This is a genomic window from Thalassospira sp. MIT1004, assembly GCF_001858545.1.
Lineage (GTDB): Bacteria > Pseudomonadota > Alphaproteobacteria > Rhodospirillales > Thalassospiraceae > Thalassospira > Thalassospira xiamenensis.
Genome location: NZ_MCAO01000004.1, coordinates 56,984 through 114,654 on the forward strand (window position 1 = coordinate 56,984; position 57,671 = coordinate 114,654).

Consider the following 57,671-nt stretch of genomic DNA (forward strand, 5'->3'; position numbering starts at 1 on the left):
CCGCGCAGGCGCAGAACACGCTCCGCCAGCGAGCCAAGCTTGGCATGGAACACGATGTTATCAAGTTTCGGCAGACGCGCTTCCAGCGTCACTTTCCGATCCTGATCCCAGAAGAATTTCGCATCATGCAGGCGCGCACGCAAAACGCGTTCGTTCCCGGCAATGATCTGCGCATTCGCATCCAGCGTCACCATGTTTGAAATGGTGATGAAACGTGCGGCCAGTTTGCCGTTGCTGTCTTCGACAACGAAATATTTCTGATGTTCACGCATCGAGGTTTCCAGAACCTCGCGCGGGATATCCATGAACTGGTCATCGACCTTGCCCATGACGGGTACGGGCCATTCGACCAGACCGCAGACTTCCTCAAGCAGTCCGTTATCTTCCAGAAGCGTAAAGCCTTCTGATGCCGCAAGCTTGCGCGCACCGTCCAGAATGACTTTCTTGCGTTCTTCGCGGTCCAGCATGACCTTGGCAAAGGCAAGCTTCGCCTTGTATTCTGTGGCATTGGCAACGCTAAAGGTGGCCGGTGCCAGGAACCGATGGCCGCTTGTGATATTGCCCGCCGTTACCGGGCCAAAGGATGCCGGGATCACCTTGCCGTCAAACAGGCACAGGATACGGTCAAGCTGACGGACCCAGCGGACCTTCTGATCGGCCCAGCGCATCGATTTCGGCCAGGGCAGTTTTGCCATGGCGTCTTCGATGATGTCCTTGATGACATCCGCGCTATCGCGGCCCTTCTGTTCGACAATCGCGAACAGGAAAACACCCTTGGGCGTTTCGCGCTTTTCACATTGTTCCAGCGTCACACCATTGCCGGCAAGGAACCCGGCAATCGCCTTTTCCGGGGCATCGGCACGCGGGCCACGGCGTTCTTCGCGAAGGTCCGGCTGTTTGTCCGGCAAACCGTCAATGATCAGGGTCAGACGGCGCGGTGTTACCAGTGCCTCGACATTATCAAACGCAAGGTCGGCGGCCTTCAGGCCATCGGTAACCAGTTTGGTCAGATCCTCGGAAGCACGCGCCTGCATGCGGGCCGGAATTTCTTCCGAAAACAGTTCAAGCAGCAATTCGGCCATGACTTATGCCTCCTCTTTCAAATGCCCGCGCGAACGAAGCCACGCCTCGCAGCAGGATTTCGACATGTCGCGGACACGGCCGATATAGGCCGCACGTTCGGTGACGGAAATCACGCCGCGCGCATCGAGGAGGTTAAAGATATGGCTGGCTTTCATTGCCTGCTCGTAGGCAGGCAGGGCAAGGCCGCGTTCGATATTGACCGCACATTCGGCCTGCGCGTCCTTGAAATGCTGGAACAGCATGTCGGTATTGGCGACTTCGAAGTTATAGGTCGACTGTTCCTTTTCATTCTGAAGGAACACATCGCCATAGCTGACGCCATTGCCGTTATAATCAAGGTCATAGACGTTTTCGACGCCCTGGATATACATCGCCAGACGTTCCAGACCATAGGTCAGCTCGACCGGGACCGGATCGCATTCAAAACCGCCGACCTGCTGGAAATAGGTGAACTGGGTGACTTCCATCCCGTCCAGCCACACTTCCCAGCCAAGGCCCCACGCGCCCAAAGTCGGGCTTTCCCAGTCGTCTTCGACGAAACGGATATCATGCGCCATCGGGTCAATGCCCAGATGGGCCAGCGAGCCAAGATAAAGTTCCTGCGAATTGGCCGGTGACGGCTTCATCAGGACCTGGAACTGGTAATAGTGCTGCAAACGGTTCGGGTTTTCGCCATAACGACCATCGGTCGGGCGGCGCGACGGCTGCACATAGGCCGCATTCCAGCTTTCCGGGCCCAGCGCGCGCAACGTGGTTGCGGTGTGGAAGGTGCCGGCACCGACTTCAAGGTCATAGGGCTGCAGGATGACACAACCCTGATCGGCCCAATAGCTTTGCAGGCGGAGAATGATTTCCTGGAATGAAGGGGGACGTTGCGACCCGTCGAGCGCCATTGCGCGAACTCACTTTGATGTTGTCGGTAAATTTAGAGCGGCAAGCTACCGCCCCACCCCGTCGGGGTCAAGAACGCAAAAGCCCTGAGTGGGCCTGAATTTAGCGCTTTTTATGACGTCCCGCCGAATCTCATACCGCATTGCAGCATACAACATCCGTGCAACAACCGGTTTTTCAAAGCGAAATCACGGCCTGTTGGGCGAAAGTCGAAGAAATCAGCAAAGGAAAATATGCCGTCCGCGCAACTCAGCTTTCGCAAACATGCGCGCTGCCTTCGGCGTGATACACACCGCATTTCGGGCATTTTTCAAGATCGTGCGCCACAGCTTCCTGTTTCTGCTGTTTGGCTTTCTTGTCATGCGCGGTCTGTTTTGGCTGCTCCTGCCCGGAAACCTGATTCTTGCGGGTAAACAGCTTGAAGCCCTGCCATACCACCACAACGATCAGTGCGGTAAAAAGGATTTTCGACAAACTCAGCATGGCATTTCCATAAACTTAAAATCAGAACTATTTGGCAAAGTCAAACTTGCATCAAAATCAGTCAATGACTTACTTCCACCACTAATGTACATTCAATAAAATTAATACGCATAAAAGTTTCTTCTCTGGATTATGCTGTGAAAAAATTCACTATTTGCGCACTAAGCTTGACGCTACTTTCCAGTTGCCTTCCTCTAGAGAAGGACTTGGAAGCTGCCTACCCTAACACACAAATTGCCGTAGAAAGCTGCGTAACCAAAAATGCATCTGAAATCGTCGAGCAACCTCAAATTCGAGATGCTTGCGCAAGCAAGCATAAGATTGAATTCAAAGTTTGGGAAAGATATTTTCTAAACGGCAAAGCCGGTTATTCTTCTAGTTCATTTTATACGACTGACACATCAGTATTTGAAGGCGACCTGACGAATGAATCGGTCAATTTGATCTTCACAAATGCTACTATTGAGATTCAGCACACAGAAAATCCAGACAAAACAGAAACGTTATATCTGACAGGGCTCTGGATTCCTCCGTCCGGCAAATATAATTTCAGCGAAAATGTTTTGTTCAAACCTAAATCGGTAGCGAATAAAGATGCAGAAGGGAACTCCCTTTATACATGGAATATATCATCAGCTAGCGGCGTAAGAATTGAACTCAGATAAAATTTAGAAGCCCGGCAGGCATGATATATCTCTTAGAATGTCGTCGGCTTCACGCATCCAATTCCCGGCTTCATCATGCAAAACAATTCCGCGTCGCAGGGTAACCGGCGATGAAACGCCCTTGCGCGCCGAAACAATCACGCGAAGCGGTGCATCGGCACTGGCCTTGCTCCAGACCGGATAGATGGTCATGTCGCCTGCGCGACCATGCAAAAGCCCGATGATCCGGTCCAAATGATCCGCCCGGTGTACGATGGTGATCCGGCCCTTCTGGCGGACCATCTTAAGGCAGAAATGGATCCAGTCCTTGAGATCAGCCGTGCCTTCCTGATGCGCCTTGGCCCGGCTTTCATTGGCCGGGCGCGTTCCCCCGGCATAGAAGGGCGGGTTTGAAATCACCTGATCAAAACTTTCGGCCACCAGCGGCAAGGACCGGTCATTGATATCGCCATGAACCGGCGTTACCCGACCCACCAGATCATTTTCGACAATGTTGCGACAAAACAGCGCATAGAGATCGTCCTGCAACTCGACCCCGGTCACTTCTGCATCGGGCAGACGGCGCGCAACGCAAAGCCCGGCCGATCCGACAGCCGCCCCGACATCGAGTATTTTCTGATCGCGTCTGGAATTGATCGAGACGGACGCCGCCAGCAAAACCGCATCGACCGCCGCGCGATACCCATCGACCGGCTGTTTTAACGTCACCGAACCGCCCAGCAGAAAATCGTGGCTGATGCGTTCTTCCGCAAAATCGGGAACATGAAATGCGCTATCGGTTCGGGTCATAAATGCCTTAATTCCTGCAACCTTGCCGATGTCGGACTGATTTTCAGTCCTGAACTTCCTCGGTATCGGGATCATGCTGTGCGTTATGCGCATCAAGTTCGCGCCTGGCAATATCAAGGATGTATTTGGCCCGGCTTTCTTCCTCGGGGGCCACCATCAAACGCCTTGGCAATGCGCCGATGGATCCTTCGAGAATGCTGGCGTGGTAATCAAAAATATGGCTGGCGATGTCTTCGTCGGCGAGAACCGATTGCGCCCAGCTGAGCTCGATCGGGTCGTTGCTGCGAAATAGCTCGATCATGCGATTTATGCGCCCCGGTTGTTATTGTATGTTTATGTTATCCATATATATGTGTGTAGCAGAACATATTCGGGTAAAAATGACGGCAAAGCGGTTATTGTTGCCTGCCTGGCAACCATTTGTCCACTTGACCGTCACCACCCGGCATCTCTATGTTGAGGCCGCCCACTGAAATCAGCGTTACCCGTCCCGGTGGGCGGGGTCAATACGCGAGAAATTGTTTCGGATTACAGCGTGACCAATATCGCAACGCAGCAGACGACCGAACCCAGCCTGGACTCCCTGATCCGCCTTGTCGATGCCGACATGAAGCGCGTCAATCAGGTCATCATTGACAACATGCACAGCGAAGTCGCGCTGATCCCGCAACTGGCAAGCCATCTTGTCGCTGCTGGTGGCAAGCGCATGCGCCCGATGCTGACACTGGCATCCGCCCAGCTTTGCGGCTATCAGGGCGGCACATCGGCGGTTGATCTTGCGGCCTGTGTCGAGTTTATCCACACCGCAACGCTTCTGCATGACGATGTCGTTGATGAAAGCCTGCTGCGCCGTGGCCAGGCATCGGCCAATGCCCTGTTTGGCAACGAAGCCAGCGTTCTGGTCGGGGACTTCCTGTTTGCGCGCGCCTTTGTCGTGATGGTCAGAAACGGCTCGCTCAAGGTTCTTGATATCCTTGCCAAGGCGTCCGCCGTCATTGCCGAAGGCGAAGTTTTGCAACTTTCGACCGCCAATGACATGGCGACCACCGAAGAAGCCTATCTTGAAGTCATCACCGCCAAAACCGCCGCCCTGTTTGGTGCGGCGTCGCAGATCGGTGCAGTGATTGCCAATCGTTCGGCGGAGGACGAAGAAGCCCTTCGCCTTTATGGCATCTATCTTGGCACCGCCTTCCAGCTGATCGACGATGTTCTGGATTATTCCGCCCATCAGGCGACGCTGGGTAAAACCGTTGGCGATGATTTCCGTGACGGCAAGGTGACCCTGCCGGTGATCATTTCCTATGCCAAGGGTGACGACGCGGAAAAGGCCTTCTGGCGCCGTTGCATGGAAGATCAGGATTTCCAGGATGGCGATCTTGATCGCGCGCAGGAACTGATTCGCAAATATGACGCGCTTAGCGCATCGATGGATCGTGCGCGCGAATTTGGCCAGCTTGCCATTGATACCCTGACGCGCTTTGACGATGGCCCGATCAAGGATGCGATGATCGAAGCGGTCGAGTTCTGCATTTCGCGCCCATACTGATATCGCATGCCGGGGTCCCGGCGGATTGGCGCAAAAAATCCTTGCGTCGGTCGGTATTTGGGATTATCACCCGGCTTCGCAGAATGACGGAGCGTAGCTCAGCCTGGTAGAGCACTGTCTTCGGGAGGCAGGGGTCGGAGGTTCGAATCCTCTCGCTCCGACCATCATTCAAAGGCCCTGAAACGGTTTTACGTTTCGGGGCCTTTTGCGTTTTGGCACAAACCCCGCCGAATTCACCCGCAAAGCGATTGATGCCCACACCGCGCAACCGTGAAATCATCTGTCGTAAAACGGCAAAGTTTTTCAGGCTCACCGACCGGTTTATGCTTGATCCAGCCCTGAAGACGGGCTAAACAACCGCCCACTGACGGAGCGTAGCTCAGCCTGGTAGAGCACTGTCTTCGGGAGGCAGGGGTCGGAGGTTCGAATCCTCTCGCTCCGACCATCAGTCGGGAAGCCTTTTTCAAAGGCTTCCCGTTTTCATTTCCGGATACTTTCCCGCCTGACATGCCCCGCCTTAACCATGCGTTATATCGGGTGCCGGCATCACAAGGTCCTCTTTCCGCACGGCTGACCAGAAAGCCCTTCGCAAACCGGTTCTTCATCAAATCAAACCAGTTCGGCCGCACTGCGCCGCGCCGCAACAAATCCGCATTACCGTTCGCAAGTGCAAACTTTCTCATCATGCTTTGGCATCGATTCCACTCACCTTGCCAGTCTTGCGCATGACGGCACCACAGCCCGTCAACAATCCGAAAGCAGTTGTTCTGCCAATCGATTCGCAACCATAGCGCGGGTTACCGGGCCTTTCTGCCATAACAACTTTAAATGAGAGCTATGCAATATGCTGAACCCCGTATAAATACGCATTTCCATGCGTAAATCCCGGTTTTTTGAGCGAAATCAAGTCATTTTTGTGCGTTCGCGAAGATATTTTCTTGCGTAGCGGGCGAAACAAACTTGCTCATACTTGCGAAATACGCTTAAGCTTCGCCCTGCAACAAGAGGCACGGGACGTTTTCGCCAGCAATAATAAAAGCAAAAGGCGGTTATCGCCCCGACGTGGTAATACCAATTTCGGACTTCTTAGGGAGGAAGCTACGAATGAAATTTTCTAATTTTTTGAAATCTGCAACCTGTGTGGCCGTACTTGCAGCGGCTACTTTGACGACGGTTGCGCCTGATGCGGATGCTGCTGATCGTGTTCGCTGGAAAATGGGCTCGACCTATCCGGGCAGCCTGACCCAGCTTGGTACGCTTGGCAAACGCGTTGACGAAAAGATCGACGAAGTTTCCGGCGGCAACATTCAGATTAAATTCTATGAGCCGGGCGCACTTGTTCCGGCACTTGAAGTGTTTGATGCGGTTTCAACCGGTTCCATCGATGCCGCCTTCTCCACCCCGGGTTACTGGGCGGGCAAGGTTCCGGCACTTCAGCTTTTCGGTGCCGTTCCGTTTGGTCCGCAGGCTGGTGAATATCTGGCATGGGTCAAATTTGGCGGCGGTCAGGAAATCTTTGACCGGCTTTACGCCGAACATGGCATCAAGTCGCTGTTCTGCGGCCTGATCGCACCGGAAGCATCGGGCTGGTTCTCCAAGGAAATCAACACGGTTGAAGACCTTAAAGGCCTGAAAATGCGCTTCTTTGGTCTTGGCGCAAAAGTGATGGAAAAGCTTGGTGTCTCGACCCAGCTTCTGTCGGCTGGCGACATCTATCCGGCACTTGAACTCGGCACGATTGACGCGACCGAATTCTCCATGCCGGCAATCGACCTTAAACTGGGCTTCCATCAGGTCGCCAAATACTACTATTTCCCGGGCTGGCATCAGCAATCCACCTTCTTCGATCTCATGATCAACAAGGAGAAGTGGGAAGGTCTTGATAAGACCCAGCAGGCACAGATCGAAGCCGTCTGTAACGACAACCTGGCTTATGGTTTCGCCGAAGGTGAAGCGATCCAGTTCGCAGCCCTGAAAGAACTTCAGGAAAAAGGCGTGAACATCAAGAAATGGTCGCCTGAAATGCTTGATGCCATGCGCGGTGCATGGGAAGAAGTCGCAGGCGAACTTGCTGCACAGGATGCGGACTTCAAAGAAGCCTATGACAGCCTGCAGGGCTTCCGTGCCAACTACAAAATCTGGAAAGACATCGGATATCTTGATTAATCTTTCCCGGTCCTGATGCGACCTTGTGTCGGACCACAAAAAAGTCTCGGCAAGGCCGGGCGCCAATGGCCCCGGCCTTGACCGCGATTAAGAAAAGACCCGGGAGGCTTTTTAATGGAAGCGCTACTAAAACTGAGTGACGGCATTGATGCCATCGTTTCCCGCATCGGGAAATGGGCCGCCCTGCTTGCCATTCCGCTGATGCTGACGATCATGTTTGACGTGATCCAGCGTAAATTCGGCGGCCAGGGTTCCATCAAGCTGCAGGAACTGGAATGGCATCTCCATACCGGCCTGTTCATGCTGTGTTTCGGTTTTGGCTATATTCGTGACTCTCATGTCCGCATCGAACTGATCCGTGACAATTTACGCCCGCGCACACGCGCCATCGTCGAGATGATCGGCGCGATTATCTGCATTCTGCCGTTCTGCGCACTGGTGATTTATTTTGGTTATGATTTTGTCCTTCGATCCTTCGAAAACCACGAAGTCTCTGCCTCGACCACGGGGCTGACCCATCGCTGGCTCATCAAATCAACCATCCCCATCGGCTTCGGCCTTCTCGCCATGGCCGGTTTTTCGGTCTTCCTGAAATGCTATGTCTTTGTGTTCGGCCCCAGCAACCTGCGCAGCCGTGCGGGTCACTATGTCGGCGCAACACATCACGCAGACCTTGGCAACGAAGCCGCCAGGCTCAAAGACTGATTGCGGAACGGGGATAATTCCAAATGGAAAACTTCTATATCGAAGACTGGTTTCCGCTGATCATGTTTGCCTCGCTGGGCATTCTGGTCTTCTCGGGGCTGCCGGTCGCATTCGTCATTTCGGGCATCGGGATCGCCTTTGGCTTCCTTGGCATGGCCTATGACGTCTTCTCATTCATTGAATTCTTCAACATCGTATCGCGCATCTGGGGTGGCATCGCCGAAAACATGGTGATGGTTGCCGTTCCGATGTTCATCTATATGGGCACGATGCTGGAAAAAAGCGGCGTTGCCGAAGACCTGCTTGAATGCCTGAACGTTCTGATGCGCAAGGTTCCCGGGGGTCTGGCACTTTCGGTTACCCTGATGGGTACGATCATGGCCGCCACCACCGGCATCATCGGTGCATCGGTTGTGATGATGACCCTGCTTGCCCTGCCGGTCATGCTGCGCCGCAATTATGATCCGTCGCTTGCGACCGGGACGATTGCCGCATCGGGAACGCTCGGCATTCTGATCCCGCCAAGCATCATGCTGGTCCTGATGTCCGACCTTCTGTCGGTTTCGGTCGGGAACCTGTTCCTGGCGGCGATCATTCCGGGTCTGTTGCTGGCATCGCTTTATACCATCTATATCTTTGTGCGGTGCCAGATGCAGCCCCATCTTGCCCCGCCCCTGCCCGATGCCGAAGCGGTCCATGGCACGGAGATGGTGCGCATGATGGTGCGAAGCTTCATCCCGCCGGTCTTCCTGATTGTGCTGGTGCTGGGATCGATCTTTGCCGGTTTTGCCACCCCGACCGAGGCCGCAGGCGTTGGTGCGGTAGGCGCGACCTTCCTGGCACTGGTCAAGGGTCGCCTGAAATGGGATGTGCTTAAGGACGTCTGCGAACGGTCGGCTTTGACCGGGGCGATGCTGTTCTTCCTGTTTGCCGGTGCAACCGTCTTTTCCTATGTGTTCCGTTCACTGGGCGGGGATGACCTGGTTATCGATCTGGTCGATAGCGCCGGCCTTGGGGCGTGGGGCGTTCTGTTCCTGCTGATGCTGATCGTGTTCATACTTGGCTTCTTCTTCGACTGGGTCGAAATCACCCTGATCGTGCTGCCGATCTTTGCACCCGTCATTGCACAGCTTGATTTCGGCGATCACCTTGCCGTTGCCGGGATTGGCCCGACCGAGACACAGGTACTGACCTGGTTTGCCGTCATGGTTGCGGTCAATTTGCAAACCAGCTTCCTGACACCGCCCTTCGGGTTTGCCCTGTTCTATCTTAAGGGCGTCGCACCGAAATCGATCACCATCCAGCAGATTTACAAAGGCATCATTCCCTTTGTCATCCTGCAGGTGATCGGGCTGTTGCTGGTGATGTATTTCCCGGAACTGGCGCTGTGGATGCCAAATACCATTCTTGAATAGGCTTATGCCTGTCACATCAAAGGCACCGTGCAAACGGTGCCTTTTTTGTTGCCCGCAATCAGGCACACCAGACAAAGCAAAACCGCCCGAAACGGGCGGCTGCAAGATCACGAAGCTGCTTGCTGGTTAGGGTTACGGCTGAAGGTTCCGCTCGCTTGGCAATTGCAGCATACGGCCCATCAGGTAATCGACATCGTCTGAGTCAAACTCGACACCAAGATCACCATACTGGGTCAGAACCCGTTCGATCATCCGGCGCGAATAGCGTTCCCGATCACGTTCCCCGCCATCAAGGTCGGTTTCGCGCGCGACTTCAACCGCGGCACGAACCCCCGGGAAGAAATGAGCCGGCATGTCGGCCTTGTTATAAATCGCTTCAAGCCCGAACGGGCCGCTATCATGGATCAGAATGCGGGTATTGATCAGCGATACCCCGGCACGGCGCGCAAGGGCAGCTTCGAAAAAGGCAACATCGCCCATGCAAAGCGCACGCAGGATCAGACCGCTGGTCAGACGGTTGTTGGTGTGAAGATGTTCGACCAGAAGCTCGACATCGCGTTCTTCCGCGCCATCCCCCAGAAGGCCGATGGTCGCACTTTCCTGCGACTGGGTCATGACCGCATTCACGATCCCCTCGGGGATGTGGCCGCGCGCAATCAGTTCGGATCGCATCCGGTCAGACACCAGCGTCACAAGCCGTTCGGCAATCGTGATCGGCAGATGATTGCGTTCGATCATCGGCTTCTGGATGCGCTCGTTCTCGCCGAATTCATCCACAACCTTTTGCAGGGAATGTTCACTGATCTGTGCGCCGTCATTCGAAATCAGATCGACCATCACGTCTTCATGGCCGATATCGACCAGGGTTGCCGAAACGATTTCCGACACATGCGGACGCGATGCGATGGCACGCTGTTTTTCAACACTGTCGGCATTGTCACCGATAATGTCGACCAGATCCTCGTCATTGAGAACTTCGGAAAATTTCAGGATCGGCAGGGCCACATCATCAACGTCGCGTGCAAGGGTCGCTGCAACATCGTGGGGCACAAGCGGGGTCTGCTTAAGGTTCTTGGCCAGCGCCTTGCGCACACGCACTTCCGCGTCACGCACCATCAGCCGGAAAATATCCTCGGCAAGCAGACGTTCGCTGTCACTCAGGCTTTCAGCAGAAAATTCACGGCTGATTTTCTCGGCCGTTTCCGCACGATTCTTCCCGGAAGGATCCTGGATCAGATTGTTAAGATCTTCTTTGGTTATACGCGGCAATGGAGTTCTCCCGGCACGCTAAGCAATCGGCTGCCAACCATTTGTAATTCTTTATACACCGTAGGGCCGATTGACTAAACGCAAATTATTCAGTTCCTGCTTGTGCTAAATGTCGTGTCGAATTCGGGAAACTCAACAGTAAGCCGATCTTTTTTAACGAAAAGCGAATTTTTGCTTCCGTTGATGTTTTTCGGTTCACTTGTGAAGCAACCAACGACACAATGTAGTGGGGACCCTACCACCGCAGACCATGAGAGGCCGCAATATGAATTTGACCAAAACACTTACCATCGCCGCCACCCTGGCCGTACTCGGCATGGCACCGGCAATGGCTGGTGATGCCGAAAAAGGCGAAAAAGTTTTCAAGAAATGCGCTGCCTGCCACAGTGTGGAACCTGGCCAGAACAAGGTCGGACCATCGCTGGCAGGGGCCTTTGGTGCGCAATGTGGCCATGTCGCCGACTTTAAATACGGCAAAGGCTATCAGGCTGCTTGTGAAAAAGGTTTCACCATCGATGAAGCCTTCCTGGTTGACTATCTTAAGGATCCGTCAGCCAAGCTTAGCGAAATCTCGGGTTCGAAAGAACGCTCGAAGATGACCTTCAAGCTGAAAAAAGAAGACGAAATTGCCGATGTCATCGAATATCTGAAAGCGCACTAAGCCTTTCGATATCCGGTACCGGAATTAAAAAACGGCCAGTGCTTCTGCATTGGCCGTTTTCATGCGTGCAAAGATATCACGCTGCGGCGCGTCGCCGACCAAGTTCCTCGGTGATCGCGCGGATTTGCTCCTCGACCCGGATGTCGATGGTCGATGTAACTTCCAGTTCGCGATCTTCGTAAACATCGCGATCAGGATGCTTTTCACGCCATTCGTTGATTGTCATATCACGCAGGCGGATCAGCTGTTCGATTTGCGGCCGATACAAAAAGATCATCCCCGATATCCAGCGATTTACCGGCCAGGATGGTTGCGCATGATCAATGATGAAGTTTTCGAGCATATTGATCACGGTTTCGCCGTCATACCAGACTTCGCCGGTCACCCACCGGTTGGTGGTGAACAGACGCTGGGCAAAACCGTATTCATCCATCGATACCGCAATCAGGTGCGACAGCGCGTCATTTGGCCCTTCGGGATAGTCAAATCCCTCAATCGGTACCGGCTTTGACCCGGCCGGCATACCGCGCGGCCGCAGGAAGGTATGGAAATGTCCATGCTCGTTCCAACTGCGCTGTTCGTCTTTGGGATGGGCATGATAATAAAACTGGGCGTGCGAATTGCGGTCATACACATCCCCTTCGGGATAGTGCGTCCATTCATAAAAAGGCCCCGCCGTCTTGATCAGTTCACCGACAATATTATCGCCGGTCACCGTCAAGACCCGGTGGCATTCCATAACATCGCGTCCCGCAGTCAGCATCCGTTCAAGCCGTCCGGTCGGAAGCGATGTCCAGTCAATTGCAATTTCGGTCATTCCAACACCAGTAACCTTGCGATGAGAATCCTATCCGCAGCGGCAGAAATAACCCGTCCATGACCATGACGGCCAATTAATCCCGTTCAAGAATTAGTGATTCTGTCACAATGTGCAAGCCTGCTTCGAAAACAGGCCGCTATTCATGCATCAACCGAAATCCGATAAGGATATGCTGCATATGTTCCGGCCTGCCATGGCGGGCGGCGGGGCGGCAAACACCGCATCCCCGATCATCCCAAGATCCGCCCTTAACAATACGGTATCCGGCTTGCAAACTGGTGGCCGTCCATTCAAACACCTGCCCCGCCCCGTCATACAGCCCATAAGGTCCGGGTTCGAACTGTCCCACCGGGACTGTATCAAACGGGCCGCGATCGGCACTGTTCAATTGCAGCGGGTCATAAATATTGCCCCAGGGATAGAAAATGCCGTCCGCACCGCGAACCGCCTTCTCCCAATAGATTTCTTCGGGGATGCGCCACTTGATGCCGGTTTTCGAACTTAGCCAGGCGGCATAATCCTGGGCATCACGCCACGACACCAGAACAACCGGATGATTGCCCTTGCCACGCGGCGGTTCGCCATTCTGCCACGCAAAGGGACGGGTCGCGTCATATCCGTAAATCAGACCAAGACTTTCCCAGTCTTCCTCGCTGATATCGGGCGCTTCACGACCGGTATCCCGGACAAAGGCGGCATACTGATCATTGGTGACCGGCGTTTTCATGATGAAATAGTCGGGCAGATAAATGTGCCATTTATCGACTTCAACATCGTACCAGCGATTCCGGCGGCTGATGTCATGGCCATAGACCTGCTCATCAATCTGATAGGCATATTGCCGTTCAACCGCATCCGACCCCTGAAAGAACCAACCGGCCGGAATTTCCGCCACATCGGCATATGGTACATCCGCGGACTGCGCCCGCACAGAACCGGGCAACGACATCGTGGCCAAAACGGCCGCAAAAAGCCCGCCGATCATGTGACTCTGCTGTTTTTTCATTGTCTGTTCCGGTCTCCGTGATGGCTGTTCTCACGGTTTATTCAACCGTACGCCATGCTCCGCTCCCCGTATCCCCGATTTCTTAAATGCGTAAAATCTATCGGTTTTTCAATCGTTTTGATACCAAAGCATAAAAAATCAAACATGAATTGTTCGCGACTCATTCAACCGTGGGCATATTTTGACCGCTTCTCTCACACGGCTCTCTCACACAACAGTGAAACCATGTGACGTTCCGGGCGACCTGATTTGGCGCATATTGGCTTGCATCGGACGAAAAACATTCAAACGTCCCTACCGTCAGATCGAAATGAACGCTTAATCAGTGAGGCAATCAATGTCCAAAAAATCCAGCTTCTTCTCCCAGTCGGCCCTGATGCCCGCGATTGCCGTTGGTGCCGGCCTTGTCATGGCAGCCCCGATGGCAATGGCGGCCCCGCTTCCGACACCGACCGCCGAAGTCGCGACGTGCACAGCCAATCCTTGCGCGGCCAACCCCTGTGCCGCAAACCCCTGTGCCGCAAACCCGTGCGCGGCCAAAAAGGTCGTCAATCCCTGCAGCCCGTGCGCGGCCAACCCTTGTGCTGCAAATCCTTGCGCGGCGGCTAACCCCTGCGCTGCCAATCCGTGTGCGGCAAATCCCTGTGCTGCCAAATAACCGGGCCGATCCATCGCCCTGACCATGCAAAAGGGGCAGTGCTTTTGGCGCTGCCCCTTTTTCGTGTCTGTCCGGAACGATAGCAATCAGTCGCGAACCACCATCACCGAACAATCGGCATGGCGAACAACCCGCGCGGCATTCGGCCCCAGAAGGTAATCCTTCAATTCGGGGCGGTGTGCCCCGATGACGATCAGATCGCAATTGGTCTTTTTCGCCATTTTCAGGATCACTTCATAAACCGTCCCCTGGCCCACGATATGCTGAACCTTAAGGTCGGACGGAATATGTTCGGAAACGAACTGGTGCAGTCTTTCGTTATAGGCATCAAGAACCTTTTTCTCGTAACCCTTCGGAAAGAACTGCCCGACCATCGACATCCCGACCGTGGGAACCACGGTCAGGACATGAAGGCGCGCATTGAATGCCTGGGCTTGCTTGATTGCGACCGGAATGGCTTTTTTCCAGGACAGATCGTGATCAAGATCCACTGTAACCAGAATATCCTTATACATGGACTTGGCCCTCCTTAGGCCGCTTCGGCACGACGGCGACGGCGTTGCAATACGATGATCCCGCCCAGCAGAATAAACGCCGGGATAAAGAACACCTCTTTGGGCATGCGGTCGGCTTCGATCTTGATCGCGGTGATTTCAAAGTCGAAATCAAGTCCCGCTTTCTCGGCCGGACCACCAAATACCAGATCATCGATAAAGACCTTGCCGTCTTCGTTGCGAACCGCAATGCCCGCATTGTAAAGACGATCTTCACCCGATGCTTCCGGCCCCAATGGCAACATCACCGATTTGCTGACCTCGTCGCCTTCAAGACTGATGCCCTCGACATCCAGAAGAATGCTGGTATTGGCGGGCATATCGGCCGCCTTTTCAACAATCTCGGTCGCGGGCAGGTTTTCATAGGGCGGCTCGAGCAGATCAAGCCAGAAACCCGGACGGAACAGGGTAAAGGCAATCAGCAGAAGTGCCGCACTTTCCCACAGTTTCGACCGGGTGAAGAAATACCCCATCGTTGCTGCGGCAAAGACCAGCATCGCAACAATCGCGACAAAGATCACCATCACCACTTCAAACGGATGATCAAGCCCGATCAGCAGAAGCTGCGTGTTGAACAGGAACAGGAACGGCAGAACGGCGGTACGCATGCTGTAAAAGAACGCGACAAAGCCGGTCTTCATCGGGTCGGCCCCTGAAACCGCGGCGGCGGCAAAGGATGCCAGACCGACCGGTGGTGTCACATCGGCCATGATGCCGAAATAGAACACGAACAGATGCACGGCAATCAACGGCACGATCAGGCCGTTCGCAGCCCCCAGTTCAACAATCACCGGTGCCATCAGGCTCGACACCACGATATAGTTCGCCGTCGTCGGCAAGCCCATGCCAAGGATCAGACTGATGATCGCGGTAAAGATCAGGATCAGCATCAGATTGCCGCCCGAAATCAGTTCCACGAATTCAACCATCACCTGACCGATCCCGGTCAGCGACACCGTGCCCACGATGATACCGGCCGCCGCCGTCGCCACCCCGATCCCGATCATGTTGCGCGCCCCGGTGGCAAAACCGTCAATCACATCGGCAATGCCTTCCTTCACACTGGCCATATAGTCCGGCTGCTTGCGGAAGAACGCCTTGACCGGACGCTGGGTCAGCATGATGAACAGCATCAGAACCGTCGCCCAGAAGGCCGACAATCCGGGTGATTTCAACTCGATCATCAGGAACCAGACCAGAACCACGACCGGCAGCAGATAATGCAGGCCGGACTTGGCCGTTTCGCCCAGTGCCGGAAGCTCCAGCACCGGCTTGTTGGGATCATCCAGTTCAAGATCAGGATATTTCGCCGCATAATACAGACCGGCAAAATAGATCGCGGCACATTCGACCGAGACAATCCAGCCCACCGCGTTACCGAATATCTGTTTCTGGAAATTGATCGCGTAGTAAATCACACCCGCAAGAATAACCAGCGACAACACGAACAGAAGCGAACGCATCAGCACTTGCTGCACGGTCGATGTCTGACGTTTCGGCAGGCCCTTCATATTGGCCTTAAGCGCCTCAAGATGGACGATATAGATCAGCGCGATATAGGAAATCGTCGCCGGCAGGAAGGCATGCTTGATGACTTCCGGGTAAGGAATGCCGACATATTCCACCATCAAAAAGGCCGCAGCCCCCATGACCGGCGGCATGATCTGCCCGTTGACCGACGATGCGACTTCGACCGCACCGGCCTTCTCGCCCGAGAAACCGACACGCTTCATAAGCGGGATGGTAAAGGTCCCGGTCGTTACCACGTTGGCAATCGAGGAGCCTGAAATCAACCCGGTCATTGCCGATGCCAGAACGGCAGCCTTTGCCGGACCGCCACGCATGTGACCAAGGGCGGCAAACGCCACCTTGATGAAATAGTTGCCAGCCCCGGCTTTATCGAGCAACGAGCCAAACAGCACAAACAGGAACACGAAGCTGGTCGAAACGCCAAGCGCGATCCCGAACACGCCTTCGGTCGTGATCCACTGATGCGACATCGCCTTGGAGAAGCTTGCACCCGCCCATTGCAGGACATCGGGCACCCACGGCGCATTGCCAAAGAACACATAGGCAAGGAACACCATTGCCACGATCATAAGGGGCGGACCAAGTGCGCGGCGCGTTGCTTCAAGCAACAGCACCAGACCGGCACCGGCCACCACAAGATCCTGCGTGATCGGCAAGCCCGGACGCGATGACAGCTCGCGGTAGAAAATAAAGATATAAAGAGCACAGAATGCCCCGGCAGCCGCCAGGACCCAGTCAAAAACCGGAATATAACTTCGCGGTGAATTCTTGAAAGCCGGATAGGCCAGAAATGCCAGGAACACGGCAAAAGCCAGATGGATCGACCGTGCTTCGGTCGAATTGAAAACCCCAAAACTGACAATATAGGGCAGTGGCGATGCCAGCCACAGCTGGAACAGCGACCAGGCCACGGCAACATACAGCAAAATTATTGCCGTCATGCCGGTCGGCTGGCGCGCGCCTGTATCATTTTCCGCGATCAGATCCTGAAGATCCTGGTCCGATGGACCCTGTGTCGCGCTTTTATCGTCGGTCATTGCAAACTCCCGGTCTGAACGCGGTTTCTGTTTCGGGCGGCCCAAACCGATAGCCCAGAAACAAAAAACCTCCGTCGACACTTACCCGGTCGCCCACGGAGCATATCGGCACATCATTGTGCGCCATTTTGATCAAATTTTTTAAGATGCCCGCAGGACGGAAGAAAACAAAACGGGAGGCACGGCGTGCCCCCCGTTTCAACCTGACTTACATCAGGCCAGCTTCTTTGAAGTATTTGACAGCGCCGTCATGCAGCGGTGCCGAAAGGCCGTCTTTGACCATTTCTTCTTTTTTGAGGATCGCAAAAGCCGGGTGCAGCTTTTTGAAGTCGTCGAAGTTTTCAAAGACTGCTTTGACAACATTGTAAACGACGTCCGCATCGGTTGCGGTCGAGGACACGAAGGTCGCGCCGACACCGAAGGTCTGAACGTCGTCCGGGTTACCGCGATACATGCCGCCCGGAATGGTGGCAACACGGTAATACGGGTTATCGGCAACCAGTTTGTCGATTTCCGGACCGGCAACTTCGACCAGAACAGAATCACAGGAAGATACAGCTTCCTGAATCGAACCGGACGGATGACCAACGACATAAAGCATCGCATCGATCTTGTTATCGCAAAGCGCCTGCGACTGTTCAGCCGGCTTCAGTTCGGATGCCAGTGCGAAATCGTCAAGGGTCCAGCCCTTGGCGTTCATCACGATTTCCATGGTGTCGCGGCTACCCGAACCCGGGTTACCGATATTGACACGTTTGCCTTTAAGGTCATCAAAGGTTTTGATGCCGGAATCAGCGCGGGCAACAATGGTGAACGGCTCCGGATGGATCGAGAAGACGGCACGAAGTTCCGGGAACGGGCCGACGTCTTTGAATGCTTTTTCACCATTCAGGGCATAGTACTGAACGTCAGACTGGGCAACGCCAAGATCCAGTTCGCCCGAACGAATGGTGTTGATGTTGTAGGACGAACCACCAGTGGACTCGACCGAGCAACGAATGCCATGCTCTTTACGGTCTTTGTTCACCAGACGGCAGATTGCACCACCTGTCGGATAGTAAACGCCCGTCACGCCACCGGTACCGATGGTGATAAAACGGTTTTCCTGTGCCGATGCCTGTCCGGCGAACAGCGACGCACCTGCCAAGGTGGCAATGGCACCCGCTACAGCAATAAGTTTCTTCATCAGGATTAGCTCCCTATTACACCCTGTTATAAAGTTTTCAACCACACCGCGAAGATGCGGCGGAAAAACATGGAAACATCAGATAAATCAGATGTTTCAGCGAGGGGATTATAATGACGAGCCCCAAGAATTGAAACCCTATAACCCCGAAACCCCCTGATACTTTTATGTCAGGTAACCAGTCTGTTTTCATTGGCGCGCCAAAGTCTACCACTGCGGTTGCATGATTTTTCGCGCCTGATCGCCGGTCGCAACAGTCCGCCCCATAAGATACGCGCCTTCGCGCGCCTGAACGATCAAAGCAGCATTGTCGACCGCACCCGAACGGTCAACCAAAAGATGATTATTTTCAAAACCAATGCGCGCATGACCACCCAATCCGGCCGCCGTCAACGCACAGGCATTTTCATGTGCCCCGAAGGCGCACAGCATCCATTCCGATACAAATGGCGACGCATCCAGATACGGCAAAAGGTCCTTGGGATCGGATACCTGCCCCGTGGTGTAACGGCCCAGAACATAAAGCACCGGCAGCTTTTCACCCGGAATGACGCCATCACGCACAAGCTGGTTGAACCGGATCACGTCTTCTGGCGCATACAGGATGAATTGCGGCAGGATATCCGCCTCGCGGATGAAGGCAAAGAAATCGCGCAGTTCATCAAGATCGGCATTTTCCGGCGCAATTTCGCGCACTGCAATCGAAACGGCTTCGGGCACAAGTTCGCGGATCATCGCCATCTGATCCTGCGCACCATACATGCCGACCGCCTCGCTCGTGACCTGAAGCAGCATGTCATCACCAACACTTGCGCGCACCTCGGTCAGCATTTCACGATACCGCCCCACATCAATGCTGTGTCTCTGGTCATCATCACGCACATGCAGATGCATCATTGCCGCCCCGACGGCCTTGCAGTTGGCGGCTTCTTGCGCCAGTTCCGCTGGTGTAATCGGAATGCTGGGCAGATCGGCCTTGGTTTTGCGCGCGCCATTGGGGGCCGATGCGATCAGAAACGGGGTTTCACCATAAGACATTACAAAAGCCCCTCGGCGGTAAACACGTCATTCATCGCCAATTCAAACAGATCAACGATCCTTGCAACATCATCCCCGGTCACGATAAAGGGCGGCGCAAACAGCACATGGTCACCCCGCACGCCATCAATCGTGCCGCCCATCGGATAGGCCATCAACCCGCGGGCAAAGGCCGCCTTCTTGATCTTGGCGTTGATCTTGCGCGCCGGATCAAACGGGTCTTTGGTTTCGCGATCCGCGACCAGCTCAAGCCCCCGGAACAATCCCCGACCGCGAATATCCCCCACAAACGGGTGCTGCCCGAACCGTTCGCGCAATCCATCGGCCAGCAATTCGCCCTGCCTGACGACATTGGCCAGAAGATCGCGTTCGCGAATGGTTCGCTGGGTTGCAAGGGCCGCGGCACAGGCGGTTGCATGCCCCTGATAGGTATGGCCGTGCTGAAAGAAACCCGATCCATTGGCAATCGCATCATCGATTTTCTTCGACACCAGGATCGCACCAATCGGCTGATATCCGGCCCCCAGTCCCTTGGCGATGGTTTGCAAATCACCCGAAATGCCTTCCTGTTCAATCGCATGCAGGGTGCCGGTGCGGCCCATACCGCACATGACCTCGTCAAGGATCAGAAGCACACCATACTGATCGCAAATCTCGCGGATACGTTTGAAATAACCCGGCACCGGGGCCAAGGCACCCGATGTTGCGCCGACAACCGGCTCGGCGACAAAGGCGGCAACGCTGTCGGCCCCCAGTTCAAGGATCGCGGTTTCAAGTTCGTTGGCGACCCGCAAACCATACGCCGCGTCACTTTCGCCCGGCATCTGGTCACGATACGGATAACAGGGCGCGATATGGCTTGCCGTAATCAGCAGCGGCTCGAACTGTTTGCGACGCCACATATTGCCGCCAACCGAAAGCGCGCCCAGCGTATTGCCATGATAGGACTGGCGGCGCGCAATCACGTATTTCCGGTCCGGCTGCCCGATCTCAAGGAAATATTGCCGCGCCATTTTAAGCGCCGCCTCTGTCGCCTCGGACCCGCCCGAAACGAAATACGCCTTTGCCATGCCTTCGGGGGCATGGGTTACAAGGTCCTCGGCCAGTTCTTCCATCGCATCGGTGGAAAAGAAACCCGAATGGGCATAGGCAATCTGATCAATCTGGGCATGCATGGCGGCACGCACCGCCGGGTCGGAATGCCCAAGGCATGAAACCGCGGCACCCCCGCTGGCATCCAGATAACTTTTGCCATTCTGATCAAAGATATAAATACCTTCGCCCCGCACCGCACGCGGCGGGATCGCAAGACTGCTGCGATGAAGGACATAGGTTTCGGGCTTGCTGTGGGGCTGGTTCATGATCGGGAATTCCGGGTGGGGGCGGCTTCTTCATGATAGGTATCGAAAGCCGCAAGTTGTTCTTCCGCAACGGCAATCCGTTGCAGTACCTTTTGACCGCCGCGCGCAACCAGAAGGGCGACAAGCGCCTGCATGACCGAAACGCTGGTGGTAAAGCTTTGGAAAAAGGATGGGGAACTGTCGGATACGACCAGCTTTGCAACCGCATCGACCGCAATCGGCGCAACGTCCGAATCACAAACCGCAATCACCGGGCAATGCTGTTTGCGGGCAAACGCGACCGCGCGCACCGTATCGCGAATATAGGGCCTTGCCCCGACGGCAATCAGAACGTCCCGCGGGCCAATCCCGCGCAACTGGTCCCCGAATGCCCCTGCATGCCCGTCAACCAGAACACCATTTTCGTTAAACAGCCGATAGGCATAGGCAAACTGATACGCCGCCGGATAGGCCGCACCACGCCCGACGACAAAAACCTGACGGGCGCGCGCAATATGTTCACACGCATCCTTCATGCGTTCGCACATTTCCGGTGCGAATACCTGACCGATATTGGCAATCTCGGCCTGCGCGATGCTTTGCAGCAGATGTGCATCGCGATGGATATCGGCATCGCTGTTTTGCAACGCGCGCGCCCGGTGTGCGTAACTTGCCGGCAGGTCAAGCAACCGGTTCTGGTAACTGTCGCGAAACTGCTGCCAGGTATCGACACCGATGGCCGCCATCAGGCGGGTAACCGTACTGGGTGGCACATTGGCCGCCCGTGCAAGGGCGCGCATCGAACGCAGGGCCACATCATTGGGATGATCAAGGATATGGCGCGCCGCCTTCTGCATTTGCGGACTCAGCGTCGCATAATCGGAAATCAGCTTTTCGCGCAAATCGGTGTAAACACCCATTTTCCCGGGTTCCTGTGATCAATTGATCGGAAAACTACGCCACAGCGCCACCGGATTTGCAACGAATGTTTCAATTACATGACTTAATGAAACGTTTGTTTCGTAAAATGTTTCATGACCAAGGCAGCCTTGTGGGCTGCAATTGGTAAAAACCATGGACTTATAAGAAAAAGATGTAACAATACCAAATTCGCGGCAGGAACGTTTACGTTTCATATAAAGATATAAATCTACATTCGCGATGTGGGACTGGGCACCGAATCGATAAGGTGGCCAATGAATAACCAGATCATCAATGCACTGGCACAGACAAGTGCGGGCATCGCTCTTTTTGACAGCAATGAACGGATCATCTATGCGAACCCGGCGTGGGAACAGCTGATTACCGGCGTTGCCGAAGAAGACCTGCTGTTTTCCGAAACGGAACTCGCTGACGGCGGCATGATTTCCGTCTGCTTCGTCAAGCCGCAGGCGGAGCATCCCCACCCGATTGCCCTTCCGGCATCGGCCAATGACAGTAAAATCGGTACCGTGATCATCGCCGATGACAGTGAAAGCAACCGCATGGTCGCGCGCCGCATCCTGCAAGCCGAAGGATACGGCATTGTCGAGGCCACCAACGGACAGACCGTGCTGAACATGCTGCGTCGCGGGGTGACGGCCGATCTGATCCTGATGGATGTTGAAATGCCCGATATGGACGGATTGCATACGACGCGCCGCATCCGCCACATGCAGGGGCCGGTTGCCCATACCCCCATCATTGCCTTGTCTGCTCACCAGTCGCGCGACTGGAACGTCATTGCGCGTCAGTCCGGGGTTGATGAATTTATCAACAAACCGATCCAGCGCACCAAGCTTCTTGATACCATCCGCGACCTCATCAGCCGGTCCCCGGAGGGTGCGGCTTCCGCCCCGCGCCTTTCGCCGCCGCCGGTATTGCGATCCAAGGGGGCACGCATCACCCGCCCGGAACGCCTTGATCCGCCTTCAAGCCCGGTGCTTGATATCCGCACCCTCGAACAGCTTTATGCCGACGCCGGGGACGAAGGCGCATCATGCGGTATCGACCTTTTCATCAATGAAACCGAAACCCGTCTGGTCAAAATTGACAACGCGCTGTCAAATGACGACCTCGCAACCGTCCGGGACGAAGTCCATGTGCTCAAAAGCACCTCGGGCACCTTTGGCTTGCGCCAGCTTTCCGATTTGTGCGGGGTCACACAGAATTTCTTTGAAGAAGACGATATCGACGAAGGCCGCATCCTTGCCCTGTCACGCCAGGTGGTGCAACTGGCACCAACGGCCCTGACCGCGCTTAATCTTTATCGCCGTTCACGCGGCTGGGGCAATCCGCAAGGGCCTCAATAGCCTGCCCCCACGACAACTCTCGCCACCCCGGGCACACCTATTGCCGAGGCCGGGGCCAAGCTTAGGCTTGAGGCAGAATTAAGGACTGAGCCCCAAACCTCGTCAAAAACCTCAGTCCAAGCCCCCAGCCCAAAACAAATGCACGATTTTCATATCGCGGCCTTGGGCACCGTTTTTTCCTGAACCACTTCCTGAACCACTGCCTTTATCGATCCATCTACGCTGCCTTTTGCACGCATGATCTCTGCCCGGCGATCCGTTGCAAGATGCATCTGCCAGATCCGCCATACGATTAGCGCCCAAAGGCCAAGCGCCATATCCTGCTCGCCATGCCGTGTTGCCCTGCGCCAGTAATCCTGCCGCGTGCGATCCCGTATCGGCAGATCGGCAAACAGCATCTCGATAATCCGGGCCTCGCGCCCCCACAAAAGCCCTCCAAGCTTCGCCAGCCAGTCAGCCACCGGTGGATTGAAGCCGACCTTGGATGCACGGAGATAGCCATCCGGCATCATCTGCGCGATGGCCGCACGCAACAACGACTTCGCACCCTCCCGCAGATGCCCCCGTGCCGCAACACGCCCGGCAATTGCCATCACGTCATGGCCCAGCAATGGCACCCGGTATTCCAGCCCGTACGCCATGCCACATCGGTCGGACATCGCAAGCTGATTACCCGGCAATGTCACCCGTCGGTCAAACGCCATCATCTGATCGCACAAATCACCTTCTGACAAATCTTCGGGTACCACTAACCGCGCGCCCAATTCCGCCAATCCACAACGATCATTCCAGTATTGAAACGCCCTTTGTGCGTCGCCCTGCCCGCCCCGAACAAACCGCGCACCCCCGCGCGGCAGCAACCGGGCAATATTGCCTGCCATCTTTCGTCGGATGAAACCCGGAACAGACTGCCACGCGCCGAATATCGCGGCCGCCTGATAGCGCGGATAGCCCCCAAACAGCTCATCCCCGCCATCCCCTGCCAGACAGATCGGCACGTGCCTTGATACCGCCGCACCAAGCGCCTGCATCAAAACAACCGACGGATTGCCAAAGGGCGACCCAAAAGCCCGCAGGCCATCATTCAGATGCGCCAGAATTTCTTCGGGCCCGTCAGGTGCCACGACGACATGCAGCTCCGTCCCCAGATGTTTTGCCAATTGCCGCGCACGTGGTGTTTCATCCATCCCGGCATCGCGGAACTGCATGACAAATCCCGGTGGCGGCTTTTGCCCGCGTTCACGCGCGACATCACACGCCATCGCGGCAATCGCACCACTATCCATTCCACCGGACAAAAGCATGCCAACATTACGGTCCGCATCCATCGCATCGGCCACCGACTGGCGAATGGCCCGGCGCAGATCGGCAACTGCGTCTTCGCCGTCAGGTCGGTGGCAAGTGGCTGGCCGGATCATCCGGCCATCGATCTTGCCATTCTGCCAGCAGATCAGTTCTCCCGGCCTTAACTGCCGGATATCGACAAAGCCCGTCGCCGGTGCAGGCACAAACAGATGGGCAAGATAATGCGGGAAAACACCCCGGTCCGGCATGGCCGGTATGATGCAACGCAGGGCTGCGACCTCGGACGCAAACGCCACATTCCCGCTGCCATATTCGGAAAAATAAAGCGGCTTTATCCCGATCGGATCACGCCCCAGCCAAAGTTGCCGCAATGCGCAATCCCAAAGCGCAAAAGCATACTGCCCTGAAAGATCGGCAAGCGGTTTGGCAGGATCACAACCATCACGCAGGGCATTGCCAAGAACCGCCAGAACCAGCGCCGCATCACTGTCGCTTTCAACGACGGAACCTTTTTCACGCAAAGACAAAATACGCCGCCGATGCCCGGCAATATAACCGTTAAACGCCAGAACAAACCGGCCATCGGGTGAAATCAGGGGCTGATTTGCCGCAGCCCCCGGATCGGTCGTGATCAGCCGACGCACGCCAAGCGTTACCCCACCTGCGGGATCAGACCAGCACCCTTCACCATCCGGTCCCCGATGGACAAGTGCATTCAGTGCTGCGTGAACACGTGGTTGCTCCCCGCTGGCTGTCGCCCCTGCCAGTCCACACATTTATTGATCTTCCGGTGCTTCTTCGTGACCCGATGGCATATCAGGGTCACGATCCCGCCCCAACCGCCCCTGCAAATTCGCCAGTACATATAACCGCAGGGCACTTGAAAGGTTGCCGTCGCGGCCTTCGTCAACCTCGGCTACCAGTTCGGCAATTGCCATGTCGCGCCGTGTGGCGATGCCCTGAAGTTCGGACCAGAATGCATCTTCAAGCGAGAAACTCGTCCGGTGTCCGGCAATTGTCACAGATCTTTTTCGAACGTCGCTGCTCATCGGCCTGTATATCTTCCCAATCCTCGGCAACTCGATCATCATGCCGGTGGCGTCACCCGATCATGATAAGGCATCCCTATGAAATTCATACATCTTTCCGACACGCATCTGCTGGCCCGTGATGACCTTTCGCGCCCACCACATGCGGGTGATACGCTGCGTGCCGTCATTGCCGAGATCAACGAATATCATGCTGATGCCGTGATCTGCGTGATTACCGGCGACATCACCCATCATGGCCGCCCGGAACAATATGACCACGCGGTCGAACTGTTCGCGACCCTTGCCATGCCGTTTATCATGATCCCGGGCAATCACGATATCCGCGAACCGATGCTCGCCGCCTTTCCCGATACGCCGCGCGATGAAAACGGCTTTATCAATCATGGTCAGACAATCGGCGGCATCCGCTTTGTGATGCTTGATACCATCGTGCCTGATGCCCATCACGGCACATTGTGCGACGCCCGGCTTGACTGGCTGAAACACGAACTGGCAGAGCACCAAAACCTGCCAACGTTCCTGTTCATGCATCACCCGCCGCTTGATATGGGCCTGCCGTTTCTTGATTCGATCCGGATGGATGCAGACGCCGAACTGGCCGCCATCATCAAGAACAATCCGCAGATCAGGCATATCTTCCTTGGCCACCTCCACCGCCCCAGCAACGGCATCTGGCAGGGTATCCCGTTCAATGTCGGCGGCAGCAGCCAGAAGGGCGAGCCTCTCGACATGCGTCATGAAAAGGAAGAAGAACTGGTTGAACGCGCCCCGTTAAAGCCGATGTTCGGCATCGTACTGACCGATCCGTCGGGCAATGTGCGCTATCATTATGAAACAGTGCCGTTCGACTAGGATCACGGCGCGGGGCGCGCCCATTCCGCCAGCACCACCGGATCGCTTTCCATGCGTTCATGACGGGATCGCAGGGCGTCAAACGCCTTGCCATCCATCAATTGCGACAGCGCCCAGACCGCCGATCCGCGCACAAGCGGGCTTTCGTCGGTCAAAAGGCTTTCGACACGCGGCACAAGATTGACCGCCCCGCTATTGCCCACCGCCGTCAGGACATTGCGCAAAAACTTCGCCCGCCCGATCCGCTTGATCGGCGATCCGGTAAAGAAATTGCGGAATGTCTCGTCATCCAGATCAAGGAAATCGGCAAGCCTTGGCGCGGTCAGTTCGGCGCGCGGGATAAAGGCCATTTCCTGCGTCCGGCTGGCAAACTTGTTCCACGGGCACACCGCCAGACAATCGTCACAGCCATAAATACGGTTGCCCATGGCACGGCGAAACTGGGGCGGGATCAAGCCATCATGCTCGATCGTCAGATACGAAATGCATTTGCGCGCATCAAGCTTGTAGGGGCCCGGAAACGCATCGGTCGGACAGGCCGAAAGGCATTTGGCGCACGACCCGCAATGATCGATTTCCGGCTCCGCCAGATCAAATTCAAGCGTCGTGAAAACCTCGCCCAGAAACAGCCAGCTGCCGTATTCGCGCGACACAAGATTGGTATGCTTCCCCTGCCAACCAATCCCGGCGGCCTGCCCCAACGGCTTTTCCAGCACCGGAGCGGTATCGACAAACACCTTGACCTGTTCGCCATCAGCACCCGCTTTCTGTGCCTGTTCCATCATCCAGCGCGCAAGCTGCTTGAGGCGTTTTTTGATCAGATCGTGATAGTCGCGGTTTCTGGCATAGACCGAAATCATCGCCCGGTCGGGATGGTCCAGAAGGGTTAGCGGATTTTCCGCAGGCCCATAGTTGGAACCCAGAACAATGACGGATTTGACTTCCGGCCACAGCATTTTCGGATCGCGACGGCGCGGCAGCCGTTCCGGGTCATTCATCCAGTCCATGGTGCCATATTCGGCAGCGGCGACAAATTCATCGAGCCGCGCCTGATTGCGTTCGTCAATCTGCGGGCGCGCCACACCACACACATCAAAGCCGATTTCACGGGCTTTGGCCTGAAGGCTTTCAAGGGTTATCGCAGCGGCAACCGTCATGGCAAAACATCTGGGTCGTTTTCTCTCTCTGTGCTGCCTTATATAGGTTTGTCGCCGAAACGCAAAAGGCCGCAGCACATGGCTGCGGCCTTTAAGTCGACGCCGGGCGAAATCAGAAGCGATATCGCAGCGTCGCCAGAATTGTGCGTTCCTCGCCATAATAACAGTTATCCGACCACTGCGTGATCAGACAGGACGCGACATATTCCTCGTCCATCAGGTTATTCACATTCAGCCGGAAATCGGCATTGTTCATGCCAACCTGCGCCAGATCATAGTTCAGCACGACATCAACCAGCGTGTAGTCCGGAACCATAAGGGTGTTGGCCTCATTCGCAGCCGTTTCACCGACATAGCGGATCCCCGCCCCGATGCCGAGCCCGTCAAGTGCGCCCTCGTCAAAGCGGTAATGCCCCCAAAGCGACACCATATGTTCGGGTACCTGCTGCGGACGATTGCCATCCTTGACCGCCCCCGGCGCATCAAAGGACGCATCGGTATAAGTGTAACCGGCCAGCACGCTAAGATTGTCGGTCAGTTCGGTGCGCGCCTCAAGCTCGATGCCCCGGGATTCAATCGTTCCAACCGGCTCCCATGCCGTCGTCAGGTTGTTATAAACCGCAACGTTTTCCTGTTCGATATGGAATGCCGCCGCACTCAGCATCGTTCTGCTGCCTTCGGGCTGGAACTTTACGCCGACTTCATATTGCGTACCTTCGGTCGGTTCCAGCGGCTTGCCCGATGCATCACTCGACAGGCTGGGATTGAAGGATTCCGAATAATTGAAATAGGGCGCGATGCCGTTATCAAACAGATAAAGAACCCCGGCACGTTTGGTCAGCTTGCTGCGGTCTTCGCCCTGTTCAACATTGGTCAAACGGTTCAGGTTGCTGGTTTCCAGCCAATCCTGCCGAAGCCCCAGCGAGAAACGCCAGTTTTCATATGCCAGCTGATCCTCGGCATAAAGTCCCGCCTGTTCAAGGGACCGGCTGTTGCTGTTGGTGATTGTTCCCAACGCAACCCCGGGGCTGCCATAGACCGGATTGAAGGCATCAATGTTCGATGCCCCGGTAAACAGCCATTTGTTTTCGCTTTTGCGGTCCTGATAATCAAAGCCCATCACAACCGTATGATCAACGCCACCGGTGGCAAAATTGGCTTCGGCCTGGTTATCCACCGTAAAGGCGCGAAGGCTTTCATCCCCGCCACCATAGGTTCGCGTCAACTCATTTGAGGTACCGCTCCAGCCCGTCTGGTAAATCTGGTCAAGATGCACATCGGCATCAAGAAAACGGAAATTCTGGCGCACAGTCCAGGTATCGTCGAAATCATGTTCAAACTCGTAACCGACCATGTTCTGGGTGCGCTCGAAGCTTTCAAGTGCCGGATCACCGTCAAAGAAAGTGTTCGAAATATGCTGGCCATTGCGCGCGAACAAGGTGCCTTCGGACGGCAGGCCATTATGGGTGCCGCCTTCCGGGTCTTTCTGGAAATAACCCGACAGTGTCAGGCGTGTATCATCGCTGATATTGGCGGTCAGCGACGGGGCAATGGCATAACGTTCTTCTTCGGTACCTTCGAATTGGGTGTCGGATGCATCTGCCTTGCCGACAACGCGATAGGCAAGCTTGCCCGCCTCGTCCAGCGGACCGGTGAAATCAAAACCGACCCCGCGCTGATTGCGATTGCCATAGGAAAGCTCGACCTCGCCCTGCTGTTCGAATTGCGGTTTCTTGCTTGATAGTGCCACAAGACCACCGGGCGAACTGCGACCATAAAGCACCGATGCCGGTCCTTTGACCACATCGGCACGTTCGACGAAATAGGGATCGATCTGCATCGAGCTATAGGTCGAATCATCGCTCATGGTTTTCAGGCCATCGAGATAGATATTGTCGATGCTGCGATCCACCAGACCGCGCAGGATAATGTAATCGTACCGGTTTGACGCACCGACCTGACCGGTAAAGGCACCGGGGGTATAGCGCATCGCCTGCATCACCGTTTGCGATCCCTGATCTTCCATCTGCTCCTTGGTCACCACGCTAATGCTTTGCGCTGTTTCAAGGATCGGTGTGCCGGTTTTGGTTGCCGCACGCGACCGGGTCGCGACATAGCCGTCCACCGGGCCATCGGCGGTTTCGGTGACCGCATTGGCTTCGACCCGCACCGGATCAAGCACCGTTTCACCACTGGCGGCGATCTGTTCAATCGTGACCGTGTTATCCTCGGTAAAGCGCCACGTATAACCCGTCCCGCTCAGAAGCTGGCCCAGCGCCTGATCAACCGTCATTTCCCCCTGAATGGCGGATGCCTGAACCCCGGAAATTCCGCCGGACGGAAAGAACAGACGCACACCGGCCTGATCGGCAAGGCTGGTCAGGGCCCGGTCAAGGTCCTGTGCCGGGATGTTGAAATCAATCACGCTCGCCTGTGCGATTTCGGCATTGTCGCGCGACGCGGCAATATCGGCGGCCATCGCATGAAACGGTGCGATGGCAACAAATCCGGAAATCACCGTGGTTACCGCAAGACGGCGTTTCCAGCCCATCAGCATCATCCGCCGGGCCACACAAACGTTTGTATTCATTCCATAAGCCTTTTCGTCAGAAACCCCAATGCGAATGAAATTAAGAACCGAAATCATTCGCTGTTATTTCTGAGACGAAACCGGCTAACGTGATTTGCAGTAAAAAATTCAAAAAATTTTCGGGATGAGAAGAAAGCGCGAAAAACCGCGACCTTCGCCAGAAGGATTAGTAAATGATTGTCAGCAAAGGCAACCGGGTGACGCGCGCCGATGTGGTTTGTTCGATAGAGGCGAAAACCGCATCAAGATCGGCGGTTTCAAACACACCCGTAACCTTAAGCCCCCGCAGCGCATCCCGCGCCACAACGATCCTGCCCGGCTGATAACGTTGCAGTTCCGCCATCACATCCGAAAGCGTCCGCTGATTGAAAATCAGCTTGCCGCGCTGCCAGCTGCCATAGGCGGCAAGATCGGCATCCGTGATCTTTTTCAGCCCATCATCGGTGTCATAATGCGCCTGCTGCCCGACCGTGATTCGCAACGGCTCACTGTCGCCACGGGTCACTTCCACAATGCCTTCGCGCACGGTGACATTCGCCCCACCGTCCTCAAGCCGCACCCCGTAAACCGTACCAACCGCGCGCGCCGCCCCGCCATTGGCGGAAACAATAAACGGATGATCGGCATCCTTCGCCACGTCAAAAATCACTTCGCCCGCTTGAAGGCGGATTTCGCGACGTGGGCCGGAAAAATCAACGGAAAAGGCCGATGCGGTATTCATGTGTGCAACCGATCCATCGGCAAGCGTCACCGCCCGCTGCTGTCCGATGGCCGTACTGTAATCCGATGTCCAGCGCGCAATCGGCCCGGTTGCTTCCAACCCGCCAAAGATCGCCAGCATCAAGGCGCAAACCATTGCCCCGGCAATGGCAAGGCGTCCGGGCCGGAGCCAAACTGCCCGGCTTCGTGCCGGTTGCAGCCTAGGTTGTCTGCGAGGCGCTGCGGCCCCCGGCGCGGGTGACTGGAAACTGCCGATCTCGCGCCGGATATCGGGATTTTCCTGCCATTGCTGCGCGGCTTCGGTTTGACCGACGGCGGCAAAAAGGCTTCGGGCCTCGGCGGCGGCACGGGCGTGATCGGGGCTTTGCGCGCACCAGTCGGCAAAGGCCGCATGATCGCGCGCCGTGGCATCGCCTGATTGCAGCATCACCAGCCATTCAATCGCCTGATCACCAAGATCGGCGGTCAATGGCCTGCTGGCTGGTTGCTGATCCGATAACCCGGTCTTCAAAACCCGATACCCCGAAAATGGTCCCGCACGGCCACCAATGCATGGCCCATATTGTTAAGACGTTTGGGCATGGGCAAATCTACAATGATTTTTGCCATTATTTTTCGCCCTCGCGCAGAAGCTCGTCACGGCAATGTTGCAGGGCGCGCACGATATATTTCGCGACCATGCTGTTTGATACGCCAAGACGCGCGGCAATTTCACTGTGTGACAACCCGTCGACCCGAAACATCAGCAACGCCATACGTGGCTTTTCTGGCAGCTTTTCCAGCGCCTTATCAAGCAGTAAAATCTGTTCGCGATCGAGCACGATGTTTTCCGGGCCGGGTTTGGGATCGTGGATCGCGTCGGTATCCTCGTCCATATCGTGATGGGCGGTAATGCGTTTTTCACGCCTGATCCCGTCAATCGCAAGGTTCCCGGCCACCCGATAGATATAGGCGCGCGGGTTGTCGATCACGTCCCCCTGATCGTGGGCATCGGCAAGCCGCACATAGGTATCCTGCACCACATCGGCTGCGCGTTCATGGTCCCCGCCCAGCTTTCGGGTCAGAAACCGGAAAAGCTGTTCGTAATTTTCCTGAAAGCTTGCGATCAGAACCGATGCGCTGTTGCGCGCCATGGCCTTGCCCAAACATGCCGTTGCCAAATGATACAGGTTCCCCTGCCCGCCCGTCTATTAGCAAGAACCAAAACCCAAAACAATGAGAATAATTCGCATTGTTAATAACTATACATACCGGTAATACCCCAAAACAAAAGGCTGCCGCCGGTTTCCCGACAGCAGCCCTTGATTTTGTATCAATTCCGGTGAGCCCAGCTACTAGCCACGCCCGCGATAGGGGGCAACGCCCTGATCGGGGATCCACACCCCTTCGGGGGCCGGGCCGGTCTGGTAAAACACGTCAATCGGAATGCCGCCGCGCGGATACCAGTAGCCACCAATGCGCAGCCATTTCGGATCAATCATATCGGCAATCCGTTTGCCGACCTTGACCGTGCAATCCTCGTGGAAGGAACCATGATTGCGAAACGACGTCAGAAACAGCTTCAGCGACTTGCTTTCCACCAGCCAATCCCCCGGCACATAGTCAATCACCAGATGGGCGAAATCCGGCTGACCGGTGATCGGGCAAAGCGATGTGAATTCCGGTGCGACAAACCGCACGCAATAATCGGTTCCGGCCTGCGGGTTCTGCACCCGTTCAAGAACCGCTTCATCCGGGCTGGCGGGCTGTTCGGTGGTGCCGCCCAGCATGGTCAGGTTGTCGTAAATGGTTTGATCAGCCATGTGATTAATCCTCGATGATCGGCACGGGATCAATATCCCCGCCTTCCTGGCCTGCATAAAAATCACGGGCGAACTGTTCCATGCGGCCCGCAGCAATGGCGTCGCGCATGCCACGCATCAGATCCTGATAATAGGCAAGGTTATGCCAGGTCAGCAGAACCGCCCCCAAAATCTCGCCCGCCTTGATCAGGTGATGCAGATAGGCACGCGAATATTTCGTACAGGCCGGGCAATTGCACTGATCGTCAAGCGGACGGTCATCATCGCGATGACGCCCGTTTTTAAGGTTCAGCGTCCCCCGATGGGTAAAGGCCTGCGCATTGCGGCCCGACCGGGTCGGCAAAACGCAATCAAACTGGTCAATCCCGCGCATCACCGCACCCACAAGGTCCGATGGCTTGCCAACCCCCATCAGGTAACGCGGCTTGTTCGCGGGCAGCATATCGACACAGAAATCAAGCGTATCAAACATGATCTGCTGGCCCTCGCCAACCGCAAGACCACCGACCGAATGCCCCGGAAGGTCAAGTTCGGCAAGCTTTTCCGAACTTTCGCGCCGCAGATTTTCAAAAACACTGCCCTGCTGAATGCCATAAAGCGCATAGCCTTCGCGCTCGACAAACGCATCCTTGGACCGCTTGGCCCAGCGCATCGACATGCGCATGGAATCCGCGGCCTGCTGTTCGGTCGCCGGGAACGGGGTGCATTCGTCAAACGCCATGGTGATGGTCGATCCCAGCAAATGCTGGATTTCCATCGACCGTTCCGGCGACAGGGCAAATTTGCGCCCGTCGATATGGCTTTTGAACGTAACACCATCTTCGGTAATCTTGCGCAGCTTGGACAGCGACATCACCTGATACCCGCCGCTATCGGTCAGGATCGGCTTGTCCCAATTCATGAATTTGTGCAAACCGCCAAGGCGTGCAATGCGTTCCGCACCGGGGCGCAGCATCAGGTGATATGTATTGCCCAAAAGAATTTGCGCACCCGTATCGGCGACATTTTCCGGCAACATGCCCTTGACCGTGGCAGCCGTTCCAACCGGCATGAAGGCCGGGGTATCGATCACGCCGTGGGCGGTATGAATGCGGCCGAGACGGGCCTTGCCGTCGGTCGCCAGAAGTTCATAACGGAATTCAGTCATCAGCTTTTTTCAATCTTGCTGGCGCATTCAAGCAGGCTGCAATCGCCATAGGAATAGAAACGGTATCTGTTTTCAATCGCGTGACCATAGGCCGCCTTCATGCGCTCAAACCCGGCAAAGGCCGATACCAGCATGAAAAGTGTTGATCGCGGCAGATGGAAATTGGTCAGCAGCATATCGACCGCCCGGAACCTGTATCCCGGCGTGATAAAGATGTCGGTCTCGTTCTCGAACGGTTCAACCACCCCGTCTTCGCGCGCCGCACTTTCAAGCAACCGAAGCGACGTCGTCCCGACCGCAACAACCCGCCCGCCCTTGGCGCGCGTTTCATTGATCAGGCTGGCGATTTCCGGCGATATGCTGCCCCATTCGGCATGCATTTTGTGGTCTTCGGTATCATCCACCTTGACCGGCAAAAACGTGCCCGCCCCGACATGAAGCGTGATCGTGCGGCGCTCGATACCGCGCGCATCAATCGCTGCCAGCAGTTCCGGGGTAAAATGCAAACCCGCCGTCGGGGCTGCCACCGCGCCGTCATGCTGGGCGAAAATCGTCTGATAATCCGATCTGTCCTGATTATCCCCACCCTTTTCCCGCCGGATATAGGGCGGCAACGGCATCACGCCATATTTTTCAAGGGCGGCAATCAGATCAGCCCCGGCAACGTTAAACCGCAGCAACACCTCGCCGCCGTCTTTCTTTTCCATGACCTCGGCTTCGAAATCATCGGCGACCCTGAAGGTTTCCCCAACGCGCAGCTTCTTGGCCGGTTTGGCAAAGGCGCGCCATTGTGCAAGACCTTCCTGCTTGTGCAGGGTCACTTCAATGCCCGCCTCCCCGCGCTTGCCAAACAGGCGTGCTGGGATCACGCGGGTATCATTGGAAATCAGAAGATCACCGGGCCGCAGGATTTCGGGCAATTCACGAACGATGCGGTCATGCGTTTCCCCGCCCGTCAGATCAAGCATGCGGGCACTGTCACGCGGGTTGGCCGGATGTTCGGCAATGCACTCACGCGGCAGATCGAAATCGAACAGATCGACTTTCATCGGAAATACAAAACCTGCAATTATCAGAAAAAATCAGAGGGGCGCCTTATACCGCCCCCCTTTGCAAAATCACAAGACGCCCGCCGGAATATCAGCCCTGCATCACCCTTTTGCCGGTTCGATATTCAGGCGCGGGGTAATGATTGCCATCAGCAAACGGAACGGTGCCAGACAGGTCAGCGCCATGATGATCTTGGCGCTGAAATCGCCCATCGCCCATGTCTGCCACGGAAGCCCGGTACCGACAAACGCGATGGAAAAGAACAAGGCCGTATCCACCGCCGACCCGATCCCCGATGAAATCAGCGGAGCCTTCCACCAGGTCGCCCGGCGCAGCCTGTCAAACACCGTCACGTCAAGCATCTGCGCAATCAGAAACGCCGTGCCCGATGCAATCGCAATACGCGTATCGGCAACGATCAACGACAGAACAACCGCAATCGCAAACCCGGCCAGCACGACAAGGCGTGCCGCCGCTGCCCCGCGTGCGCGGTTGGTCAGGTCAGTCACCAGAAACGCCACCGGATAGGTAAACGCCCCATAAGTCAGCCAGTCGGCCAAAACGCCCGGCAGCGGATATTCAACCAGAATGTTCGATGCAACAACCGTCACGGCCATTGCCAGAACGCCAATAATGATGGCTTTCATCGTTTTTCCTTAACCAAAATCCTGACCAAAAGCAGAACGCACGCATAGGAAATCTCGCGGCCCACTTTGATTGGGCGACGATTCGGCACGGGTTTGATTCAAATTATGGTTGGGGTAATTACGCTTGGAGACCCCAGGCGTCAAGGAAAAACGGCGGTCAGACAAAGCCTGACCGCCGCTGCAGATCGCCACAAGCTGCTCCGGGGAAAAGGAGGAGCACCGTGCCGCGAAACGTCAATTCTGCGCCTAATTCCGACGGAATTAAAGCATGATCCCGCGAATGGTGAAAAACAGCAACGCGCCAAGGAACGCCCCGGCCGGAACCGTGATCACCCACGCGGTCGCAATCGTCACCGCATAACGGCGGCGCACCAGCAACCGCTTGCGCAGTTTCTTCTCGGCCTTTTCGGCCTGTGCCGGGTCAAGCTGACGCAGGGCTTCGATATGCTGTTTCTGTTCGTCACTTTCCTGTTCCGCACCGACCAGCATCGGCGCACTATCCATCCGGCGACGATGGCTTAGCGTTTCACGCAGGAACCCGACCCCAAACACCGCACCAACCGCAATATGGGTCGAACTGACCGGAAGCCCCAGCGCGGATGCCACAATCACCGTCAATGCCGCCGACAGCGCCACGGTATAGGCCCGGATCGGATCAAGCTTGGTGATTTTCGATCCGACCGTCTTGATCAGTTTCGGCCCGAACAGGATCAGACCTGCAGAAATACCAATCGCGCCAATCACCATCACCCAGATCGGGATCGGGGCCGATGTCACGATCTCGCCGCTATCAACACCCGAAACGATGGCGGCCAACGGTCCAATGGCATTCGCAACATCATTTGACCCATGCGCGAATGACAGAAGGGCTGCGGACACGACCAGCGGAATGCGAAACAGCGATGCGATTTCCTTGCGTCGTCCGATCATGTTACGCGACGCATGCAGCACGGCCTTGCGGGTCGGCAACAGGGTGACGAAAAAGGCTGCGATACCGATAACAATGACCTGCCACGTATCAGCAGCCCAGATCTTTTTGATCCCCTTCATCATCAGATACATGGTGAAGGCCGATACCATCACACCGACCAAAATCGGCACCCATTTGCGGGCCGCTTCGACGCAATTTTCGGTATACAGAATCTTGAACTTGATAAAGGCAAGGAACGCGGCTGCGATCACGCCACCCAGAACCGGCGAAATCACCCAGCTTGCGGCAATCGTGCCCATAGTCGGCCAATTGACCGCGCCAATGCCGACGGCTGCCATACCCGCCCCCATCACACCGCCAACGATGGAATGGGTGGTCGATACCGGCGCGCCCAGCCATGTGGCAAGGTTAAGCCAAAGGGCGGCTGCCAGAAGGGCCGCCATCATCGCCCAGACAAAGGTCTGTGCATCGGGCATCTGGGTCGGGTCGATAATACCGTTCTTGATCGTGCCAACAACATCGCCACCGGCGATAATCGCCCCGGCTGCTTCAAACACGGCTGCAATCAAAAGGGCGCCAACCATGGTCAGCGCCTTTGAACCAACCGCCGGACCAACATTGTTGGCCACGTCATTGGCGCCGATATTCAGTGCCATGTAACCGCCGATCACCGCAGCGGCGATCAGGAATCCGCTTTGCGGCAGGCCGCCCATATGAAAGGCGACAAAGGCGCTGCACGCCAAAAGAAAGACAAGCGCAAGTCCGAGCTTCGCACTCAGGGAGGCTGTCTCTCCGGCACCCGCATCCATGCGGCGCTGCCATTTGAGATCCTTATCCAGAGCGGTTTTCTTTGCGACCATGATCAACCGTTACTTAAAAAGGGAATCGACGCGCGGATCATGTCGAAGCAAACCCGGTTTGTTAAGGTTTTTTTGCCTTTTTATGACAGCCATGTCCCGACCGCATCCCGCCAATAGCAAAACGGCCCCGCACTGCAGGGCCGTTTTACGTTTGGAACAGTTGTGAAAAGTTATCGACCGAACTGGTTCAGAAGCCCTTTCAGAACATCCTTGGCCGCATCCTTGCCCGAACTTCCCGATCCGCTATCGGATGAACCACTCCCGCCCAGTGCCTTATCAAGGATATTATCCAGAACCTTGATCGCGACCTTGTCCATGCGCCCGGTAATCGCCGGGTTGCTGATATTGCCCTTGGCGTAAACGCTAAATGGCGGTAATTCTTCGATTTTCTCGGAAAAATCGAAATCGGCCTGCGTATCCATCTGCCATTTCGGCAGATCAAGGGTCGCATCGGCATCCGCCGTCCCCACACGCGATGTCGCTTCGACACGGGTGGTTTTGGCAATCCCGTTGGTGATGGCAATGTCGGCCTCAAGGGTCTGAACCAGATCGTTGTTACCGACCCCTTCAACCACCATCGCCTGCGGGCCCTGCTGCAACAATGCCTGAATGTTCAGCTTCGGATCAGCAGACCGTTTATCGGCATTGCTGAACCGGACATTATTCAGAACAAGGTTCGCCGTACCATTCAACGCACTGATCAGCTTGCGCGATGTATTGCCCGATGCGGTGACATCAAACTTCGTCGCCGCCCCGCCGATCACCGTGTCATTGGCAACCCGGATCGGGGTCAGCTTTTCGATATCCGCCCCGTCAAGATTACCTTTAAGCGCCAGTTTCGGCGTATCGGAATTGCGCGCATCAAACGTGCCATCAATCGACAAATTCCCATCGCCCAGAAGGCCGGTGAATTTCTGAATGGTCAGAAGCCCGGTCACGAGTGTCGCCTTCAAATCCGGCTTCACAAGGCTGTAGGTATCGAAATCAAGCTGATCAAATGCGACCGTGATATCGGCATCAATCGACCGCAGGGCCGATACATCAATCACCGTATCATCCCACGGCGTGCCGTCACGGGCATCAACAGTCGTAACCTTCATCGTGGTCGGCATATTGAAAGCCGCCCGGCGCGCACCGCTACCGCCTTCGGGCATCAGTCCGGCCCGTTTTGCCGCGGGCACGAACGGATCAACATTCAATACCCCGCCCGAAAGGGCCACGGCCAGTTTCGGCTGCGCCCCGGTGGCGTCGAAATCAACGTCACCCCTGGTTTCAAACGGACCGATACCGAACTTCGCGATATCAAGCGCGATATTCTTGGCATTGCCCTTGACCGTGCTGTCCAGAACCAGACGCCCCAGATTGCCCGATGGCTCATAGGTCGGTGCCAGCAACGGCAACACACGGTTCAGGCTTGATGCCTGCATCGCAAGTTTGCCATCAATGCCCGGTGTCGCCCCAAACAGGTCGCTCAGCACCCCGTTCAATGCCACCTGCATCAACGGGTTGGATACATCAATATCAAGGTTCGGGCCGGTCACCGGGCCATTCAGCCCGATATTGGCCTGAATGCTTTTATATTCGCTGGCCGGTGCCGGAAGCGTCATACCCGTCAGCTTCGCCAACGGTGCCAGCGTTTTGGCCGTGACTTTAAGCTTGATCCCCTCGAATGCCGGAACAGCCACATCGCCACGGAACACACCGCTGGCACTGGCCGAAAGCCCGGCCGCATCGGCCACCGCAAAATTGTTCAGCGTGATCTGCGAACCGCTCAGGCTGCCATCAATCGAAATGCCCTTGATCGACACGCCCGATGAAATGATTTCATCAGCCGCCAGCCGATAATTGGCCGCAACACCATCAAGCGGCGCCAGCGCATCCTTGATCATCCTGACCATGGCATCACCGCCCGCCGCGGGTCCCGACGACGGGGCGGCATCCGAACCGTTGGCTACCGTGCCGGAATCCGTTGTTGCGGAATCATTGCCCGCTGGGCTTGCCGCATCGCCATTTCCGGCGGCTGGTGCTGCCGAAACATACTGATCCAGATTGATACGATCAAGCTTAAGACCAATACCAAGTGCCGGAAGCCCCTCGCCGCTCAGATTGGCGACGATGGCACCGCGAATGGCCGTATCATCAATCCGCATATCCAGATCGGAAATATCAAGCTTGTCAGGTGTCCCTTTGACCCCACCGGTCAACGAGAAACGACGCAACCGGTCCGCCCGGATGCCATCAACATCGACCCCAAGCCAGCGCGCCACCGCCCGAATATTTTCCGATGCCATCTCATAGGAAAGGGCCGCACTCGGCTTCGGACCTTCGCCCGAAATGCTGCCAAACACCGAGAAATCCGTCCCCCCCGGCAAACCGGCGGAAACTTCGTTCAATGTGATCTTGCTGTTGGCAATCGCGGCATTGATCCGCGCATTATGCACCGGCGTCTGGTTATAGATCAGGGTTTCAACTTCGAAATCAATCGATGCCGTCAGATCAGCCGGGATCATCGGACCATTGGCCGCACCCGATGTCTTGTCGCCCTGCGACGGGATGGATTGCCCACCCGCATCGCCCGCCGATCCATTTTCCGGGGTCGCCATGCCGCTGTCGCCCGTGCTGCCCGCGCCTGTGTCCGGGGCGTCACCATCGCCCATATGCGTCAGCACAAGGATTGAATCAAGATCAAGCTGATTGAAACGCAGCGCCACATCGGCCCGCATTTTCGGGTCCTGATCAATCGCAATTGCCCCCGATCCACGGGTTTCACCAAACCGGATCGATAGGTCATTAACCGTGACAGATTTGGCATTGGCGGCAACCTGCCCGCCCAGATTGAACGGCTTGGCGGCGATATCGGGAATATCGGCACCTTCGCCTGCAATCCGAAGGGCCGCTTCGCGCAGATCATCAAACTTGCCGTCAATCTGGCCGTTAAAGCCCGGATATTCCGCCGAAAGATCAACCTGACCGCTTAAATTGATACCGCCATCGACCTTGTCGATGCCAATCTGCATGCCGACCGGGAACGGGCCGGTCTGGCTGATTTCGCCGACATTGAAATTAAACGTCAGCGGAATCCCGCGATAGAAAACATATCCCTCGCCCTTTGCCGGACCATTCAGGCTGTCGGCCGAAACGCCAAGGGTCAGCCCCTCAATCCGCTCCGTGCTGCCCGGTGTGTGATAAAGGATTGTCGCATTTTCGATTTCCAGACGGTCAATCTGGATCGTGCTGGCAAAATCGGATGATCCGGCGTCGCTTCCGCCCGATTGGGCATCAGGTGCCGCCTGTTCGCCTTCCGACGTGGTGCCCGTGCTTGGCGGTGTGGCAATCGTTCCGGCATCCGGCCCGCTTGGCGCGGCCTGTGCCGGATCAAACACCAGATTGTTGCTGCCGTCTTCAAACGTCTCGATGGAAATCACCGGATCAATCAGGCTGATCTCGGTCACCTGCACATTGCCGGTCAGAAGCGGCATCAGGGCGACAGAAACCCGGACTTCCTTGACCGACACCATGTCGGGGTCCTGCGCACCGGGCAGATTGCCAAGCGTCACCTGCTCGACCGACAATGCCGGAAACGGCAGAACGGACATCGAAAGATCGCCGCGAATTTCAAGATCGCGACCGGTTGCTTCACGCACTGCCTGGGTGATCTGTGGCTTGTAACCGTTCCAGTCAATCAGGGAAGGAATGACCAACAGGGCAGCGATGATCACAACCAGAATGGCGCCAATCACGGCAAGGATCTTTTTCAACAGTCCGGCTCCGCTTTTTGCTCGGCACCGCTGAAACAGACATGTTTGCGCGGTGCGATGTTGTATTTATCTCAGTAGCATATGGCTCGTACCGCTCGTCGCAACAGAAAATGGCAATAAGTTGGTTGATGATACCATTTCCGCACGTTTTCGGTACGCGCATTTCCCTTTTACCGGTTCACCTATGAATTTGTGCGCAAGACCAGCGGTAATCAAGCATCCCCTATGGAAAACCGCCCCCGCACCCTCATATGAAAAACCTGTGCTATTGAACACAGCCGATACTGGCAATTGTTTTGCGAAGTGATACTATAAACAAAAAAGAACACACCATCAGGGCGTTGAGCCTGTGTATCAGCCACCTTGATCAATTCTGATCAACAGGGTGCAGGGAGGATGCAGATGTCCGAAACCACAATCGAACAACCAACAGGTTCCATCGGCGGGCTTCCGCAAGGCATTGCCATCCGCGATGTCACAAGTGACCAGTCCGGCAAATGGCTTGAAGCAGGCTGGCGCGATTTCAAACGTACCCCGGCCATCGGCCTTGCCTATGGCGGGCTTTGCGTCATTGCCGGTTATCTTATTTTACTAAGCCTGTTCCAATCGGGTCAGCCCTATCTGACCCTGCCGCTGGGTGCCGGTTTCATGCTTCTGGCACCGGTGATTGCCGTTGGCCTTTATGAAACCAGCCGCCGCCTTGAAATGGGTGAAAATGTCACCCTGTGGCACAGCCTGAACGGTTTCCGGCGCAATCCCGGTCAGCTTGGCGCGATTGGCGTCGTCCTGATGCTGTTCTTTCTGGCCTGGACGCGCATTGCCATGCTGTTATTTGCGCTGTTCTACAATGGCTCGGTCCCGTCACTTGATGTGCTGGTATGGGAAACCTTCTTCTCACGCGATGCCATCACCTTCCTGATTACCGGCACCATCCTTGGCGGTGTGCTGGCGATGATGGTGTTTGCCATTACGGTCGTCTCGATCCCGCTTCTGGTGGATCGTGATATCGATGTGATTACCGCCCTGATCATAAGTGTTGCGGCGTTTCGCAAAAACTGGCGGGTCCTGACCGGGTGGGCAGCCATGATTGCGGTCATGGCGGCGTGTGGCATGGTGGTCTTCCTGCTGGGTCTTGCGGTCATGATGCCGCTTCTGGGCTATTCAAGCTGGCATGCCTATCGCGGCCTGATAGACACTGAAAAGGCCGAAGCCCGACGCCTGCGGCGTGTGGTACCATAACACCCGCCAAATAGCATTTCACATCGGCGCAAGGATGCCTGAAACCAGCCTTGCGCCTTTGTTTTTGCCAAAAGAAACCCGGCAAAACTAACCCGTGTTAGCCAACCCGGATACCCCATGTGCTAAACCTTTCGATAGCTTGGCGGAAGTTCCGTCGAGCCTTGTTTAAGGCACACGCGCATGACACAGAAAACTGTCGAAGCCGACAAAACGGCCACCTCAATTCCCGCGCCCCTTCTCGAAGTTTTTAACGGACCGCTTGCATCGACGGTTAAAAACAATTCCGAAGCCATCGCCAATAGCATGCAGGTCGTTCCTGCAAAGCTTGGGGAATTTGTCGCAGGCCGGATCAAGGCCAATGTACAGCTTTACCAGACGTGTCAGGAATGCACGGATTGGTCGGACCTGATGGATGCGCAGCAAACCTGGCTAAAAGACACCAATGCCGCATTCGCCGATCAGACCAATACCATTATCGCGATGACCCAGTCCCTTTTTGGCCAGATCGAGGTCCCCAAAGGCACCCCGGAAACAAAAGCTTCCGATAAAGCGCACAAATAAGATCTGACAACATTGACGACCTTCAATGTCACAGACATCGAAACACATCACGAAAAAGGGCGGGATTTTGCGCGATGCAGAATCTCCGCCCCTTCATGTCGGGATATTGAATAATTCCGCCTGAAAAGCATTTGCCGAAAACCGTTACGCCCGACTAAGCGGGATGCCGTACCGAATTGCCACCTTTGATGATTGCTTTGATCAGATCATGAACGGCCTGATGATGATTGTTCACTTCCCCCCCGGGTTCGCCGGTGACATGCGCGCTGGCCGCATCTTCAAGAATACCGATAACATCCTTGTCCGTCATCAGCCCCATATCTCCCAGACAAAGCAAGAGAGACTCACAAATCGAAAGGGCAGCAGCACCTTGAACGCTGTATTGATCATCCATTTTATTTATCCTTTAAATAATCTTGAATTTATCGCATCTATGTTGCGAAATATGACCAAAAGATTTATCATCATGTTTCACAACTGGCGTAAACACAGATCAGGATTTTGAAAATATTGGCATAATAATTTTTATTATTTTGTCAGGAAAGAAGAACACATGATTTCGTCTACAAAATTTGTTGTTAAAAAGCTGAAATCTTTCATCGATCTGACCGATAATGAAATTTCTACATTTTCTTCGCTACCACACAGATTGATCACACTTTCCGCCGGGCGCGAAATTGTTCACGAAGGACAGCGGGCGCACAATGCCTTTATCCTGCTTGATGGCTGGGTCGCGTCTTACAAACTGCTGCCCGATGGCACGCGCCAGATCATCGATTTTCAAATTCCTGGCGACTTCCTCGGCCTGCGCAGCCTGTTGCTGCGCACCTCGGATCACAGCTTCGAAGCGATAACCGAAATCACAGTCGCCGAAATATCAGCCCAGAACATGATATCCACCTTCGCGAAATCCCCCCGTCTGGCAAGTGCCATTCTCTGGGCGGCGTCGCGTGATGAGGCAATGGTTGTCGAACATCTGGTAAATATCGGCCGACGGTCCGCGATTGTGCGCACGGCCCACTTCCTGCTGGAATTGGGGACCAGATTGAATCTGATCGGGGTCGGCACCCCAAACAGCTACCCCTGTCCGCTGTCACAATACCTTCTGGCCGATGCCTTGGGCCTAAGTGCGATCCATATCAATCGTGTACTGCGCCAATTGCGCGAACAGGATCTGATGACCTTCCAAAAGGGGATCGTGCATTTCAAAAATCTTGAAAAGCTGATCGCCCTTGCCGATTTTCAGGTCGGCTACCTTGATCAGGACGAGCCCATCATCCGGCATTGATACCGGCCATATCGAGCATTGATCGCCCCCGTGCGATCAAAAAACCTTGCCTGCCATCCACGCATCGACATCCTTTGTCGCCTGTTCTTCGGACAGGCTGGCGCGGACTTTGATCATATTGCAAAACTGCCCCTTGGTCCGGATCGTCGAAAGATCATAATGCGTCAGGAATTTCCAATGCTTCTGCGCATCCCTGAGGTAACCCTTTTTGCGGGCAACAGCTTCGGCTGTTTCGTCACCCTGGAAACCAAACATTTACACTCTCCTGTTTGTGATATTATTGAATTTCAAAATGAAATGGATAATCCAAATCAACCGGGCAAACCGGGCGATATCGCCCGGCCCGTTGATCAGATCAAAATGCCTTGGTCGCAGATATCGGAATGTCAGCGAATAACCATCGCAAAGGGTGATCTGGCAGATGAAACCCGGCTTGCACGGTGTATTTCGCCCAGCAAGTTCAATTCCTGTTCGGAAATATCGGCATCAAGAAGGGCCAGTTCTTCTTCCGCGATCTCGTCCATCATCAACGCAAGATCAAGTTCTTCAAGACTGACCAGGATTGAAAGCCGCGCCGCATCAGAAGCCGGCGTCCCATTGATATGCAAAAGCGACAGGACCGGTTGATAGGTGACGAAACTATCGCCCTCCGCCAGCTCTTCGTATGTCTCCACACAATATGTACCGGCTGGCAGATTTCGTGTACGGCCTGTCAAATTGAACGGATGCCTGAAACGGTAAACATTGCTGATCGTGCGGACACTCATGGAAGCCTCCTGTGTACTCAGGTGAAATCCTGCTGTTGCGTCATGGCCTGTTTGAAAAAAACCACCCCGACGAAACGCCGGGATGGAAGATGTCAATAGGGGTAGGACATCAAAGTTCAGTTCAAAGCTTTGGTCGCTGCGTCGAGCGATTTGATACATTCAGGATCGTTTTTGGCCTTTTGGGCCGTTTCGGCAGCCTGATAATGCTTCAACGCCGCTTCTTTTTTCGGACCGGAAGGTGCCTTGTCCCAGGCAGCCTTGACAGTCTTCATTTTCTCGGCAGCGGACTGCCCTGAACTCTGTTGTTCTTTCATAGCCATTGACCTTAAGTCTTGATTTCATGAGGGCAAAATAGGGGGACTTGTCTTGAGAATCGGGGGTCCGACTGTGGGCGACAAGTATTGCCCTGAAAAAACCGAATTTGAATAACTGAACATTCAGCATTCATGATGACTTTTAACCGAAATTCCAAAGCACAGAACTAACCTGTGTTTGCTTAGGCCAAAATTTTATATCGCCATTACATTAGAAAAACACCTGAACATCATTTGTGAATGAAACACCAATGATGACAACAATCAATACAAGCATGATCGAACAGGGAAAATAGCCCCACCTGCGGCTAAAGGACCAGATTGGCATGGTCACGACAAATATCGATCCCAAAATCATCAGTATCAGGAATGTAAGCGACATGATGCCCTCATTCAATCGAGTGGCCGCCAAGATAAAGAACCTATCCAAACGGAAAAAATTCATTCTTTCATGATTATACAAATTTGAAACCCGTGCACTGATCTGTGTTTATTCATCCATTAAAAAACAAAAATAGAACATTCGATAAAATAATCGGATCAGCGTACAATAATATTCAAAACAAAATGAAACATGTGAAATGAAATGAAAACATCTTCGAACAGGATACTTCACATATCCACGGCACAATCAGACTTTCCGCTTGAAGGCTGTCCGTTCAGCACACCGGTTCCCTTGCCAAAAAAAGAACCGGACGAAGGATATCCGCTGCGCTCGTAAAATGATTTTGCCCTCCCCGCCGAATGTCCCGCGCACCATCGGACAGGGTCATTGCCGGGGCCACCGCAAATGGAGCCTCATGCCATGACGACCATCAGAACAATCCAGAAAACATACGCCTTCCACCACCCTTTCCACCTGAAAGGCTTCGATCACAGCTTCCCGGCGGGCTCGTACAATGTTGAAACCGAAGAAGAAATGCTCGAAGGGCTGTCTTTCGTTTCCTACAAACGAACCGGAACCACACTGCATATGATCCGCACGGCAACCACCATCATTGAACCAAAAATATTCAATATCGACCCGCGCGATTTCGACCTTGCCGTGCTTCGTGATCGCCATCAATGCGCCGAAGAAACCGGATTGTCAGACGCGCCATCGATGATGTCGCGCGTCGACAAGCTGGCAATCGAAAGAGGCGAAAACGAAGGCATGACGCCCCGTAAATAGGGACACAACGGCACGATCAGCCCCACCGCCAGATACCCCGAAATACAAACCACCGCCCGGCGATACGGGCGGTGATTTTCTTTGCTCAAGGGCGTGTTCAAAGCAGGCATCGATACCCTAACTGGTTGTCGATGCCCGACGATCCGATGGGCGTGCGGGCCGCACAAGGAACGTCCCCGCCACCACACAAGCCAGTGTCACGATCAGTTCCGGCCGCAATGTTTCCCCCAGAAGCAACGTGCCCCCCGCAAGACTGGTCAGGGCCATGACATAGCCGATCTGGCTGAGGAATACCGGGCCCGCAACGCGCTGCAATTCGAAATGGCAGATATACATCATGCTGGCGACCGCCATCTGCACCCCGATGATCAGCCACGCCATGCCATTGCCGAAATCGGGCACATGCAACTGATCACGACCGGTTTCGAACCCAAGACACAGGATCGCACTGGCCATCATCATCCCCGACGCCAGCGTCAGCGGCGACGCCCCCGCGGGCCATGCCACGGTCCGGTAAACATTGCCAATCGCCAGACTGACCGGGATCAGGGCCGCAATCAGCAGGTAAACCAGAAGGGTGCTATCGGGTGCACTGATCTGCGGCACATACAAAAACAGCACACCGCAAAAACCGACCATCAACCCCATCAGGCGCTTGAATTGCGCGGTTTCAATCCCGATCCCCATCGAAATCAGGTATGTCATCAGCGGCGGCAGGGCGGTAAACACACCGGCCATCGACGCCCCGATATAGGGCACCATGAAATAACCAAGCCCCATCGGGATCGCGAGACTGACCAGACCGGCGACAAAATAATACCGGATATATCCGGCCCGCAGCGGCGGCAAACCACCCCGCCCGACCGACAATATCGCCAGTATCAACCCGGCACCAAGGCACTGCCAGAACAGATAGGAAAGGGCGGGAATGCCTTCCTGTGCCGCAACCTTTGACAGCAGGATCGAACTGCCGCCCATCGTTCCGGAACCAATCAGCAATAAAACAGGTTTGAGCCAGGTGGCGCTCATGGTCGTGATCCTTCTTCGGGCCTGCGCGGATATGTGGGGCGCGCAGGCAATTTCAATTTTGGTGAAACTAACACAACATTACCAGTCGATCTTGCCGCTATTTGATCGTAGTTTATTTCCAGTATGGAAATTATAGGGTTATTTGACCGGAATACGGGGAACTGGAATGGACCGTCTGCGCGCACTGGAATGTTTTCGTAAAATCGCCGAACGCGGCACATTTGCCGCCGCCGCCCGCGAACTCAACATGACACCCGGCTCGATGACAAAACATATCAACGCGCTTGAAGATCAGCTTGGCGTGCAGTTGATCGCGCGGACCACGCGCCGCATGAGCCTGACCGAAGCCGGCGAAACCTATCTCGCGCGGATTACCGGCATCCTTGATGACATGACCGATGCGGATGAAACCGTGCGCGATCTTAACGACGGGCCGCGCGGACGGGTGCGTATCGCCGCCCCCATGTCGTTTGGCATTCGGCAACTGTCCCCGATGATTGCCGAAATGATCGATGCCTATCCCGAACTGACCATAGAACTTGAACTCAATGACAAGGTCGTCGATCTGGTGGACGAAGGGTTCGATATTGCCCTTCGGGTCAGTGAATCGCTGCCCAATTCAAGCCTTATTGCCCGGCGATTATGCGGCTATTCCAGAGTCTTATGCGCAAGCCCCGCCTATATCGCCAAATCACCCCCGCTAACCCGGCCAGAGGATCTGTTGCACCACAACTGCTTTGTTTACACCAATGACAGCCGCCCGGGTTTCTGGACCTTCGTTGATGGTCAACATGAACGCAGCATTCAGGTCAAAGGCCGCTTTTATGTCAACAGCAGCCTTGCGAAGCGTGACGCACTGCTGCAAGGTTGCGGCATCACGCTGACACCGCGTCTGGTTGTCGACGATTTACTGCAAGATGGCAGGCTTGTCAGTCTTCTGGATGATTTCGCCCCGCGCGAGCTGGGCCTTTATGCTATATGTGCACCGCAACGTCATAAACTGCGTAAAATCAGAACCGTGATCGATTTCATGGTGCGAAAATTGCGCGTCAATAATGATCAGAGCATTCGATGACATCGCCCAAAACCATTTCGAAACATCTTCTGGCATCGCTGCCCGTCCTTGGTGTTCTGACCATGGCAAACATCGCCCATGCCCAGCAAAACACCGCATCCGGTCCGCAATCGACCCGCACCCCCGATGATAAATGGGGGGTGTCGCTATCGGTTGAAAACGATCTGTTCACCAAAAACAATCAGGACCAGCATTACACCAACGGTGTCCGGCTTGCCTTCGTCTCCCCCGAAGACAGTGCGCCCGAACCGGTCCTGACCGCAGCCAAGGCCGTGCCGTTTTTCGCCTCGAACGGTCGTATCCGCACCAGCTACGCCATCGGGCAAAGCATGTTTACGCCAAACGACATCTCGATTGCCGAAAACCAGCCCGATGACCGCCCGTGGGCCGGCTTGCTGTATGGCAGTGTCGGGCTTCTGTCCGATACCGGATTGCAACGCGACGACGACAGCAACTATTCGCGGATCGACACCCTTGAACTGACCCTTGGCGTTGTCGGCCCCGCATCCTTTGCCGACAATACCCAGAAAGTCGTTCACGAGATGATCGACAGCCCCGACCCCAAAGGCTGGGACAACCAGATCCACAACGAACCGATCGTCAATCTGGCTTATGAACGCAAATACCGAAGCTGGTTCGAAGGCGATGTTCTCGGTCTTGAATATGACGCCACCCCGCATGCCGGTTTCATGCTGGGCAATGCCTATACCAATGCTGAGCTTGGCACCATGTTCCGGCTGGGCTTTGACCTGCCGGGCGATTACGGCCCGCCGCGCATCCGCCCCAGCCTGCCGGGTTCGGATTTCTTTGTCCCCGACACACGCGGCTTCCCCGTCAGCGGCTATCTGTTTGCCGGGGCTGCGGGTCGCTGGGTGCTGCGTGACATCACCCTTGATGGCAACACGTTCCGCGACAGCAATTCCATCGACAAGGAACCGCTGGTTGGCGATCTGCAAATCGGCTTTGCCGTCATTGTCGGTCAGGCGCGCTTTACCTACACCCACGTCTATCGTACCGCCGAATTCGAAGGCCAGGACAAGGGCGATCAGTTCGGGTCGCTGTCCATGTCCGTCCGTTTCTGATCCGATAGCCGATATTACCGCACAAAAAACGGGGCCGCTTTGGCCCCGTTTTGCATTCATCTGACAGGTCGGGCGCTCTCAAAGCCCCGGAATAAGCTTGCCCGGGTTCATCAATCCCTTGGGATCAATCGCCGATTTGATCGCGCGCATCAGGGCAATCGTATCGGGGCCATGTTCGGCTTCCATGAAATCAAGCTTGCCGTAACCGATGCCATGTTCGCCGGTGCATGTCCCGCCCAGTTTAAGCGCACGTTCGACCATGCGATCATGCAGGCGTTTGGCTTCGGCCATCTGTGCCGGATCTTCGGGGTCCAGCAGGATCAGGGTATGGAAATTGCCATCACCCACATGGCCGACAGTCGTGCAGGTCAGCGGGCTGGCATCGCAATCGGCCCGCGTTTCGCGGATCGCCTCGGCCAGTTTCGAAATCGGCACGCAAACATCGGTCGGCATCCCGGCCTTGCCCGGTTCAAGCTGAAGCGACGCATAATAGGCCTTGTGGCGTGCGGCCCACAATTTGTTGCGGTCTTCCTGACGGGTCGCCCACTGGAATGCCTCGGCACCAAATTCTTCGGCAACCGACTGAACAAATTCCGCCTGTTCCTTCACACCCGCTTCGGTGCCATGGAATTCGAAAAACAGGGTCGGCGCTTCCTTGTGATCGGTCTTGGAATAATTGTTGATCGCGCGGATTTGCATCTCGTCCAGAAACTCGATGCGCGCCACCGGAATACCGGCCTGAATGGTCAGGATCGTGGTATCAACCGCCGCATCAACCGACGGAAATGCGCAAACGGCTGCCGACATCGCTTCGGGGATGCCATACAGCTTCAAGGCGATTTCGGTAATCACGCCAAGTGTCCCTTCCGACCCGACAAACAGGCGTGTCAGGTCATAACCCGCCGATGATTTGCGTGCCCGGTTGGCGGTCTTGATGATCTTGCCATCCGGTGTCACCACCGTCAGGTTCAGGACATTGTCGCGCATGGTGCCATAACGCACCGCATTGGTGCCCGATGCGCGGGTGGCCGTCATGCCCCCGATGGAGGCATTCGCCCCCGGATCAATCGGGAAAAACAGACCGGTATCGCGCAGATGATCGTTAAGCTGTTCGCGCGTCACCCCGGCCTGAACCCGGCAATCAAGGTCCTCGTTATTGACCTCAAGGATCGCATCCATCCGCGAAAGATCAATACAAATCCCGCCGCGAAGGGCCGCGACATGCCCCTCAAGCGACGATCCGGTGCCAAACGGCACGATCGGCACGTTATGTTCGGCGCAAAGTGTCACCACCTTCGCGACTTCTTCGGTCGAGGTGGCAAACACCACCGCATCGGGCGGGGACGCCGCGTGCCAGCTTTCATCCTTGCCATGCTGTTCAAGAACGGCGGCAGCAGTCGACAGGCGATCCCCCAGCATGTCGCGCAAGCTCGCGATCAGGCTTTCCGGGGTTTCAATGCGGTCATATTGACGATGGGACATGACGTTCCTCTTGGTCTTTGGTGGCAGCCTGCCGCTATCACGCGGTAGCAAACGGGGCGCATGCCCGGCAGGTCAAAATCTGGCCCCAGCCTAATCCGATACATTCAAAATTGGTATTACCTTTTGCCGCGAAATGCAAAAAACCGCCCGTAACGTCACGGGCGGTTTTGCAAATCCGGTCACGATATCCGCCTGTCTCAGACGCCAAGCGCATCCTTGACCGCGGCCAGTCCGTCGCCGCCATCCTTGGTGGTCACCCCCTCAAGCCACGCATCAAGAACCGACGGATCTTCTTTCAGAAGCTTGGTCGCGGCATCATTGGGTGCCATGCCATCATTGATGATCAGCCCCATCATGGTGTTTTCCATATCAAGGGTGAAGCTGACATTATCAAGCAACTTGCCAACATTCGGGCAGGCCTTGGCAAAGTCGCCACGCACCAGCGTATAGACATCCGCCCCGCCGTAATTCGGGCCGAAATAATCATCCCCACCTTCAAGATAGGTCAGATCGAACTGGTTGTTCATCGGATGCGGTGCCCATGCCAGGAACACGATCCAGTCCTTGCCGCGCTCAAGGCGCTTGGCCTGTGCCAGCATCGCCTGCTCGCTGCTTTCGACAAGTTCCCAGCCCTCAAGACCGAAATCACCGGCATCGATCATTTTCTGGATCAGCTGATTGGCCGGTGCACCCGGTTCGATCCCGTAAATCTTGTGATCAAACTCTTCGCCATGTGCGCCCAGATCGGCAAAGCTTTTGATGCCCTCGACGGCAACATATTCCGGCACGGCAAGCGTGAATTTCGCCCCCTTCAGGTTCACACCAAGGTTCTCAATCCCGCCTTTTTTCTCGGCCGCATCGACAAATTTCTGCTGGGCGGGCATCCAGTTGCCCTGAAACACGTCAACTTCCCCGGCACCAAGCATTTCAAAGGTCACCGGCACGGAAATGGTTTCAACCTTCTGCTCGTAACCAAGTGCTTCAAGAATCACACCGGTCAAGGCATTGGTCGATGTGATATCGGTCCATTGCGGATCGGAAAACACCACCGTATCGCATTCCTGCGCATGGGCCGCGCCCGTCATGGCAATGCCGCCCAGAATAATGGCCGTTGCCCCCGCCGCCATCATTCCCCGTCGTCCCGCAAAACTCATGAAATTCTCCTGACTTTTATAATTGGTTTTCGATCCACGCCACCGCGCAGTTGATCCATCTGCACTTGATCCACCCGCACCTGGTCCACCGGCACTTGCTCCAAACGCCGGATCACACAGCAAGTTCCGCGATCTGCCCTTGGCATTCACAGAAATGATAGGTATCGCCGTCATGAATGGATGTCGCCAATTCTTGCCTATCGGAATTCCTGTGTGAAGGCCGCTTGCATCGATCATTGGTATCAATATAATTCATATCATGAAATTCCATCACATCCCCTCGCCGCATGCCCTGATCGCGTTCGAAGCCGCCGCCCGCTGCGCAAGCTTCACAGCCGCCGCGCGCGAACTGGGTGTGGGCCAACCCGCCGTAAGCCATCAGATCACCGCCCTTGAAGAACAGCTTGGCCATCCGCTGTTTCGCCGCAAACATCGCGGCGTGTCGCTGACCCGTGCCGGGCAGGAACTGTTTGACTGCATTTCGGTCGCATTCGGGCAGATCGACCGCACGGTGGAACGCATCAAAACAAGGCGCTCGGCCCGGCTCAGTGTCGGCACCGATTTTGCCTTTGCCTCCTTTATCCTGATGCCGCATCTGCCGGAATTCATCGCCCGCCACCCCGATATCGAGGTCAATGTCGTCACCAATCAGACCGGGCGTTTTACCGCCGACCAGAATATCGATATCGAAATATCGTTTGATCATCACCGCCCCGAAGACGTGATGCTGATCCCCGAACAGGTCACACCGGTGTGCAGCCCCACCCTGCTTGAGGCCCGCGGCCACCCGAAAAACATCGCCGATCTGCGCCATTATCCGCTGATCCATCTCGATGATGAAATCGATCATCGCTGGTTTAACTGGGAAAGCTGGCTGCGCACTGCCGGGGTTCGGGAAACCGGGCGGCTTTACGGCCACCGGTTCAACACCTATCTGCTCGTCCTTTCGGCCACCCTGTCCGGGCAGGGTGTGGCCCTCGGCTGGACCGCCCTTTTGCAGCAGCACCTGAAAACCGGGCAGCTTGTCACCCTTGGCGATGTGACACTGGGGTCAGACCGCGGATATGTCCTGTCCTGCCGGTCAAACACCCACCGGCAGGAACAGATCAATGCCTTTCTGCGCTGGATGCGCGAACTGGTTGCGCAAACCGCCACCTAACCCTTGTTGCGATCCTTTGGCAGGGCTGCGGCAATCCGGTCGGCCAGCCTTGCAAACGGCAATGTCTGCAACCACACCGTTCCCGGCCCTTCCAGGGTCGTGACAAAAAGCCCCTCTCCACCAAAAAGCGCATTGGTAAAACCGCCAATGAATTTGATCGAATAATCAACCGATGGCGTCATCGCCACCAGCGCCCCGGTATCAACGCGCAATGTCTGGCCTGCCTGCAAATCCTTGCGGATGATGGTGCCGCCGGCATGCACAAATGCCAGCCCGTCACCACGCAACCGCTGAAGGATAAAGCCCTCGCCACCAAATAATCCCGCGCCAAGTTTCTTGGAAAAGGCGATATCGATATCAATGCCCGATGCCGCGCATAAAAACGCATCCTTCTGGCAAATGATCTCCCCGCCCAGTTCCGGCAAATTCATCGGCACCACCTTGCCCGGATAGGGGGCGGCAAAGGCGACATGCCCCTTGCCCGATCCTTCATGCACGAAACTGGTGATAAAGAACCCCTCGCCGGTCAGCATCCGCTTGAAGCCGGAAAAAATCCCGCCGCCCGTGCCGGTCTGCATGGCAATGCCGTCCGACATATACATCATCGCCCCGGCTTCGGCGCGCACCCCCTCGCCCGGATCAAGTTCGATCTCGACAAGTTGCATTTCCTCGCCATGGATTTTGTAGTCGATCACGTCTGCCATTCGGGCGTCTCCATCTTCGGGCTTTGGTTAAATCTTCGTCATTGATCAAGTTCAGCATGACCGCCCCCTGATCGCAACCAAAAGGGGCAAAATTTCGTCCCCTGCCATCACACCAACACCATGCACTTGTAAAAACAGCCAAATCGCACGAGGATAAGCTGATCAAGGGCAAGCCGGAGCAACCGGTGAACACCAGATCAGGGTCAAGGCATCTTCGTCGCGTTTTCTGGCTGCTGCCACTTCTGGCCGCAATCCTGTCGTCCTGCGCGCCCCGCGATCCCTATCAGTTCAATATCTGCCGCCTTGCCCTGCCGGGGATCGAGGATGAAGACAGACAGATCCGCCTTGTCACCCGGTTTGACGAAACCTCTGACGGCAATCAGATCACCCTGCGTTACCAGTTGCTCGAACCGGGTGAAATCCCGCTGCCCTCCACCGAAACGCACGCCATTACGTGTCATTTCGAAGCAGCGACCAAACCCAACACGCCAACCAACCTTTATGCGATTGAAACAACCCGCCTTGGCCCGGTGTCAGACGCGCATATGGCCCTGCTGAAACGGTTCTGGATTGACCGGGTCGGGCGCACCGCACTCGAAAGCTATATCGATCCTGAAAGCCACGGCCTGCGCGCCGATGTGCCCGATATCGGCCTGCCTGCGGCCTATGCCATCCAATTGGTGCTAAGCGGCCTGTCGCGCGGGGCGATTTACGGGTTGCTGGCCCTGTCCTTTACCCTGATCTATGGCCTGATCGGGCGGATCAATCTTGCCTTTGGCGAGGTCGTGATGACCGCTGCCCTTGGCACCATCATCACAAGCCTGTGGATTTCAGGCATGGTTGGCTGGCTGATCCCGGTGATGGTGGTGGGATCGGTCGCAATGGCGGCCTTTATCGGATCGGGGTTAAGTCACCTGACATGGCGCAATGTGTTCGGGCCGCTGGGTCGAAAGGCAGCAGGCGGACGGGCGGTGATTGTCGCATCACTTGGCTGTGTGCTGGTCATTCAGGAATTTATCCGGATTGTCATATCCGCGCGCAATTTCAATCTGCCGCCGATCTGGCAGTTTTCCGTGCCCCTTCTGCGCGGTGATCATTTCGTCGTCCGCCTGCACGGGTTCGATATGCTCGCCATTGGCGGGGCGGTTCTGGTCGCGGGCGTTCTGGTCTGGATCATGGGCAAAACCGCCTTTGGCCGAAACTGGCGCGCGATCAGCCAGGATCGTCTGGGGGCCGCCCTTTGCGGGGTGTCGCTTTCGCGGACCGAATCCCAATCCTTTGTTCTGGCGGGATTTTTATGTGGTCTGACCGGTGCAATGCTGGCCCTTCGTTATGGTGTCATTAATTTTCACAGTGGTACGCTTTTCGGGTTCAAGGCACTGACTGCCGCCATCCTCGGGGGAATAGGACGGATGCGCGGGGCGTGGCTGGGCGGGTTATTGATCGGTTTGACCGAAACATTATGGTCGGGATATTTCGGCGGGGCCTATCGCGATGTGGCGGTTTTCGGGCTTCTGGCGGCAATCCTCGTGCTGCGCCCTCAGGGGATTTTGGGGATAAATGACAGACATGACAGCTTGTTCTCCGCACGAAACGGACAAATATAAAAGGAACGGACCCCTGAAACGTCTGGTCACGTCGCTTGGGGCGCAAAGACCGGAACCGTCAGGGAAATGGAGGGACCGGGGGCGTCAGGATATGGTGCAGTTCAAGACCCGCGACTGGCTTGTCGATGATGATGCCATCGCGCCGTCACTTGAAAAGTGGCAGCGTGCGGTCGATCTGATGACCGAACTTCTCGGTGCCAGTGCCGGTTTCATTGTCGAATATAATGACCGGCTGGGTTACCGCGCCGCCGTCACCAGCACCAATGACGCCAATCCCTATGCCGGATGCGACAGCACCGTCACCGGCCTTGACACCAACATTTTCTGCCGACAGGTCATCGCGCAGGGCGGCAGTTTTTACGAACCCGATGCCCGCGAAAAACCCGAATGGGCCGATAACCCGGAACTGACCGAGGACGGTTTCTGTTCCTATTTCGGGGTGCCGGTCACATGGTCGAACGGCACGATCTTTGGCACGATCTGCGTGTTTGACTGCAAACCCACCCAATATTCCGACACGCTGCAAAAACTGATCGAAACCATCCGCGACCTGATCGAAGCCGACCTTCGGCTCTATGAACAGTTCCAGATCATGCGCAGCATCTCGCTATCTGATCCTTTGACCGGGCTTAACAACCGCGCCGGGTTTGAAATGCTGGCCCAGCAGAAAATCCGCATCGCCAAACGCTATCACCATCATATCGGCCTGATCTTCATCGATCTCGATGACATGAAACACTGGAACGATGATTATGGCCATGCCGCAGGGGATGCCGCACTCAAGGCCGTGGGCGCGGCCATCACCGCCTCCATCCGCGAGGTCGATATCTGCGGGCGGATCGGCGGCGATGAATTTGCCATTCTGGGCTATGTGCGCAATCGCGGCGATCTGACCACCATCATCACCCGCATCCGCAATGTGTTGCAAACGACCAGAATTTCGGTACCGGGATCAAAAAAACCGATCCACGAAACCCCGAAAATAAGTGCCGGGGCCTCCGTCTTTTTCGAACCGGTCAAGGAAAGCCTCGAAGAAATGATGGATATGGCCGACCGGGAAATGTATCGCGACAAAAACCGCAAAAAATAAATCGCCTTTTTATCGTCCCTTGTGTGCCACATCACTGCACGCGACCTCAAAAAATGCGACTTTCACCCAAAGTTCAACCTGTGCTGTGGTGACATTCAGACACACCTTTGGTATGAGCCTCCCACGACAGTCAGGATCAGACTCAAAACGTGACAACAGCCCGAAAACCCGCATGTTCCGGGCACCGACTATCGCCTGAAAAGACGCAACAATAAAAAGACAACGAGCCACGAATGCAGATCCGCAAAGGCACGGCCAACGACCTCCCCTTCATCCGCGACCTTACCAAACGCGCTACCGATTCAACCTATTTCATCGAAGGCATGGGCGATGCCGCGACCGCGACGGTTGCCCGCTATGTCGATATGTCGACCGGTGTGTTTGAAAATGCGCTTTCAAGCGACAATCACGGCGTCATCGTCGCAACCCAGGGCGACGACCTGCTGGGCTATGTCATTGTCATACATGACAATCCCGAAATCGACTGGATCATGGTCGACCCGGCGGCACATGGGATGGGCGCGGGCAAGGCGCTGATGATCGCAGCCCTTGATGCGCTGGCCGAACGCAAACCGCATGCGACCGTCAGACTCTCCGTCGTCGCGCACAACGAACGCGCCAAGGCGTTCTACCGCAAATTCGGCTTCCTCGTCACCGGCCCGATCCCGGGGCGCGATATTCCGACCGTGGAGATGCAGCGGGCGGCGTGATAGCTGCCGCCTGAAGCAGCCGCTGGACAGAGTCCCTATAAGTTGCAGTACACTCTTGCGACAAGATACGCACAACTAGACATCAAACTGTTTCCCTGCAAACAACTTTTAGTATGATTTTTCCCTCAGACTCTCGTAATCTAGAAACCTGACATATAATCAGGGAGTGAAACACTCTCTGAAACAATTACGATAACTAGGAATTATCAGAGATATGAGCGGCCGCATTCTTCGC

Annotated in this window: 54 protein-coding genes and 2 tRNA genes (1 of these 56 cut by a window edge); 20 read left to right on the top strand and 36 right to left on the bottom strand. The window is 55.5% G+C overall.

The annotated features are described in order from the left end of the window. The 3 genes from glyS to BC440_RS02345 form a co-directional block, all read right to left on the bottom strand. Positions 1-1,082, bottom strand: partial view of a glycine--tRNA ligase subunit beta gene (glyS, locus tag BC440_RS02335; protein WP_063092620.1) — the 5' portion only. The gene continues 982 nt to the left of window position 1, outside the view; only the first 1,082 of its 2,064 coding nucleotides appear in the window; it begins with the start codon at positions 1,080-1,082; its stop codon lies beyond the left edge, outside the window. Between the two features lie 3 nt (positions 1,083-1,085). After that, positions 1,086-1,976 (bottom strand): glycine--tRNA ligase subunit alpha, encoded by an 891-nt coding sequence (locus BC440_RS02340; protein WP_007092414.1) that lies wholly within the window; start codon positions 1,974-1,976, stop codon positions 1,086-1,088. A gap of 247 nt (positions 1,977-2,223) precedes the next feature. After that, on the bottom strand, positions 2,224-2,457 hold the full coding sequence (locus tag BC440_RS02345) for a hypothetical protein (RefSeq protein ID WP_063092619.1): 234 nt from the start codon (positions 2,455-2,457) through the stop codon (positions 2,224-2,226). A gap of 137 nt (positions 2,458-2,594) precedes the next feature. Between BC440_RS02345 and BC440_RS02350 the strand changes: the two genes are divergently transcribed. Next, a complete protein-coding gene (locus BC440_RS02350; protein WP_063092618.1) occupies positions 2,595-3,122 on the top strand; it encodes a hypothetical protein in 528 nt (175 codons plus the stop codon). 3 nt (positions 3,123-3,125) lie between these two features. Here BC440_RS02350 and BC440_RS02355 read toward each other — a convergent pair whose 3' ends face one another. Together BC440_RS02355 and BC440_RS02360 are read right to left on the bottom strand one after the other, a co-directional pair. After that, on the bottom strand, positions 3,126-3,911 hold the full coding sequence (locus tag BC440_RS02355) for a methyltransferase (protein WP_063092617.1): 786 nt from the start codon (positions 3,909-3,911) through the stop codon (positions 3,126-3,128). A gap of 43 nt (positions 3,912-3,954) precedes the next feature. Beyond that, positions 3,955-4,212 carry a DUF2007 domain-containing protein gene (locus tag BC440_RS02360; RefSeq protein WP_007092411.1) on the bottom strand — a complete coding sequence of 86 codons (258 nt, stop codon included), beginning with the start codon at positions 4,210-4,212 and terminating at the stop codon, positions 3,955-3,957. 234 nt (positions 4,213-4,446) lie between these two features. Between BC440_RS02360 and BC440_RS02365 the strand changes: the two genes are divergently transcribed. From BC440_RS02365 to BC440_RS02390, 6 genes are all read left to right on the top strand, one after another. After that, complete coding sequence (locus BC440_RS02365; RefSeq protein WP_063092616.1) at positions 4,447-5,457, top strand: polyprenyl synthetase family protein; 1,011 nt, start codon at positions 4,447-4,449, stop codon at positions 5,455-5,457. A gap of 87 nt (positions 5,458-5,544) precedes the next feature. Next, positions 5,545-5,621 (top strand) — tRNA-Pro (locus BC440_RS02370). Between the two features lie 204 nt (positions 5,622-5,825). Beyond that, positions 5,826-5,902, top strand: a tRNA-Pro gene (locus BC440_RS02375). 659 nt (positions 5,903-6,561) lie between these two features. Then, a complete protein-coding gene (locus tag BC440_RS02380; protein WP_063092615.1) occupies positions 6,562-7,623 on the top strand; it encodes a TRAP transporter substrate-binding protein in 1,062 nt (353 codons plus the stop codon). 114 nt (positions 7,624-7,737) lie between these two features. Then, positions 7,738-8,328 (top strand): TRAP transporter small permease subunit, encoded by a 591-nt coding sequence (locus BC440_RS02385; protein ID WP_007089655.1) that lies wholly within the window; start codon positions 7,738-7,740, stop codon positions 8,326-8,328. 23 nt (positions 8,329-8,351) lie between these two features. Continuing rightward, positions 8,352-9,743: a TRAP transporter large permease subunit gene (locus BC440_RS02390; protein WP_063092614.1), complete on the top strand. Its 1,392-nt coding sequence runs from the start codon at positions 8,352-8,354 to the stop codon at positions 9,741-9,743. 132 nt (positions 9,744-9,875) lie between these two features. Here the strand turns inward: BC440_RS02390 and BC440_RS02395 are convergent, their stop codons facing one another. Then, positions 9,876-11,012, bottom strand: coding sequence for a DUF2336 domain-containing protein (locus BC440_RS02395; RefSeq protein WP_063092613.1), 1,137 nt, complete (start codon positions 11,010-11,012; stop codon positions 9,876-9,878). A gap of 265 nt (positions 11,013-11,277) precedes the next feature. Between BC440_RS02395 and BC440_RS02400 the strand changes: the two genes are divergently transcribed. Further along, positions 11,278-11,673: a c-type cytochrome gene (locus tag BC440_RS02400; RefSeq protein ID WP_037992286.1), complete on the top strand. Its 396-nt coding sequence runs from the start codon at positions 11,278-11,280 to the stop codon at positions 11,671-11,673. Between the two features lie 76 nt (positions 11,674-11,749). Here the strand turns inward: BC440_RS02400 and BC440_RS02405 are convergent, their stop codons facing one another. From BC440_RS02405 to BC440_RS02445, 9 genes are all read right to left on the bottom strand, one after another. Next, on the bottom strand, positions 11,750-12,490 hold the full coding sequence (locus BC440_RS02405) for a hypothetical protein (protein ID WP_063092612.1): 741 nt from the start codon (positions 12,488-12,490) through the stop codon (positions 11,750-11,752). 139 nt (positions 12,491-12,629) lie between these two features. Next, positions 12,630-13,499 (bottom strand): SUMF1/EgtB/PvdO family nonheme iron enzyme, encoded by an 870-nt coding sequence (locus tag BC440_RS02410; protein WP_063092611.1) that lies wholly within the window; start codon positions 13,497-13,499, stop codon positions 12,630-12,632. A gap of 318 nt (positions 13,500-13,817) precedes the next feature. Then, positions 13,818-14,171, bottom strand: coding sequence for a hypothetical protein (locus BC440_RS23045; RefSeq protein WP_156487984.1), 354 nt, complete (start codon positions 14,169-14,171; stop codon positions 13,818-13,820). Positions 14,172-14,243: 72 nt separating this feature from the next. Beyond that, a complete protein-coding gene (locus BC440_RS02420; protein ID WP_007089662.1) occupies positions 14,244-14,672 on the bottom strand; it encodes a universal stress protein in 429 nt (142 codons plus the stop codon). A gap of 14 nt (positions 14,673-14,686) precedes the next feature. After that, the gene (locus BC440_RS02425) at positions 14,687-17,278 is read right to left on the bottom strand and encodes a TRAP transporter permease (protein ID WP_063092609.1); all 2,592 of its coding nucleotides are present in this window, start codon (positions 17,276-17,278) and stop codon (positions 14,687-14,689) included. A 208-nt stretch (positions 17,279-17,486) separates the two neighbouring features. Then, positions 17,487-18,464, bottom strand: coding sequence for a TAXI family TRAP transporter solute-binding subunit (locus BC440_RS02430; protein WP_037992231.1), 978 nt, complete (start codon positions 18,462-18,464; stop codon positions 17,487-17,489). Between the two features lie 207 nt (positions 18,465-18,671). Next, a complete protein-coding gene (locus tag BC440_RS02435) occupies positions 18,672-19,502 on the bottom strand; it encodes a 3-keto-5-aminohexanoate cleavage protein (protein ID WP_063092608.1) in 831 nt (276 codons plus the stop codon). Next, entirely contained in the window at positions 19,502-20,863 is a 1,362-nt protein-coding gene (locus BC440_RS02440) for an aspartate aminotransferase family protein (RefSeq protein WP_063092607.1), read from the bottom strand. The genes BC440_RS02435 and BC440_RS02440 overlap by 1 nt, the downstream gene beginning before the upstream one ends. After that, the gene (locus BC440_RS02445; protein ID WP_063092606.1) at positions 20,860-21,762 is read right to left on the bottom strand and encodes a MurR/RpiR family transcriptional regulator; all 903 of its coding nucleotides are present in this window, start codon (positions 21,760-21,762) and stop codon (positions 20,860-20,862) included. The genes BC440_RS02440 and BC440_RS02445 overlap by 4 nt, the downstream gene beginning before the upstream one ends. 276 nt (positions 21,763-22,038) lie before the next feature. Here BC440_RS02445 and BC440_RS02455 point away from each other — a divergent pair, with 276 nt between their 5' ends. Further along, positions 22,039-23,133 (top strand): response regulator, encoded by a 1,095-nt coding sequence (locus BC440_RS02455; protein WP_063092604.1) that lies wholly within the window; start codon positions 22,039-22,041, stop codon positions 23,131-23,133. 149 nt (positions 23,134-23,282) lie between these two features. On the opposite strand, the gene BC440_RS02460 is transcribed toward BC440_RS02455, so the two are convergent. Together BC440_RS02460 and BC440_RS02465 are read right to left on the bottom strand one after the other, a co-directional pair. Then, on the bottom strand, positions 23,283-25,214 hold the full coding sequence (locus tag BC440_RS02460) for an asparagine synthetase B (RefSeq protein WP_063092603.1): 1,932 nt from the start codon (positions 25,212-25,214) through the stop codon (positions 23,283-23,285). Next, positions 25,215-25,487 (bottom strand): ribbon-helix-helix domain-containing protein, encoded by a 273-nt coding sequence (locus BC440_RS02465; protein WP_063092602.1) that lies wholly within the window; start codon positions 25,485-25,487, stop codon positions 25,215-25,217. Between the two features lie 78 nt (positions 25,488-25,565). Here BC440_RS02465 and BC440_RS02470 point away from each other — a divergent pair, with 78 nt between their 5' ends. After that, positions 25,566-26,342, top strand: coding sequence for a phosphodiesterase (locus BC440_RS02470; RefSeq protein WP_063092601.1), 777 nt, complete (start codon positions 25,566-25,568; stop codon positions 26,340-26,342). Positions 26,343-26,344: 2 nt separating this feature from the next. Here BC440_RS02470 and queG read toward each other — a convergent pair whose 3' ends face one another. The 10 genes from queG to BC440_RS02520 all read right to left on the bottom strand — a co-directional run bounded on the left by queG (position 26,345) and on the right by BC440_RS02520 (position 41,004). Then, a complete protein-coding gene (gene queG, locus BC440_RS02475; protein WP_063092600.1) occupies positions 26,345-27,499 on the bottom strand; it encodes a tRNA epoxyqueuosine(34) reductase QueG in 1,155 nt (384 codons plus the stop codon). A 112-nt stretch (positions 27,500-27,611) separates the two neighbouring features. Beyond that, complete coding sequence (locus tag BC440_RS02480; RefSeq protein WP_063092660.1) at positions 27,612-30,089, bottom strand: TonB-dependent siderophore receptor; 2,478 nt, start codon at positions 30,087-30,089, stop codon at positions 27,612-27,614. Positions 30,090-30,255: 166 nt separating this feature from the next. After that, entirely contained in the window at positions 30,256-31,320 is a 1,065-nt protein-coding gene (locus BC440_RS02485) for a FecR family protein (RefSeq protein ID WP_063092599.1), read from the bottom strand. 97 nt (positions 31,321-31,417) lie between these two features. Next, on the bottom strand, positions 31,418-31,942 hold the full coding sequence (locus BC440_RS02490) for a sigma-70 family RNA polymerase sigma factor (protein WP_063092659.1): 525 nt from the start codon (positions 31,940-31,942) through the stop codon (positions 31,418-31,420). Between the two features lie 201 nt (positions 31,943-32,143). Continuing rightward, positions 32,144-32,611, bottom strand: coding sequence for a preQ(1) synthase (gene queF / locus BC440_RS02495; protein WP_062958438.1), 468 nt, complete (start codon positions 32,609-32,611; stop codon positions 32,144-32,146). A 4-nt stretch (positions 32,612-32,615) separates the two neighbouring features. Further along, complete coding sequence (tgt, locus tag BC440_RS02500; protein WP_063092598.1) at positions 32,616-33,758, bottom strand: tRNA guanosine(34) transglycosylase Tgt; 1,143 nt, start codon at positions 33,756-33,758, stop codon at positions 32,616-32,618. After that, positions 33,758-34,807 (bottom strand): tRNA preQ1(34) S-adenosylmethionine ribosyltransferase-isomerase QueA, encoded by a 1,050-nt coding sequence (queA, locus tag BC440_RS02505; protein ID WP_063092597.1) that lies wholly within the window; start codon positions 34,805-34,807, stop codon positions 33,758-33,760. Before queA ends, tgt begins: the two co-directional genes overlap by 1 nt. A gap of 102 nt (positions 34,808-34,909) precedes the next feature. Continuing rightward, a complete protein-coding gene (locus tag BC440_RS02510; RefSeq protein WP_063092596.1) occupies positions 34,910-35,455 on the bottom strand; it encodes a queuosine precursor transporter in 546 nt (181 codons plus the stop codon). Positions 35,456-35,716: 261 nt separating this feature from the next. Next, the gene (locus tag BC440_RS02515) at positions 35,717-37,246 is read right to left on the bottom strand and encodes an inorganic phosphate transporter (protein ID WP_063092595.1); all 1,530 of its coding nucleotides are present in this window, start codon (positions 37,244-37,246) and stop codon (positions 35,717-35,719) included. Between the two features lie 170 nt (positions 37,247-37,416). Beyond that, complete coding sequence (locus tag BC440_RS02520) at positions 37,417-41,004, bottom strand: AsmA family protein (RefSeq protein WP_063092594.1); 3,588 nt, start codon at positions 41,002-41,004, stop codon at positions 37,417-37,419. Positions 41,005-41,406: 402 nt separating this feature from the next. Here BC440_RS02520 and BC440_RS02525 point away from each other — a divergent pair, with 402 nt between their 5' ends. Together BC440_RS02525 and BC440_RS02530 are read left to right on the top strand one after the other, a co-directional pair. Beyond that, on the top strand, positions 41,407-42,243 hold the full coding sequence (locus BC440_RS02525; RefSeq protein WP_007089683.1) for a DUF2189 domain-containing protein: 837 nt from the start codon (positions 41,407-41,409) through the stop codon (positions 42,241-42,243). A gap of 180 nt (positions 42,244-42,423) precedes the next feature. Next, positions 42,424-42,804, top strand: a complete 381-nt coding sequence (locus BC440_RS02530) for a hypothetical protein (protein WP_063092593.1) — start codon at positions 42,424-42,426, stop codon at positions 42,802-42,804. 154 nt (positions 42,805-42,958) lie between these two features. On the opposite strand, the gene BC440_RS02535 is transcribed toward BC440_RS02530, so the two are convergent. Continuing rightward, positions 42,959-43,198, bottom strand: coding sequence for a hypothetical protein (locus BC440_RS02535; RefSeq protein WP_063092592.1), 240 nt, complete (start codon positions 43,196-43,198; stop codon positions 42,959-42,961). 159 nt (positions 43,199-43,357) lie between these two features. On the opposite strand from BC440_RS02535, the gene BC440_RS02540 reads away from it, so the two are divergent. Beyond that, positions 43,358-44,092 (top strand): Crp/Fnr family transcriptional regulator, encoded by a 735-nt coding sequence (locus BC440_RS02540; protein WP_063092591.1) that lies wholly within the window; start codon positions 43,358-43,360, stop codon positions 44,090-44,092. Positions 44,093-44,128: 36 nt separating this feature from the next. Here the strand turns inward: BC440_RS02540 and BC440_RS02545 are convergent, their stop codons facing one another. From BC440_RS02545 to BC440_RS23670, 4 genes are all read right to left on the bottom strand, one after another. After that, positions 44,129-44,347, bottom strand: a complete 219-nt coding sequence (locus BC440_RS02545; RefSeq protein WP_063092590.1) for a hypothetical protein — start codon at positions 44,345-44,347, stop codon at positions 44,129-44,131. 131 nt (positions 44,348-44,478) lie between these two features. Next, positions 44,479-44,859: a hypothetical protein gene (locus tag BC440_RS02550; protein WP_063092589.1), complete on the bottom strand. Its 381-nt coding sequence runs from the start codon at positions 44,857-44,859 to the stop codon at positions 44,479-44,481. A gap of 116 nt (positions 44,860-44,975) precedes the next feature. Further along, a complete protein-coding gene (locus BC440_RS02555; protein WP_007089689.1) occupies positions 44,976-45,173 on the bottom strand; it encodes a hypothetical protein in 198 nt (65 codons plus the stop codon). Positions 45,174-45,384: 211 nt separating this feature from the next. Continuing rightward, positions 45,385-45,618: a DUF3309 family protein gene (locus BC440_RS23670; protein WP_063092588.1), complete on the bottom strand. Its 234-nt coding sequence runs from the start codon at positions 45,616-45,618 to the stop codon at positions 45,385-45,387. Positions 45,619-45,978: 360 nt separating this feature from the next. Here BC440_RS23670 and BC440_RS02565 point away from each other — a divergent pair, with 360 nt between their 5' ends. Continuing rightward, positions 45,979-46,344: a hypothetical protein gene (locus BC440_RS02565; protein WP_063092587.1), complete on the top strand. Its 366-nt coding sequence runs from the start codon at positions 45,979-45,981 to the stop codon at positions 46,342-46,344. Between the two features lie 117 nt (positions 46,345-46,461). Here the strand turns inward: BC440_RS02565 and BC440_RS02570 are convergent, their stop codons facing one another. Next, on the bottom strand, positions 46,462-47,373 hold the full coding sequence (locus BC440_RS02570) for a DMT family transporter (protein WP_063092586.1): 912 nt from the start codon (positions 47,371-47,373) through the stop codon (positions 46,462-46,464). Positions 47,374-47,539: 166 nt separating this feature from the next. Between BC440_RS02570 and BC440_RS02575 the strand changes: the two genes are divergently transcribed. Then, entirely contained in the window at positions 47,540-48,448 is a 909-nt protein-coding gene (locus BC440_RS02575) for a LysR family transcriptional regulator (RefSeq protein WP_063092585.1), read from the top strand. After that, on the top strand, positions 48,445-49,530 hold the full coding sequence (locus BC440_RS02580; protein ID WP_063092584.1) for a lipid A deacylase LpxR family protein: 1,086 nt from the start codon (positions 48,445-48,447) through the stop codon (positions 49,528-49,530). The genes BC440_RS02575 and BC440_RS02580 overlap by 4 nt, the downstream gene beginning before the upstream one ends. Before the next feature lie 78 nt (positions 49,531-49,608). Here BC440_RS02580 and BC440_RS02585 read toward each other — a convergent pair whose 3' ends face one another. Both BC440_RS02585 and choX read right to left on the bottom strand, forming a co-directional pair. Continuing rightward, positions 49,609-51,012, bottom strand: coding sequence for an FAD-linked oxidase C-terminal domain-containing protein (locus BC440_RS02585; protein WP_063092583.1), 1,404 nt, complete (start codon positions 51,010-51,012; stop codon positions 49,609-49,611). Positions 51,013-51,209: 197 nt separating this feature from the next. After that, complete coding sequence (gene choX, locus BC440_RS02590; protein WP_223304849.1) at positions 51,210-52,166, bottom strand: choline ABC transporter substrate-binding protein; 957 nt, start codon at positions 52,164-52,166, stop codon at positions 51,210-51,212. A gap of 259 nt (positions 52,167-52,425) precedes the next feature. On the opposite strand from choX, the gene BC440_RS02595 reads away from it, so the two are divergent. Next, on the top strand, positions 52,426-53,325 hold the full coding sequence (locus BC440_RS02595) for a LysR substrate-binding domain-containing protein (protein ID WP_063092581.1): 900 nt from the start codon (positions 52,426-52,428) through the stop codon (positions 53,323-53,325). Here the strand turns inward: BC440_RS02595 and BC440_RS02600 are convergent. After that, entirely contained in the window at positions 53,322-54,029 is a 708-nt protein-coding gene (locus BC440_RS02600) for a TIGR00266 family protein (protein WP_063092580.1), read from the bottom strand. The genes BC440_RS02595 and BC440_RS02600 overlap by 4 nt on opposite strands. 185 nt (positions 54,030-54,214) lie before the next feature. Here BC440_RS02600 and BC440_RS02605 point away from each other — a divergent pair, with 185 nt between their 5' ends. From BC440_RS02605 to BC440_RS02615, 3 genes are all read left to right on the top strand, one after another. Further along, entirely contained in the window at positions 54,215-55,636 is a 1,422-nt protein-coding gene (locus BC440_RS02605; RefSeq protein WP_063092579.1) for a branched-chain amino acid ABC transporter permease, read from the top strand. A 91-nt stretch (positions 55,637-55,727) separates the two neighbouring features. Next, positions 55,728-56,726, top strand: a complete 999-nt coding sequence (locus tag BC440_RS02610; RefSeq protein WP_063092578.1) for a sensor domain-containing diguanylate cyclase — start codon at positions 55,728-55,730, stop codon at positions 56,724-56,726. Between the two features lie 233 nt (positions 56,727-56,959). Next, positions 56,960-57,436 carry an N-acetyltransferase gene (locus BC440_RS02615; protein ID WP_063092577.1) on the top strand — a complete coding sequence of 159 codons (477 nt, stop codon included), beginning with the start codon at positions 56,960-56,962 and terminating at the stop codon, positions 57,434-57,436. The last annotated feature ends 235 nt before the right edge of the window (positions 57,437-57,671 follow it).

What these genes read in the sequence shown, in the direction of transcription:
- BC440_RS02340 (WP_007092414.1), bottom strand. Translation starts at nt 1,976, where the DNA reads ATGGCGCTCGACGGGTCGCAACGTCCCCCTTCATTCCAGGAAATCATT.
- BC440_RS02345 (WP_063092619.1), bottom strand. Translation starts at nt 2,457, where the DNA reads ATGCTGAGTTTGTCGAAAATCCTTTTTACCGCACTGATCGTTGTGGTG.
- BC440_RS02355 (WP_063092617.1), bottom strand. Translation starts at nt 3,911, where the DNA reads ATGACCCGAACCGATAGCGCATTTCATGTTCCCGATTTTGCGGAAGAA.
- BC440_RS02360 (WP_007092411.1), bottom strand. Translation starts at nt 4,212, where the DNA reads ATGATCGAGCTATTTCGCAGCAACGACCCGATCGAGCTCAGCTGGGCG.
- BC440_RS02380 (WP_063092615.1), top strand. Translation starts at nt 6,562, where the DNA reads ATGAAATTTTCTAATTTTTTGAAATCTGCAACCTGTGTGGCCGTACTT.
- BC440_RS02385 (WP_007089655.1), top strand. Translation starts at nt 7,738, where the DNA reads ATGGAAGCGCTACTAAAACTGAGTGACGGCATTGATGCCATCGTTTCC.
- BC440_RS02390 (WP_063092614.1), top strand. Translation starts at nt 8,352, where the DNA reads ATGGAAAACTTCTATATCGAAGACTGGTTTCCGCTGATCATGTTTGCC.
- BC440_RS02400 (WP_037992286.1), top strand. Translation starts at nt 11,278, where the DNA reads ATGAATTTGACCAAAACACTTACCATCGCCGCCACCCTGGCCGTACTC.
- BC440_RS02405 (WP_063092612.1), bottom strand. Translation starts at nt 12,490, where the DNA reads ATGACCGAAATTGCAATTGACTGGACATCGCTTCCGACCGGACGGCTT.
- BC440_RS02410 (WP_063092611.1), bottom strand. Translation starts at nt 13,499, where the DNA reads ATGAAAAAACAGCAGAGTCACATGATCGGCGGGCTTTTTGCGGCCGTT.
- BC440_RS23045 (WP_156487984.1), bottom strand. Translation starts at nt 14,171, where the DNA reads ATGGATCGGCCCGGTTATTTGGCAGCACAGGGATTTGCCGCACACGGA.
- BC440_RS02420 (WP_007089662.1), bottom strand. Translation starts at nt 14,672, where the DNA reads ATGTATAAGGATATTCTGGTTACAGTGGATCTTGATCACGATCTGTCC.
- BC440_RS02425 (WP_063092609.1), bottom strand. Translation starts at nt 17,278, where the DNA reads ATGACCGACGATAAAAGCGCGACACAGGGTCCATCGGACCAGGATCTT.
- BC440_RS02430 (WP_037992231.1), bottom strand. Translation starts at nt 18,464, where the DNA reads ATGAAGAAACTTATTGCTGTAGCGGGTGCCATTGCCACCTTGGCAGGT.
- BC440_RS02435 (WP_063092608.1), bottom strand. Translation starts at nt 19,502, where the DNA reads ATGTCTTATGGTGAAACCCCGTTTCTGATCGCATCGGCCCCCAATGGC.
- BC440_RS02440 (WP_063092607.1), bottom strand. Translation starts at nt 20,863, where the DNA reads ATGAACCAGCCCCACAGCAAGCCCGAAACCTATGTCCTTCATCGCAGC.
- BC440_RS02445 (WP_063092606.1), bottom strand. Translation starts at nt 21,762, where the DNA reads ATGGGTGTTTACACCGATTTGCGCGAAAAGCTGATTTCCGATTATGCG.
- BC440_RS02455 (WP_063092604.1), top strand. Translation starts at nt 22,039, where the DNA reads ATGAATAACCAGATCATCAATGCACTGGCACAGACAAGTGCGGGCATC.
- BC440_RS02460 (WP_063092603.1), bottom strand. Translation starts at nt 25,214, where the DNA reads ATGTGTGGACTGGCAGGGGCGACAGCCAGCGGGGAGCAACCACGTGTT.
- BC440_RS02465 (WP_063092602.1), bottom strand. Translation starts at nt 25,487, where the DNA reads ATGAGCAGCGACGTTCGAAAAAGATCTGTGACAATTGCCGGACACCGG.
- BC440_RS02470 (WP_063092601.1), top strand. Translation starts at nt 25,566, where the DNA reads ATGAAATTCATACATCTTTCCGACACGCATCTGCTGGCCCGTGATGAC.
- queG (WP_063092600.1), bottom strand. Translation starts at nt 27,499, where the DNA reads ATGACGGTTGCCGCTGCGATAACCCTTGAAAGCCTTCAGGCCAAAGCC.
- BC440_RS02480 (WP_063092660.1), bottom strand. Translation starts at nt 30,089, where the DNA reads ATGAATACAAACGTTTGTGTGGCCCGGCGGATGATGCTGATGGGCTGG.
- BC440_RS02490 (WP_063092659.1), bottom strand. Translation starts at nt 31,942, where the DNA reads ATGGCGCGCAACAGCGCATCGGTTCTGATCGCAAGCTTTCAGGAAAAT.
- queF (WP_062958438.1), bottom strand. Translation starts at nt 32,611, where the DNA reads ATGGCTGATCAAACCATTTACGACAACCTGACCATGCTGGGCGGCACC.
- tgt (WP_063092598.1), bottom strand. Translation starts at nt 33,758, where the DNA reads ATGACTGAATTCCGTTATGAACTTCTGGCGACCGACGGCAAGGCCCGT.
- queA (WP_063092597.1), bottom strand. Translation starts at nt 34,807, where the DNA reads ATGAAAGTCGATCTGTTCGATTTCGATCTGCCGCGTGAGTGCATTGCC.
- BC440_RS02510 (WP_063092596.1), bottom strand. Translation starts at nt 35,455, where the DNA reads ATGAAAGCCATCATTATTGGCGTTCTGGCAATGGCCGTGACGGTTGTT.
- BC440_RS02515 (WP_063092595.1), bottom strand. Translation starts at nt 37,246, where the DNA reads ATGGTCGCAAAGAAAACCGCTCTGGATAAGGATCTCAAATGGCAGCGC.
- BC440_RS02525 (WP_007089683.1), top strand. Translation starts at nt 41,407, where the DNA reads ATGTCCGAAACCACAATCGAACAACCAACAGGTTCCATCGGCGGGCTT.
- BC440_RS02530 (WP_063092593.1), top strand. Translation starts at nt 42,424, where the DNA reads ATGACACAGAAAACTGTCGAAGCCGACAAAACGGCCACCTCAATTCCC.
- BC440_RS02535 (WP_063092592.1), bottom strand. Translation starts at nt 43,198, where the DNA reads ATGGATGATCAATACAGCGTTCAAGGTGCTGCTGCCCTTTCGATTTGT.
- BC440_RS02540 (WP_063092591.1), top strand. Translation starts at nt 43,358, where the DNA reads ATGATTTCGTCTACAAAATTTGTTGTTAAAAAGCTGAAATCTTTCATC.
- BC440_RS02545 (WP_063092590.1), bottom strand. Translation starts at nt 44,347, where the DNA reads ATGTTTGGTTTCCAGGGTGACGAAACAGCCGAAGCTGTTGCCCGCAAA.
- BC440_RS02550 (WP_063092589.1), bottom strand. Translation starts at nt 44,859, where the DNA reads ATGAGTGTCCGCACGATCAGCAATGTTTACCGTTTCAGGCATCCGTTC.
- BC440_RS02555 (WP_007089689.1), bottom strand. Translation starts at nt 45,173, where the DNA reads ATGAAAGAACAACAGAGTTCAGGGCAGTCCGCTGCCGAGAAAATGAAG.
- BC440_RS23670 (WP_063092588.1), bottom strand. Translation starts at nt 45,618, where the DNA reads ATGAATTTTTTCCGTTTGGATAGGTTCTTTATCTTGGCGGCCACTCGA.
- BC440_RS02565 (WP_063092587.1), top strand. Translation starts at nt 45,979, where the DNA reads ATGACGACCATCAGAACAATCCAGAAAACATACGCCTTCCACCACCCT.
- BC440_RS02570 (WP_063092586.1), bottom strand. Translation starts at nt 47,373, where the DNA reads ATGAGCGCCACCTGGCTCAAACCTGTTTTATTGCTGATTGGTTCCGGA.
- BC440_RS02575 (WP_063092585.1), top strand. Translation starts at nt 47,540, where the DNA reads ATGGACCGTCTGCGCGCACTGGAATGTTTTCGTAAAATCGCCGAACGC.
- BC440_RS02580 (WP_063092584.1), top strand. Translation starts at nt 48,445, where the DNA reads ATGACATCGCCCAAAACCATTTCGAAACATCTTCTGGCATCGCTGCCC.
- BC440_RS02585 (WP_063092583.1), bottom strand. Translation starts at nt 51,012, where the DNA reads ATGTCCCATCGTCAATATGACCGCATTGAAACCCCGGAAAGCCTGATC.
- choX (WP_223304849.1), bottom strand. Translation starts at nt 52,166, where the DNA reads ATGAGTTTTGCGGGACGACGGGGAATGATGGCGGCGGGGGCAACGGCC.
- BC440_RS02595 (WP_063092581.1), top strand. Translation starts at nt 52,426, where the DNA reads ATGAAATTCCATCACATCCCCTCGCCGCATGCCCTGATCGCGTTCGAA.
- BC440_RS02600 (WP_063092580.1), bottom strand. Translation starts at nt 54,029, where the DNA reads ATGGCAGACGTGATCGACTACAAAATCCATGGCGAGGAAATGCAACTT.
- BC440_RS02610 (WP_063092578.1), top strand. Translation starts at nt 55,728, where the DNA reads ATGGTGCAGTTCAAGACCCGCGACTGGCTTGTCGATGATGATGCCATC.
- BC440_RS02615 (WP_063092577.1), top strand. Translation starts at nt 56,960, where the DNA reads ATGCAGATCCGCAAAGGCACGGCCAACGACCTCCCCTTCATCCGCGAC.